Source organism: Knoellia tibetensis (genome assembly GCF_048606415.1).
GTDB classification, from domain to species: Bacteria; Actinomycetota; Actinomycetes; order Actinomycetales; family Dermatophilaceae; genus Knoellia; species Knoellia tibetensis.
On sequence record NZ_JBMBWF010000001.1, the window covers coordinates 1644978 to 1702648 of the forward strand.

The 57671-nt window shown below is 70.7% G+C and carries 45 protein-coding genes and 2 tRNA genes; 16 read left to right on the top strand and 31 right to left on the bottom strand.

Going from position 1 to position 57671, the window contains the following annotated elements; genetic code table 11:
- Positions 1-723 precede the first annotated feature (723 nt).
- From ACOJV7_RS07680 to ACOJV7_RS07695, 4 genes are all read right to left on the bottom strand, one after another.
- Positions 724-2130, bottom strand: coding sequence for an IS110 family RNA-guided transposase (locus ACOJV7_RS07680; RefSeq protein WP_420189544.1), 1407 nt, complete (start codon positions 2128-2130; stop codon positions 724-726).
- A 457-nt stretch (positions 2131-2587) separates the two neighbouring features.
- On the bottom strand, positions 2588-3412 hold the full coding sequence (locus tag ACOJV7_RS07685; protein WP_420189545.1) for an ABC transporter permease: 825 nt from the start codon (positions 3410-3412) through the stop codon (positions 2588-2590).
- Positions 3405-4355: an ABC transporter ATP-binding protein gene (locus tag ACOJV7_RS07690; RefSeq protein WP_420189546.1), complete on the bottom strand. Its 951-nt coding sequence runs from the start codon at positions 4353-4355 to the stop codon at positions 3405-3407. Before ACOJV7_RS07690 ends, ACOJV7_RS07685 begins: the two co-directional genes overlap by 8 nt.
- A 5-nt stretch (positions 4356-4360) precedes the next feature.
- Positions 4361-5302 carry a LolA family protein gene (locus ACOJV7_RS07695; protein ID WP_420189547.1) on the bottom strand — a complete coding sequence of 314 codons (942 nt, stop codon included), beginning with the start codon at positions 5300-5302 and terminating at the stop codon, positions 4361-4363.
- Positions 5303-5973: 671 nt separating this feature from the next.
- On the opposite strand from ACOJV7_RS07695, the gene ACOJV7_RS07700 reads away from it, so the two are divergent.
- From ACOJV7_RS07700 to ACOJV7_RS07710, 3 genes are all read left to right on the top strand, one after another.
- Positions 5974-6726: an endonuclease/exonuclease/phosphatase family protein gene (locus tag ACOJV7_RS07700; RefSeq protein WP_420189548.1), complete on the top strand. Its 753-nt coding sequence runs from the start codon at positions 5974-5976 to the stop codon at positions 6724-6726.
- 1154 nt (positions 6727-7880) lie between these two features.
- Complete coding sequence (locus ACOJV7_RS07705) at positions 7881-8696, top strand: hypothetical protein (RefSeq protein ID WP_420189549.1); 816 nt, start codon at positions 7881-7883, stop codon at positions 8694-8696.
- Positions 8697-8831: 135 nt separating this feature from the next.
- Positions 8832-9053 carry a hypothetical protein gene (locus ACOJV7_RS07710; RefSeq protein ID WP_420189550.1) on the top strand — a complete coding sequence of 74 codons (222 nt, stop codon included), beginning with the start codon at positions 8832-8834 and terminating at the stop codon, positions 9051-9053.
- Positions 9054-9153: 100 nt separating this feature from the next.
- On the opposite strand, the gene ACOJV7_RS07715 is transcribed toward ACOJV7_RS07710, so the two are convergent.
- On the bottom strand, positions 9154-10743 hold the full coding sequence (locus ACOJV7_RS07715) for a pentapeptide repeat-containing protein (protein WP_420189551.1): 1590 nt from the start codon (positions 10741-10743) through the stop codon (positions 9154-9156).
- A gap of 654 nt (positions 10744-11397) precedes the next feature.
- Between ACOJV7_RS07715 and ACOJV7_RS07720 the strand changes: the two genes are divergently transcribed.
- The gene (locus tag ACOJV7_RS07720) at positions 11398-11607 is read left to right on the top strand and encodes a helix-turn-helix domain-containing protein (protein WP_377639305.1); all 210 of its coding nucleotides are present in this window, start codon (positions 11398-11400) and stop codon (positions 11605-11607) included.
- Positions 11604-12911 (top strand): tyrosine-type recombinase/integrase, encoded by a 1308-nt coding sequence (locus ACOJV7_RS07725; protein WP_420189552.1) that lies wholly within the window; start codon positions 11604-11606, stop codon positions 12909-12911. The genes ACOJV7_RS07720 and ACOJV7_RS07725 overlap by 4 nt, the downstream gene beginning before the upstream one ends.
- A 7-nt stretch (positions 12912-12918) precedes the next feature.
- Here the strand turns inward: ACOJV7_RS07725 and ACOJV7_RS07730 are convergent.
- The 14 genes from ACOJV7_RS07730 to ACOJV7_RS07795 form a co-directional block, all read right to left on the bottom strand.
- Positions 12919-12991 (bottom strand) — tRNA-Ala (locus tag ACOJV7_RS07730).
- A 28-nt stretch (positions 12992-13019) separates the two neighbouring features.
- Positions 13020-13160, bottom strand: coding sequence for a DLW-39 family protein (locus tag ACOJV7_RS07735; RefSeq protein WP_420189553.1), 141 nt, complete (start codon positions 13158-13160; stop codon positions 13020-13022).
- A 30-nt stretch (positions 13161-13190) separates the two neighbouring features.
- A tRNA-Ile gene (locus ACOJV7_RS07740) sits at positions 13191-13267 on the bottom strand.
- A gap of 218 nt (positions 13268-13485) precedes the next feature.
- Complete coding sequence (locus tag ACOJV7_RS07745) at positions 13486-14013, bottom strand: DUF3566 domain-containing protein (RefSeq protein WP_420189554.1); 528 nt, start codon at positions 14011-14013, stop codon at positions 13486-13488.
- A complete protein-coding gene (gene gyrA, locus ACOJV7_RS07750; RefSeq protein WP_420189555.1) occupies positions 14010-16787 on the bottom strand; it encodes a DNA gyrase subunit A in 2778 nt (925 codons plus the stop codon). The genes ACOJV7_RS07745 and gyrA overlap by 4 nt, the downstream gene beginning before the upstream one ends.
- 277 nt (positions 16788-17064) lie before the next feature.
- The gene (gene gyrB, locus ACOJV7_RS07755) at positions 17065-19146 is read right to left on the bottom strand and encodes a DNA topoisomerase (ATP-hydrolyzing) subunit B (protein ID WP_420189556.1); all 2082 of its coding nucleotides are present in this window, start codon (positions 19144-19146) and stop codon (positions 17065-17067) included.
- 350 nt (positions 19147-19496) lie between these two features.
- Positions 19497-20219 (bottom strand): hypothetical protein, encoded by a 723-nt coding sequence (locus ACOJV7_RS07760; protein ID WP_420189557.1) that lies wholly within the window; start codon positions 20217-20219, stop codon positions 19497-19499.
- A gap of 47 nt (positions 20220-20266) precedes the next feature.
- Positions 20267-20761 carry an acyl-CoA thioesterase gene (locus ACOJV7_RS07765; RefSeq protein ID WP_420189558.1) on the bottom strand — a complete coding sequence of 165 codons (495 nt, stop codon included), beginning with the start codon at positions 20759-20761 and terminating at the stop codon, positions 20267-20269.
- Between the two features lie 137 nt (positions 20762-20898).
- Positions 20899-21756: a MetQ/NlpA family ABC transporter substrate-binding protein gene (locus ACOJV7_RS07770; protein WP_420189559.1), complete on the bottom strand. Its 858-nt coding sequence runs from the start codon at positions 21754-21756 to the stop codon at positions 20899-20901.
- A 148-nt stretch (positions 21757-21904) separates the two neighbouring features.
- Positions 21905-22588 carry a methionine ABC transporter permease gene (locus ACOJV7_RS07775; protein ID WP_420189560.1) on the bottom strand — a complete coding sequence of 228 codons (684 nt, stop codon included), beginning with the start codon at positions 22586-22588 and terminating at the stop codon, positions 21905-21907.
- Positions 22585-23613 (bottom strand): methionine ABC transporter ATP-binding protein, encoded by a 1029-nt coding sequence (locus ACOJV7_RS07780; protein WP_420190387.1) that lies wholly within the window; start codon positions 23611-23613, stop codon positions 22585-22587. Before ACOJV7_RS07780 ends, ACOJV7_RS07775 begins: the two co-directional genes overlap by 4 nt.
- Positions 23614-23930: 317 nt before the next feature.
- On the bottom strand, positions 23931-25214 hold the full coding sequence (locus tag ACOJV7_RS07785) for an ABC transporter ATP-binding protein (protein WP_420189561.1): 1284 nt from the start codon (positions 25212-25214) through the stop codon (positions 23931-23933).
- Positions 25211-26911 carry an ABC transporter permease gene (locus ACOJV7_RS07790; RefSeq protein ID WP_420189562.1) on the bottom strand — a complete coding sequence of 567 codons (1701 nt, stop codon included), beginning with the start codon at positions 26909-26911 and terminating at the stop codon, positions 25211-25213. The genes ACOJV7_RS07785 and ACOJV7_RS07790 overlap by 4 nt, the downstream gene beginning before the upstream one ends.
- Before the next feature lie 44 nt (positions 26912-26955).
- On the bottom strand, positions 26956-27993 hold the full coding sequence (locus ACOJV7_RS07795; RefSeq protein ID WP_420189563.1) for an extracellular solute-binding protein: 1038 nt from the start codon (positions 27991-27993) through the stop codon (positions 26956-26958).
- A 100-nt stretch (positions 27994-28093) separates the two neighbouring features.
- On the opposite strand from ACOJV7_RS07795, the gene ACOJV7_RS07800 reads away from it, so the two are divergent.
- Positions 28094-30748 (top strand): AMP-binding protein, encoded by a 2655-nt coding sequence (locus ACOJV7_RS07800; RefSeq protein WP_420189564.1) that lies wholly within the window; start codon positions 28094-28096, stop codon positions 30746-30748.
- Here the strand turns inward: ACOJV7_RS07800 and ACOJV7_RS07805 are convergent.
- From ACOJV7_RS07805 to ACOJV7_RS07835, 7 genes are all read right to left on the bottom strand, one after another.
- Positions 30741-31565 carry an ABC transporter permease gene (locus tag ACOJV7_RS07805; protein WP_420189565.1) on the bottom strand — a complete coding sequence of 275 codons (825 nt, stop codon included), beginning with the start codon at positions 31563-31565 and terminating at the stop codon, positions 30741-30743. The two genes, ACOJV7_RS07800 and ACOJV7_RS07805, sit on opposite strands and share 8 nt — an antisense overlap.
- Complete coding sequence (locus ACOJV7_RS07810; RefSeq protein ID WP_420189566.1) at positions 31562-34441, bottom strand: CocE/NonD family hydrolase; 2880 nt, start codon at positions 34439-34441, stop codon at positions 31562-31564. The genes ACOJV7_RS07805 and ACOJV7_RS07810 overlap by 4 nt, the downstream gene beginning before the upstream one ends.
- A gap of 189 nt (positions 34442-34630) precedes the next feature.
- Positions 34631-36148 (bottom strand): protealysin inhibitor emfourin, encoded by a 1518-nt coding sequence (locus ACOJV7_RS07815; protein ID WP_420189567.1) that lies wholly within the window; start codon positions 36146-36148, stop codon positions 34631-34633.
- A gap of 64 nt (positions 36149-36212) precedes the next feature.
- Positions 36213-36947, bottom strand: coding sequence for a copper chaperone (locus tag ACOJV7_RS07820; RefSeq protein ID WP_420189568.1), 735 nt, complete (start codon positions 36945-36947; stop codon positions 36213-36215).
- Positions 36948-36951: 4 nt separating this feature from the next.
- Positions 36952-38484, bottom strand: coding sequence for a tyrosinase family protein (locus ACOJV7_RS07825; RefSeq protein WP_420189569.1), 1533 nt, complete (start codon positions 38482-38484; stop codon positions 36952-36954).
- Positions 38485-38501: 17 nt separating this feature from the next.
- A complete protein-coding gene (locus ACOJV7_RS07830) occupies positions 38502-39896 on the bottom strand; it encodes an MBL fold metallo-hydrolase (RefSeq protein WP_420189570.1) in 1395 nt (464 codons plus the stop codon).
- The gene (locus ACOJV7_RS07835; protein ID WP_420189571.1) at positions 39896-42109 is read right to left on the bottom strand and encodes a S8 family serine peptidase; all 2214 of its coding nucleotides are present in this window, start codon (positions 42107-42109) and stop codon (positions 39896-39898) included. The genes ACOJV7_RS07830 and ACOJV7_RS07835 overlap by 1 nt, the downstream gene beginning before the upstream one ends.
- Before the next feature lie 127 nt (positions 42110-42236).
- On the opposite strand from ACOJV7_RS07835, the gene ACOJV7_RS07840 reads away from it, so the two are divergent.
- The 4 genes from ACOJV7_RS07840 to ACOJV7_RS07855 all read left to right on the top strand — a co-directional run bounded on the left by ACOJV7_RS07840 (position 42237) and on the right by ACOJV7_RS07855 (position 46317).
- A complete protein-coding gene (locus tag ACOJV7_RS07840; protein WP_420189572.1) occupies positions 42237-43313 on the top strand; it encodes a DUF2235 domain-containing protein in 1077 nt (358 codons plus the stop codon).
- Between the two features lie 159 nt (positions 43314-43472).
- Positions 43473-44924 carry a Dot/Icm T4SS effector Zinc-dependent metalloprotease LegP gene (gene legP / locus ACOJV7_RS07845; protein WP_420189573.1) on the top strand — a complete coding sequence of 484 codons (1452 nt, stop codon included), beginning with the start codon at positions 43473-43475 and terminating at the stop codon, positions 44922-44924.
- A 6-nt stretch (positions 44925-44930) separates the two neighbouring features.
- Entirely contained in the window at positions 44931-45926 is a 996-nt protein-coding gene (locus tag ACOJV7_RS07850; RefSeq protein ID WP_420189574.1) for an MvdC/MvdD family ATP grasp protein, read from the top strand.
- A gap of 46 nt (positions 45927-45972) precedes the next feature.
- Positions 45973-46317 carry a YbaY family lipoprotein gene (locus tag ACOJV7_RS07855; protein ID WP_420189575.1) on the top strand — a complete coding sequence of 115 codons (345 nt, stop codon included), beginning with the start codon at positions 45973-45975 and terminating at the stop codon, positions 46315-46317.
- Positions 46318-46344: 27 nt separating this feature from the next.
- Here ACOJV7_RS07855 and ACOJV7_RS07860 read toward each other — a convergent pair whose 3' ends face one another.
- The 5 genes from ACOJV7_RS07860 to dnaA all read right to left on the bottom strand — a co-directional run bounded on the left by ACOJV7_RS07860 (position 46345) and on the right by dnaA (position 52664).
- A complete protein-coding gene (locus ACOJV7_RS07860; RefSeq protein ID WP_420189576.1) occupies positions 46345-46944 on the bottom strand; it encodes a DciA family protein in 600 nt (199 codons plus the stop codon).
- Positions 46937-48133, bottom strand: a complete 1197-nt coding sequence (gene recF, locus ACOJV7_RS07865) for a DNA replication/repair protein RecF (RefSeq protein WP_420189577.1) — start codon at positions 48131-48133, stop codon at positions 46937-46939. The genes ACOJV7_RS07860 and recF overlap by 8 nt, the downstream gene beginning before the upstream one ends.
- Before the next feature lie 9 nt (positions 48134-48142).
- Entirely contained in the window at positions 48143-49255 is a 1113-nt protein-coding gene (gnd, locus tag ACOJV7_RS07870) for a phosphogluconate dehydrogenase (NAD(+)-dependent, decarboxylating) (protein ID WP_420189578.1), read from the bottom strand.
- 52 nt (positions 49256-49307) lie between these two features.
- A complete protein-coding gene (gene dnaN / locus ACOJV7_RS07875) occupies positions 49308-50441 on the bottom strand; it encodes a DNA polymerase III subunit beta (RefSeq protein WP_420189579.1) in 1134 nt (377 codons plus the stop codon).
- A gap of 609 nt (positions 50442-51050) precedes the next feature.
- A complete protein-coding gene (gene dnaA / locus ACOJV7_RS07880; protein WP_420189580.1) occupies positions 51051-52664 on the bottom strand; it encodes a chromosomal replication initiator protein DnaA in 1614 nt (537 codons plus the stop codon).
- 386 nt (positions 52665-53050) lie between these two features.
- Between dnaA and rpmH the strand changes: the two genes are divergently transcribed.
- From rpmH to rsmG, 6 genes are all read left to right on the top strand, one after another.
- Entirely contained in the window at positions 53051-53188 is a 138-nt protein-coding gene (gene rpmH, locus ACOJV7_RS07885; RefSeq protein WP_010849920.1) for a 50S ribosomal protein L34, read from the top strand.
- Between the two features lie 7 nt (positions 53189-53195).
- Positions 53196-53561 (top strand): ribonuclease P protein component, encoded by a 366-nt coding sequence (gene rnpA, locus ACOJV7_RS07890; RefSeq protein ID WP_420189581.1) that lies wholly within the window; start codon positions 53196-53198, stop codon positions 53559-53561.
- Positions 53558-53851, top strand: a complete 294-nt coding sequence (yidD, locus tag ACOJV7_RS07895) for a membrane protein insertion efficiency factor YidD (protein ID WP_420189582.1) — start codon at positions 53558-53560, stop codon at positions 53849-53851. Before rnpA ends, yidD begins: the two co-directional genes overlap by 4 nt.
- Before the next feature lie 57 nt (positions 53852-53908).
- Positions 53909-54916, top strand: coding sequence for a membrane protein insertase YidC (yidC, locus tag ACOJV7_RS07900; RefSeq protein ID WP_420189583.1), 1008 nt, complete (start codon positions 53909-53911; stop codon positions 54914-54916).
- 89 nt (positions 54917-55005) lie between these two features.
- Positions 55006-55581: a Jag family protein gene (locus ACOJV7_RS07905; RefSeq protein WP_420189584.1), complete on the top strand. Its 576-nt coding sequence runs from the start codon at positions 55006-55008 to the stop codon at positions 55579-55581.
- A 98-nt stretch (positions 55582-55679) separates the two neighbouring features.
- Positions 55680-56303, top strand: coding sequence for a 16S rRNA (guanine(527)-N(7))-methyltransferase RsmG (gene rsmG / locus ACOJV7_RS07910; protein ID WP_420189585.1), 624 nt, complete (start codon positions 55680-55682; stop codon positions 56301-56303).
- Positions 56304-57671: the final 1368 nt, after the last annotated feature.

The following is a 57671-nucleotide window of genomic DNA, read 5'->3' on the forward strand; positions in this document are numbered from 1 at the left end:
TCTCGGCGACTTGGGTCCCACGCTACTGGTGGCTACCGACCCAGCGAGCGGGAACTGGCGATCCCACACCGGCTACGGCCAACGAGGAACGCCCTCGCTCCGGCTGGGTGTGCTGGGCAGCCTCCGTCGCACGTCCGCGCCTGCGCCGGCGCGGCAACGTCAACATCAAGGGGACAGCATGAAACAGGATCGCTCCGGGAGCGAGTGTCACCGCGCCCACCACAATCCGGACTCTCACTGCTGAGAGTGGGGACCACAGCGGGACCGCCCTGACGTTGTCCACGGTGCCTGCAACCAGGAGTGCCATGGGGCCGGCCAGTCACACCATCCGGGGTGCAGGCCTCATGGAGGCGACCGCACCCTCTTCTGAGCGTCGTAGGCAGAACCGTCGACGCCAGGACGATCCTCGTGCAGTGATCCGCTCGCGGCGATGAGACCAGCCTATGGGGACGAAGTCAAGGGGCTTGGTTTTGTTGATTTGTGCAGGGGAAGTCGGCTCGCCGGGTTCGCCGGCGGGCTGGTGTGGCGTGCGGGGTGGCGTCGTTGGCGCGGGAGGGGGCCTCGCGCCCGTCTCCTGCCCTACGTAGCGGGCAAGCGGGTTGTTCCCGACAGCCTTCATCCGGGCTTTGGTGGAGACGGGCGGGGCTGCCCATGGTCTCTTGCGGGATGTGATCCCGACGCACAGGCGGGCTTGCCCCGTCCGGTCAGCTACGGCGCCTTGGGTTATGCGGCAGCGGCGGCTCCCTTCGCTGGCCCGTCGAGGCCGCCGCTGGCGATGGCGGGATCCCAGGCGGTGCCGGTAGTGAGGACGGCGTGGAGCTGACGCAGCAGGCTGCCGGCGACCGCGACCCGGGCCTGGGTGGGGGTGAGCTTGTTGTCGGCGCGGCCGGTCAGGTGCGCGTACCGGGCGGCGAGCACGGGGGTGTTCCGCAACGCGGCCCACACCGCTCGCCACGCCGCGAGGCGCAGCTGGGGGCGGCCTCGTCCGCTGATCGCGGTCTTGCCCTGGTAGGTGCCTGAGGCGTTGTCGCGGGGGCACAGCCCGGCGTGCTTGACCAGCGCCCGGGCGCTGGTGAACCGGTTCGGGTCGCCGGTCTCGGCGAGGATGGCGGCGGCGCCGACCGCGGACAGCCCGGGGATGCTGGTCGCCAGGCTGGTCAGGGCGAGCTCGTCGAGGACCGCAACCATGCGGGTCTGCACGGCGGCGATCTCGGCGCGGGCGTGGGCCAGGTCGGCCAGCGCGAACCGGGTCCGCTCCAGCGCACCGGCCCGCTGGTCGGCCACACCAGCCGCGACCCGGGCCGGGTCGGTTGCGGCGTCGAAGACGGCCCGCACGATCTTTGAGTACCAGCGGGTCGCACCGTGGCGGGAGACCTCACGGCGCACCGCCGCGGCGAACCGGGCCCAGCCCCAACGGCGGACCACGCTCAGGTCGCCGCTGGCGCCGACCCGGTCCAACACCACCGTCATCGCGGCCAGCCAGCTCTTCGACTTCATCGGCTTGCCGGCGGCTTCCAACGCCGCCGGCCAGGCGCACTCGAGCAGGTCAGCGACCTGCTGACGGGCGGCCGTGGCATCGGTAACCAGCGCGGCCCGGCGGGCGCCGAGGTGCCGCAGCCGCGCCCACACCGGGCCGGCACGCTCGGGCAGGTAGCAGCGCAGCTCGGTGACCAGCCGGGCGATGATCATCGCGTCGGTCTCGTCGCTCTTGTTGCCGGTGAAGTCCTCACTCTCTCGAGCCCGGTGCACCAGCAAAGGCTGCACACAGACCAGCCTGACGCCCAGTCCCGCGGCGATCTGGTCCAACACCCGCCAGCGGTGCCCGGTCGGCTCGCAGGCGACCACGACCGAGGAGAACCCCGCCGCCGTGGCCTGGGCCAGCCCCCACGAGACGGCCTCGGCCAGCTGCCACGCCTTTGCCTTCACCGTGCGGCGGGCCAGCACCCGCGAGTCCTGGTCGGTCAGCGCGCACACCTGCTTGTCAGCGGCCAGGTCGAACGCGAGCACTGCGGTCTCGCGGGTGACGACAGCCCGCAGCTCCGCAAGCCTGTCGTTGCGGCGGCGGTCCCCACGAGAGAGCCGACGGCTACCTTTGGACATTGCATCCTCCTGATGAGTGGTCTGGGACACCAAGCCCGTCAAACCCCATCAGGGGGATGCGCTCGAGCCCCGGCCAACACGCTCAGGTAGTTACTACGCAGGCTCGGGTGTTCGTCCTGCGGTTGTGTCCGCTCGTCCCGGCGATTGGGGCGATCCAAGGCTGTCGTCGCGACCTCAGCGATTGAGGCAGGCGAGCGGCGAGATGCGAGAGGCCGCCATCCGGGCCTGGCCCCCGTTGGCCCCGTGGTTGGAGTGGTTAACACTTGGTGGCGTTCACGGGGGGATAATCGGGGCCGCCCCGGCCGCGCCTATTGAGTGCGATGACCATCCCGGCGATCAGCGCCCCCGCGATGATGATGAGCAACCACCACGGGGCTGTCTGCCTCCTGGGCCGGGCACGCCACGGCCCATGCCGAGTGTCTCGCCGGTGACCGATCAAGCGCAGGACGAACAGATCTGGCACCGATCCCACGGTCAGTCTGTGGGTCTAGCTGGTGACGTCCCGGTTGGTGAACGCGGCCCAGGCGCCGAGGAGAAACACGCCGGCGTACACGGCATCCACACCGAGGCCGGAGACGACGGTTCCCCACTCGGGCGGCTCACGCATCAGGTCCGCGAAGGACAGCCAGCGATCGACCAACAGCCAGGGGTGGATGGCCTCCACTTGCGGGATCGAGTCGAGGATCCAGGACGCCGCGGTGAAGACCATGACCACCACGGTGACCGCGATGGGCTGCTCGGTCAGCGTGGAGACGAAGAGCCCGACCGCCGCCAGTGCTGCCAGGCCGGCCGACACGTAGAGCACCGAGAGCGCGAGCCGCCAGACCCCGTCGGAGAGGGGGATCTGGCTCCCGGACAACGTCGTCAGGGGGCCCGCACCGAAGAAGAGCGCCCCGAAGACCACGCCGGTGGTCGCCACCACCACCGCTCCGAAGATGCCGGTGACGACGAGGGCGAGGTACTTCACGACCAGCATCCGGGTGCGCCCGACGGGAACGGTGAGCAGGTAGCGCAGTGTCCCTGCCTGGGCCTCACCGGCCACGGCATCGCCGCTGACCATCGCGATCCCCAGGGGAAGGAACAACCCTAGCTCGATCGTCAGGGCGGCGAACGCGGCGAAGATGCCGTTGCTCGTGATCTGGTCGACGAACCCCGCACCGGTGCCACCGCCCCCGTCGGCCTGGCCCGACACCTTGTTGCCGACGACGATGGCGATGGGCAGCGCCATGAGTACGAGGACCCCGGCCTGGTTGCGGCGGCGACTGGCGACCAGCCGTAGCTCGGAGCCCAGGAAGCGGAGCAGCTCACGCATTGACGGCGTACCCCTCTCCGGTCAGCTCGACGAAGAGCTCCTCGAGGGTCGGGGTCGTGACGCCGAACCCGGAGACCGGCACGCCGGCCGCCACCAGTGCCGCGACAACCGACGGCGGGTCGTGCTGGGGGTTCGGGATGCCGGTGGCCTGCGTCCGCGACGTCGTCACCTCGCCAAGGCCGAGGTTGGCCAGCACCCGGGCGGCGGATGCCGGGTCGTTGGTCGTCACGTGGACCGTCGTGCGCCGCCCCGCTTGGAGCTCCCGAACGGCTCCCTGAGCGACGAGCCTCCCGGCGCTCATGATTCCCACGTGCGAGCACACCTGCTCCACCTCGGCAAGCAGGTGGCTCGAGACGAATACCGTGGCCCCACCGGTTGCCAGCTCGCCGATGAGAGCACGGATCTCGCGCGTCCCCTGCGGGTCGAGGCCGTTGGTGGGCTCGTCGAGCACAAGGATCTCCCGGGGCGAGAGAAGGGCGGCGGCGATCGCGAGCCGCTGCTTCATCCCCAGCGAGTACTTGCGGTAGCGCTTGTCCGCCGCGGAGGACAGGCCGACCCGGGCGAGCGCATCCGCGACCCGCCCGGAGGTAGTGGCGTGGTCGGCGGCGCGGTCCACGGCATCCAGCCGCCGCAGGTTCGCGGCACCCGTGAGGTGCGGGTGGAACCCGGGGCCCTCGACGAGCGAACCGACACGGGGCAGGACCAGGTCGGCCCGCTCGGGGACGGCCGCGCCCAGCAACTCGATCTCGCCCGCGGTGGCCCGCACGAGACCGAGCAGCATCCTGATCGTCGTGGTCTTGCCAGACCCGTTCGGGCCGAGGAACCCGTACACCGCGCCGCGAGGCACGTCGAGGTCGACGCCGGCCACGGCAGCCTGGTCGCCGAAGCGCTTGGTGAGCCCGAAGGTGCGGATCGCGGGACCGGCATCCCCGGGACTCGTCACGCGGGTCAGTGGGCGAGCGCGGCGTAGAGGACCGACGGGTCGACGGCACCCGCCGCGAACCTGCCGTCGTCGGTCACCACGACCGAGAACAGCCTCGTCGTGAGGACGTGGCCGGAACCCCAGGCGCCCGACGCCCTCGGCAGGACCTTGCGCAGGACCGCCATCGGGTCGGACGCGGCACCGTGGGACGTACTGGCGGTCGACATGGCCGGCAGCTCGCCGACGACGACGGATGACCATCCGGTGCCCACGACGTGGGGCCGCGCAAAGGGGGTGCGGTCGGTCTTCGGCATCGGACCGTCATGGCGGCCCTCGATGGTCACCGTGGCACCGGGCGGCGGGGTGAATTCGAAGATGGACGGTGCCGGCCGCGCCAGGGTGAGCGTCGTGAAACGGACGTCCACGGCGGGCCTGGTGGAGCCGCGGGGGAAGACCGTAGCGGCGAGCGGGAGCGACGTCTCGGCGTCGAGCGAGAGGTGCACCGACCCGATCCGCGTGTCCGGTGCGCGAGGCGTCAGCACCAGCCCGTACGCCGAGCGCCTCGCCACCCGGTCGGTCCTGGTGGAGGTGACGGCCGTGGTCGGGTCCAGCTGGGACAGCGCCCAGGTCGCGACGGCATCCGGGTTGGACAGGTCGGGGATGCCGGCAGCGCCGGATCCCGGGAGGGCCGGCGGGCGGGCGTCGCCCGGGTTGGCGGCTCCAGCCGGAACCTTCCCGTGGGCCACGGATGCATCTGCGCTGGACCACTGCCAGACGTCGGAGCCGTTGCGCACCACGTCGTACTCGTCGGTGCCGTCGACGAGCGCCAGCCGGGCGTGGGTGGGGTCGACGAACCACACGCGCCAGCTGTGCGACCCGGCCAGGAGCGATACCGGGTTCAGCTTCCCGGCAGACCCGGCGCCGCCGCCGAGGGCTCCGGCGGACAGGTCGGGGAGGCCGAGGTCCATCGTCTGCACCACCGTCCCGCTGAGCGGGGTCGGGCGCGCCTTCTGGAGGTCGACCAGCAGGTCGTGGGCCGTGCGCGGGTGCCAGGCCGCTCTGGCCGCCCGCGCTGCTCTGCGCCGTCGCCACCCCGCCCACCGTGAGCGCGGCCGCCAGAACCGGTGCGGCCCACCTGGCACGAGGATGCTGGGCGAAGAAGCTCATGCCTCGATTCTCCACCCCGGCCATAGGTGCCTGAAGAGGCGCGGTGTGAAGGTTTGGTGTGGAACCCGCGAGGAGATCGGAAGTGCCGCCCGCCCGTTGGCCCTGCCGCGACCCGGCGCTCCCCGACGCAGGACCTCCCCGAGACGTTCAGCCCCATCCCAGCTGACCGGTGGGCCGGTCGCCGCGGCCTCCGGAGGACTTCGGCGCGGGCTGGATGCGGGGGAGAACCATTAACGACGGCCAACCAACGCGGTCCTGGCGGCAAGAAGACTGACATCGCCGCTCCAGAGCTCGAGCCCCTGCTTCTGGCCCGCACCACCGTTCGTACGAAGTGGTCTTGGTGCTGCTCAAGTGATCAAGCACACCCAGACGTCTGGCGGCGATGAGACGCTGTACGACAAGGGCGACCGTGTGGTGCCAAGTCAGTTCAATCGACCGCGGCCACCGAGGTGCAGTTGCGATGCTTTGGGGCGTGGCGACACTCAAGCAGGCGATTCCGGCAGACGGGCACGAAATTCCGGCGATCCCGATGACCTTGGGGACTTGGAATCTCGATGCCCAGCAGCCGCTGGGGCGCCGAGCGGATCAACGCAGTTGGCTGGCAAGGCATGCGGACATCTGGATGCTGAGCGAAGTCCACACCATGGCGTTGCCCGACGCCATGCACCGGACCCTAAGCGAGCCGGTGGAGGGAATGAATCGGATCCACTGGGCCGGAATCACATCGACGTGGCCGCTTGAGCCGATCGCGACGGAGCACCCGACCCTCGCACTGGCTCGAGTCCATGCGCCTGCGGAAGAGGTCCTAGTTGCAGCCTCGCTGCTTCCTTGGCGGTCTGCCGGCCCGCTCTGGCCCTCCGGGGAAGGCACCTTTCGCGAGCGCTTCAGCGCAACGTTGCAACAGCATCAGGCGGCGGTAGGCGAAAACACCTCGGCTGGCGACCTCGTGGTCTGGGGCGGCGACTTCAATCAGGCACTTGCGGGTGACGAAACCGCGGGGACTCTCGACGGCCGGATCGAACTGGCGGCGGCCTTCGCGTCACTCGGCCTTCGTTCGATCACCGAGAGGAACCCCGCATTTGGCTCACGCGGACTCTCCATCGACCACATCGCCGTCTCGACCGCATCACGGTGCCGCTCATCGAGTTGCGAGGTCTACGGACCTGATGGGACAGGACTCTCCGACCATCCCGTGTACCTGGCTCAGGTCGGCGCAAACCTCTGAGCGACTTCGCCGCTTCGACCCCCTACTCGCGGAGGGCCAGGTGCCCGTACAAAGCCGCGAGCGCCGCATCCTCGCAGGCGCACAACCCATCGACCAGCCTTCGAGTGGGCCTCCTCCTCCGCGCCCTCAATCTGCATAGCCTTCTCGAACGCTGCCTTGTCTCTCAGAACCTGGTCGTACACGGTGGCGCGCAAGTACCCAGCGGTCTGGCCACCAATTTCGACGCGCACGTAGTCGGACGAAGCTTCCGGCGGTTGGTGGATGTTCGCGATCATCGTCATGGCTGAAGCATGGCGGACGCCCTCTTCACGGGCACCAATACGTGGCGGCATTGCTCCGGTCACGGGTTGCGGTACGCGGATGAGATCTTGTCGCGAAGGTCAAGGCAATGGGCCCGACACACGGCGCGCCAATTCATGAGGCCGCCCGTAGAAGCTCTGAGTGTCGGTTGTCTTACGTACCCTCACCGACTATGACAACCGCACTGTGGGGATTCTGTGGCACTTTGGCTGCCGCGCTGCTTGCGCTATCGGGGGCCGTTTGGGTTGAGCTGCGCCGAGCTCGGCGAGATGCGACTGCAGCGCGTCACGCGGATCTCCAAGCCGCCGTCGTTGAGTTGCTGACCAGGTCGGTTCAACTGCACTCCCGCGTCACCCAGGTCCGGGGCCACTCGAACGCTCACGCGACGATGGGTGGACTGGTCGACCACATGCTCCGCGCGAAGGTCCCGATGGATTGGGTAGCGCTCTTCGAACCGATGAACCGTGAGATGGAGCAGATGCTGCGGGCGAACGCTCGCCTGTGGGTGGGTCACGATGAAGACACCGCGCGGTTAGGCGACGACGTAGTCGTTGCCGCCAGCGCAGTCATCAAGGCTGTGACAGCTTCGGCCAAGGGCGCGCAACCTCGTCGGCTCTTCCGAACACGACATTCGTCACAACGGAAGGCCGAAGATGCCGTCGCTCCTGCGGTCGATCAGATGAGGGATGCAAGGAACGCGTTAGCCAGACACGCCAGGGACTCGCTGGGGCTACCGACAGCGAGGGAGTCAGTGGCTGAACTGGGACCGTAGCCGGATCCACAGGTTCGCCTCGCGGCGCTGTGACTCACCTGTCCTACCGGGCCGGACCCATGGCAGCAATTAGAGTCCACTCATGGGTCGCATCAAGGGGCACTACGAGTGGGACGACGACGACCTGACTCCCGGGCACAAGAAGGAGGGTGGGCTCCACCAGAATCTCTTCGACGACGACGGGAAATTGAAGGGCAGCGCTCGGTTCATCCCGGATACCGGCAGCGACCCGGAACCTTGGATCGTCACAGAGACGGTCTATGTCCCGGTCGACGAAAGACGCTTGAGCCGGGAGCAGGAACAGCTTCAGGAAGTCATCAATGCCATCGTGGCCCAGTTGGTGCACGTTGGGATAACCAAAGGCCTTCCCCTCGCGGAGCAATGGTGGCAGCAGACCGCTCGTCCGGCGATCCATGCGAAGCGAGCGGCCATGCACGAGCGTCGTTCGCTGCGTAGGGCGAAGAGGTCCGGGGTCGTAAGCGGAAGCATTGTCGAGCGGTCTGCCGAGGTGGAGGACGCGGCTGCGGAGACGCGCCCAAGCATGTCGAACGCGGAGGCGCAGGCGCGCCTGTTAGCCGCGATGGCTGCAAAGGCATACAGCGACGAGCAGGTGAGGCTCGTGAACAACAGCGACATCGTGGACGGCGAGGGAGGCGCGGAGTTGAATCACTCCCTGGGCAGGCTCCCCGCCGATCAGATTGGGCATCTGATCGAACAGATGGTCAAGAATCCAGAAATGCTCGCCGACGCCAACTTGGCGGACCTGGCGAGCGTTCTGGGTCGACGCGCGGTTGAAGAGCGAACATTGGTGCGTGCGCGGCGGGACCGGAAGTCGAACCTCCGGAACGAGGCACATCATGGTGACCCGACAGCAACAGGGCGGCACAACCAGGTCTGAGGCAATGCAACTGTCGGTGCTCACGAGGGGAATGGTCCTCACTATGCGAGGGGAAGAGCGGCCACTCTGAACGAGACCGAAGGACAGCGGAGCGCCCGCCGCTCGAAAACCATCACAGACGTCTACGCCGCATGGGTGGCCAAGCACCTGGCCAACGAGACCCTCCAGACGACAATGGTTGGCGACCTCACCAGCGAGGAACATGCCGAGATCGCGTTCCTCACCGCCAAGGCGAGGACGATCTACAACGCCGCACAAGTGCCGCCCTTCGAGACGGGGCCTTCTGAACTAACGGTTCTAGGAGCACCCGCCAGCGACTCGAGCGGGCCGCCGTGTGGGCGGATCGCGGCCTTGTGACGCCCGACTGACAAGGTGTGACAGCCGGCGCAGTGGTTGAAAAGGCGAGGAGTTCAGGTCGGTCAAGCGTAGGTATTCGCCGGGCACCAGGATATTCAGCCTAGGGAAGCGAAGTGATGGCCCAGTTGAGTAGTTTCCAGCCATCGTCCCTTACTGTGATTTCAGCCAGTGATTGGGCCGCCATCTGCTTCCATTCCCTCGCGAAATCGTAGTCGCCATTTAGATCGCCAAGTCGATAGAGAGTCAGGCTTGCGTTGTATTGGGTTGCGGCCCGCCCCGCCAGCGCCAGGTCCTCGAAACCACGTACCTGCCAATCGTTGAGCAACTCTACGAACGTGTTTTCCGCCTCCTGAACAGCTTCGAGAGCTTCTGCCAACTGGCCGTGGCAGATATAGACGGCGGCCAGGTTGTTCGCAACCCGCCCCCTCGCGTATCGGCCTTCGACGGTCGTTCCCACTGAGCCCCTCAGAACTGCACGAAGTGATTCCTGGTCGGGAAACGGCTCCGAACGAATCTCTGTCAGGAGATCTCCGTGGGGACCGGACGGGCCGGACAGGAAGGACAGGTCGCCCGACACGGATTCGACTACTGGCTCGAACTTGAAGGGGCGTCGAGGCATCCCAGGGTTCTCGGGGGGGTCCTGCGTTCGAGAGAGGTCCGGCCCCTGGGTCAGGTCTGTGCCGGTCAGCGTCGCGCCAGTCAGGTTCGCGCCGGTCAGCTTGGCGCCAGTCACGACTGCATCCGTCAGATTCGCCCCGGTCAGGTCCGCCCCGGTCAGGTCCGCGTCGGTCAGCTTCGTCCTGGTCAGATCTGCGTCGGTCAGCTTCGCCGCGGTCAGGTCGGCCCCGGTCAGGTCCGCCCCGGTCAGGTCGGCCCTTCTGAGGTCCGCGTCGGTCAGATTCGCGCCGGCCAGGTTCTGGTCGGCCAGTTTCGTCCCGACCAGGTCCTGGCCGGTGAGGTCCGCGCCGTCGAGCTTCGCCCCAGTCAAGTGCGCGTATGTCAGGCTCGCCTCGGTCAGGTCCACACCGGTCAGATCGGCGTCGGTGAGCTTCGCGTAGAGCAGGGTCGTGCCGGTCAAGTTCGTGTGCGTCAGATTGACGCCGGTTAGATCCGCGTCGGCTAGGTTCGCGCGGCTCAGGTCCGCGTCGGTTAGGTCCGCGCCGGTCAGATTCTGTTTGGCCAGCCACGCCCCGATCAGTCTCGTGCCGGTTAGGTCCTGGCCGGTCAGGTCCACGTCGCGTAGGTTCGCGCCAATCAGGTCCATGCCCGTCAGCTTCGCCCCGGTCAGGTCCGCGCGGCTCAGATCCGCATCGCGCAGTTCAGCGCCAGTCAGGTCCGCGCGGGTCAGGTTCGCCTCGGTCAGATTCGCGCGATACAGGTACGCCCTGGTCAGGTTCGCTTCCGTCAGATTCGCCTCGAGAAGGATCGCGCCGCTCAAGTCCTCGAAGGTCGGGTTCGCCTCGGTCAGGTTCGCGCGGGTCAGGTTCGCGCGGGTCAGGTTCGCGCGGGTCAGGTTCGCGCGGGTCAGGTTCGCCTCGGTCAGGTTCGCGCGGGTCAGGTTCGCGCGGGTCAGGTCCGCGCCGGCCAGGTCCGCGCGGGTCAGGTCCGCGCCGGCCAGGTCCGCGCCGGCCAGGTCCGCGCCGGCCAGGTCCGCGCCGGCCAGACTCTTACCACGAGCGCCAATGTCCATATGCGTCTCCTCCTACGGCCTATCGGGGCCTTGCTGCGCTAGATGGTCCCACGCCTAGGCCCCGGGTCGTGAGGCGCTTCAGTTTGATGCCGCATCCTTGTGGGCGGAAGGACGCCGCTCGCCGCTGGGCGCGTCACGTATCCGCGGGCCAGCCGCCCAATTGACACATGTCGCAGCGCTCTGCGGCCTCGCGAATGCAGGGCACGCCGTCACAGTCCGAGCAGGGTTGGCGATGTTGTCGCTGGGAAGGTTCTCCCGATGTTCGTGCGGCGCGACGCCCGTGAGGTACGTGCTGCCGGAACTGCCTGCCAGGCTGTGGTGCGGTCAGCTGGCCGGGGCGGGACCGGGTCGACCCAGACACCAGCGCCTGCGGATTCGGCTCGCGGCATTAACACTGAGCCGGCCCGACCGGCCACCCAAACCGGAATCCTAAGGACCTCTATGAGGTGCCGGAGTCTGACCGCCCCGTGGCTCCTTGTGCGGCCAGAGGTCGATTGGGGAAGGTGGACTTAGGGAGCGGCGTGGAGGTGCGGACCTGAACGTCGGGGTAAGACGGATCGTGACCCCTACCGCTGGTGAGCGGTGCGTAACGCACAGATCGGCTGACCGGATGGTCGCCACCGGTTCGAGCCACCGAAGAAGGGAGTCACGCTCATGACTGACGACGAGGTTCGCTTGTTCCCGAAATGGCACACCGTGGCGGAGGTCGCCGTGCTACTGGGCTACGGCGAGACCAAAGTCCGCATGCTCATCGCCCAGGGCGACCTGAAGTCAGTCAAGGACGGACACGCTCGTCGTGTTCTGCCGCGCTGGGTCGACGAGTACATCGAGCGACGATGCGCAGAGTCTGACGCGATCGCATGACCACGCGGCGCCGGCTCAACGGGGAGGGCTCGTTCTATAGGACCAAGAACGGCGGCTACCGGGCCTACGTCTGGGTCACACTCCCCGACGGCCGGCGCCGTCGGAAGTATGTTTACGGCCGAACCCGCGAGGATGTCCAGGCTAAGTGGACGGCTCTCCAAGAGCGGGCGCGTCGTGGGCCGGTTGTCCCGAAGTCACCGACCGTCGAGTCCTACATGACCACCTGGCTCGACAATGTCGTTCGCCCGGGTCTCGCCCCGTCGACGACGCAGGCCTACGAGATGTGCCTTCGGCTCTACATCGCCCCGCTCATCGGGACACGTCGGCTCGACCGGCTCACCGTCATTGACGTTCAAGGTTGGGTCAACCGGCTTCGCCGCACCTGCCAGTGTTGCTCCCAGGGCAAGGACGCTAGACGCGCCAAGCCCGAGTGCTGCGCTATGGGCAACTGCTGCGGGCAGTTGCCCAGCGACTCGACGGTCCACCAGGCATGGCGAGTCCTAAGGGCCGCGCTAAGCGCCGCGCAACGTGATGAACTCGTTCACCGAAACGTCGCGTCGCTGGTCCGGATGCCGATGCCGCGCTCCTCGAGGGCCAAGATCTGGACCGCCGCTGAGGCGGCCCGGTTCCTCCAGTCCGCCTCGACCGACCACGACCCGCTGTACGCCGCCTACGTCCTCTTGCTCGTCCTCGGCCTCCGCCGCGGCGAAGTCCTCGGACTCGGTTGGGACGACATCGACCTAGACACGGGACAAGCCCGCATCTCGTGGCAGCTCCAGCGTGTCGGCCACCAACTGCGGCGCACCCGCACGAAGACCCGTAGCTCGGACGCCGTCCTACCGCTACCCGACGTCTGCGCCCAAGCCCTTCGGCGTCGGCGCGAGGAGCAGACCTCAGGTGCCAAGACGGCCGGCGAGGCCTGGCATGAGTCCGGACTCGTCTTCACTTCTTCGCTTGGCACGCCAATGGACCCCCGCAACTTCCACCGCGACTTTAAGAACCGTGCCGCGGCCGCCAACGTGCCAGAGATTCCCGTCCACTCGACCCGACGCACATGCGCTTCCCTGCTTGTCGAGCTGGACGTTCACCCGCGCGTGACGATGCAGATCCTTCGGCACAGCCAGATCGCCGTGACGATGAATATCTACGCCCAGGTCGCCCCCGCCAGCACCCGGGCGGCCCTTGCCAAGCTTGGCGAGGCGTTCCTACCAACTAGCACCCCCGACGATGACCCCGCGCTGCTGCAAAACACTGCTGCAAGCAACAGTCAGAGGCCCTTCCCTGAGCTTGAAATAGGCTTCTGACCTGCGGTGGAGCCAAGGGGACTCGAACCCCTAACCCCCTGCTTGCAAAGCAGGTGCGCTACCAATTGCGCCATGGCCCCTCGGCGGTGACGCGCACCGCCGGGTACTTCAGTTCTTCGGGAGCTGCGGGCTCGCGCCCGAGTCGGTCGCCTCGGCCCACAGGCGCTGGTCGGCACCCTGGGCGTCGAGCTTCTTCTTGACCACGCCCGCCGTCAGGGCGGTCAGGACGACGAAGAGGACCTTCTTCACGGTGCACCACCTGGCGGGTCGGGGATCGAATGGTGGGCCTAAGAGGACTTGAACCTCTGGCCTCTTCCTTATCAGGGAAGCGCTCTAACCGTCTGAGCTATAGGCCCGTCGCCGATCCGGCGGCGCCACCACAGGGCGGCGCGACGACGAGGTTACCTCACCCTCCGGTCGCCCACCAAAACGGTATGCCGGCCGCTTGCGGGAGCGGCCGGCATACGGTCTGCTCTCAGCGACTGGACCCCGGAAGGGGGCACTTCGGAGCACAAACGTTCCCGCCCGAAGTGCACGGAAGGCACTTCGGGCGGGAAGGGTGAGGCGCCCGAGGTCAGTCGTCGGTGAGGGTGAGCTGGAGCCCGCCGACGAGGCTGCTCGACACGTTGTAGAGGAACGCGGCGAGCGTGGCGAGCGCCGTCATGAGGATGACGTCGATGACGCCGACGACGATCGCCAGCGAGACGACCCGGCCGAAGCCGAGGAAGTCCATGATGTCGAAGGTGTTCTCGCCGTCCTGGATGATCTGGCCGACGAGGCCGTTGACCTGGTCGAAGACGCCCATGCCGGCGAGGATCATCCACAGCACGGCCACCATGACGACGCCGGCGATACCGAGCGCGACCGACAGCAGGAACGACATCTTCATCGCCGACCACGGGTCGACCCGCGAGACGGTGAGCCGGACCCGGCGACCGCTGCTGCGTGCCGGCTGCGGCGCCGGAGCCGAAGACCCGGAGGCAGCCGAGGATGGGGCCGCCGAGGACGGTCCGGACGGGCGGCTCATCGAGCGCGTGGGCTCGGCCGAGGAGGATCCCGACACCGATCGCATCGAGGTCCCGGCCTGGTCTGCCGTGCTCACTGGTCGCCTCCCTCGTCCGGCGCCTCGGAGTCGGCGTCGTCGTTGTCCACCGACGGTACGCCATCGGTCACCGCACGGTCATCCTCCGCAGAGGTGACCGTGGACGTGTCGTCGGCAGGCGGCTCGACGCTTCCGTCAGTAGCCTCGTCGGGTGCCACCGCGGCGGCCTCCTGCGGGCTCAGCGGCTCGCCGTCGACGGGGGAGACACCCTCGGCATCGGCCTCGGCGACCTCCTCCTCGACGACCTTCTCGGCGTTGCGGGCGACCCCGACGATGGCGTCGTTCTTGCCCGGCTTGGCGAACCAGACGCCGGCGGTGTTGCGGCCGGTGAGGCGGACCTCGTCGACCCGCGAGCGGACGATGTTGCCGCGCTCGAAGACGACCATGACCTCGTCGTCCTCGGAGACGGTGAGGGCGCCGACGAGGTCGCCACCCTTCTCGGTCTGCTTGGCGACGGCGACACCGAGGATGGCGCGGCCCTTGACGTTCCACTGCGACGCCTTGGAGCGCTTGGCCAGGCCGGACTCGAAGACGACGAAGACGTCGGGGTCGGTGCCCTCGTCGACGACCGACATCGAGAGCAGCGAGTCGTCACCGCGGAACCTCATGCCGGTGACACCGGACGTCGAGCGGCCCATCGGGCGCAGCGTCGCGTCGTCGGCGTGGAAGCGCACCGACTGGCCCTTGCGCGAGACGAGGAGCAGGTCGTCCATCGACGACGTCAGGCCGGCGCCGACGAGCTCGTCGCCGTCACGCAGGTTGACCGCGATGAGGCCGCCGGAGCGCGGCGAGTCGTACTGCGAGAGCGGCGTCTTCTTGACGAGCCCGTTGCGCGTCGCGAGGACGAGGTAGGGCGACTGCTCGTAGTCGCGCAGCGCGAGCACCTGGGCGATGTGCTCGTCGGGCTGGAACGCCATGATGTTGGCGACGTGCTGGCCCTTGCTGTCGCGGCCGGCGTCGGGCAGCTCGTAGGCCTTGGCGCGGTAGACCCGGCCGAGGTTGGTGAAGAAGAGCAGCCAGTGGTGCGACGTCGTCGTGAAGAAGTGCGCCACGACGTCCTCGCCGCGCAGCTGGGCACCCTTGACGCCCTTGCCGCCACGCTTCTGCGAGCGATAGGCGTCGACCTTGGTGCGCTTGGCGTAGCCGCCACGGGTGATCGTGACGACGACGTCCTCCTCGGGGATGAGGTCCTCCATCGACATGTCGCCGTCGAAGCCGTGGATGTGCGTGCGGCGCTCGTCGCCGTACTTCTCCACGATCCCGGCGAGCTCCTCGGACACGATCGTCCGCTGGCGCTCGGGCTTGGCGAGGATGTCCTGGTAGTCCTCGATCTCGCGCTGGATGGCGTCGTGCTCGTCGATGATCTTCTGGCGCTCCAGCGCCGCGAGGCGACGCAGCTGGAGCTCGAGGATCGCCCGGGCCTGGATCTCGTCGATCTCGAGGAGCTCGATGAGCCCGTCGCGCGCGGCCTCGGCGGTCGAGGACCGGCGGATGAGCGCGATGACCTCGTCGAGCAGGTCGAGGGCCTTGAGCAGGCCACGCAGGATGTGGATCCGGTCCTCGGCCTCCTTGAGCAGGTATGCCGTCCGCCTCTGGATGACGTCGATCTGGTGGTCGACCCAGTGCCGGATGAAGGCGTCGATCGGCAGCGTCCGGGGCACCCCGTCGACGAGCGCGAGCATGTTGGCGCCGAAGTTCGTCTGGAGCTGGGTGTGCTTGTAGAGGTTGTTGAGCACGACCTTGGCGACCGCGTCGCGCTTGAGCACGATGACGAGGCGCTGGCCGGTGCGGCCCGACGTCTCGTCGCGGATGTCGGCGATTCCCTGGAGGCGGCCCTCCTTGACGTGCTCGGCGATCTTCTGCGCGAGGGAGTCGGGGTTGACCTGGTAGGGCAGCTCGGTGATGACGAGGCACTGCCGGTTCTGGATCTCCTCGACCTCGACGACCGCGCGCATGATGACCGAGCCGCGGCCGGTGCGGTAGGCGTCCTCGATGCCCTTGCGACCCATGATGAGCGCGCCGGTCGGGAAGTCCGGGCCGGTGATCCGCGCCATGACGGCCTCGAGAGCCTCCTCGCGCGAGGCGCCGGGGTTCTCGAGCACCCACTGCGCTGCGTTCGCGACCTCGCGCAGGTTGTGCGGGGGGATCTGCGTGGCCATGCCGACGGCAATGCCGGAGGAGCCGTTGACGAGCAGGTTGGGGAAGCGCGCGGGCAGGACCTGCGGCTCCATCGTCTTGCCGTCGTAGTTGGGGCCGAAGTCGACGGTCCTCTTGTCGATGTCGCGGACGAGCTCCATCGACAGCGGCGCCATGCGGCACTCGGTGTACCGCGGAGCCGCGGCCGGGTCGTCACCCGGGCTGCCGAAGTTGCCCTGCCCCTGCACGAGCGGGTAGCGCAGCGACCAGTCCTGCACCAGTCGCACGAGGGCGTCGTAGATCGCGCCGTCACCGTGCGGGTGGTACTGACCCATGACGTCACCGACGACGCGGCTGCACTTGTTGAACCCGCGGTCCGGCCGGTAGCCACCGTCGTACATCGCGTAGATGACCCGCCGGTGCACCGGCTTGAGCCCGTCCCTCACATCCGGCAGCGCGCGGCTCACGATGACCGACATCGCGTACTCGATGTAGGACCGCTGCATCTCGGTGTTGAGGTCGACCTCCTCCACCCGGTCGGTCTCACCGGGCGAGCGGTCGTGCATCACCGCGCCCTGGTCACCCGTGTCCTCGGTGTCCACGTCGTCCCCAGTAGTGCCATCGATGTCGTCAGCCATCAGTTCCCTTGTCTCTCATTGCCATTCAAAGTTCAGTTGCCCGCCGAGCGAGCGACACCCAGGCCCGGGAGCGAGTCGACGTGCCTGCCGACCCGACCACGCTGGGAGGTGCCGCCCATGGAGCGGAGAGGTGTGCCGGCCGGCGCGGGCTGGGTCTGGCGGCGGGTCCCACGCTCTGCGTGGGCGCCGGGAGCGCGCTCAGCGCGCGACCGGCGGATGGACCTGCGCCGGACGGCGCACCTCTCCGCGACCCAACTCACCGGCATACCCATGTTGTTCAGATGTCGAGGAAGCGCACGTCGCGAGCGTTGCGTTGGATGAACGACCGCCTCGACTCCACGTCCTCGCCCATGAGCACCGAGAAGATCTCGTCCGCAGCCGCGGCGTCGTCGAGCGTCACCTGGAGCAGGACCCGGTTGTCGGGGTCCATCGTGGTCTCCCACAGCTCCTGGTAGTCCATCTCGCCGAGACCCTTGTAGCGCTGGATGCCGTTGTCCTTGGGCATCCGGCGGCCCTTGCTCTGGCCCTCGGCGACGAGCGCGTCGCGCTCACGGTCGGTGAAGGCGAACTCGTGCGGGGCGTTGCTCCACTTGATGCGGTAGAGCGGGGGCTGGGCGAGGTAGACGTAGCCGGCCTCGATGAGCGGCTTCATGAACCGGAAGAGCAGCGTCAGCAGCAGCGTGCGGATGTGCATGCCGTCGACGTCGGCGTCGGCCATGATGACGATCTTGTGGTAGCGGGCCTTCTCGATGTCGAAGTCCTCGCCGATGCCGGTACCGAACGCCGAGATGAGCGCCTGCACCTCCTGGTTGGCGAGTGCCTTGTCGAGGCGGGCGCGCTCGACGTTGAGGATCTTGCCGCGGATCGGGAGGATCGCCTGCGTGTGCGGGTTGCGGCCGCGGACGGCCGAGCCGCCGGCGGAGTCGCCCTCGACGATGAAGACCTCGGAGACGGCCGGGTCCTTGGCCTGGCAGTCGCGCAGCTTGCCGGGCAGGCCGCCGGACTCGAGGACGCGCTTGCGGGTCGCCTCGCGGGCCTTGCGGGCGGCCATGCGGGCGGTCGCGGCCTGGATCGCCTTGCGGACGATCTCCTTGCCCTCGCCCGGGTGGCGCTCGAGCCAGTCGCCGAACGAGTCGGTCATGGCGCGCTGGACGAAGCCCTTGACCTCGGAGTTGCCGAGCTTGGTCTTGGTCTGGCCCTCGAACTGCGGCTCGCCGAGCTTGACGCTGATGACGGCGGTGAGGCCCTCGCGGACGTCGTCACCGGTGAGGTTCTCGTCCTTGTCCTTGAGCTGGTTCTGCTTGCGTGCGAAGTCGTTGATCATCTTCGTCATCGCCGCGCGGAAGCCCTCCTCATGGGTGCCGCCCTCATGCGTGTTGATCGTGTTGGCGTAGGTGTGGACCGACTCGCTGTAGGCGCTGGTCCACTGCATGGCGAGCTCGAGGCTGAGCGCGCGCTCCTCGTCCTCGACCTCGATGCTGATGATCTCGGGGTGGACGGGGTCGGACTTCTTGCTGCCCACGAGGTGGGTGACGTAGTCGACGATGCCGTTGTCGTAGCGGTAGGCGACGACGCGCTTGCGCTCGTCGTTGCCCTCGACCTCGGCGGCGTCGCTCTCGTCGGTGCTCTCGTGGACGCGCTCGTCGACGAGGTTGATCGTCAGGCCCTTGTTGAGGAAGGCCATCTGCTGGAAGCGGGCCCGGATCGTCTCGTAGTCGTAGGTCGTCGTCTCGAAGATGTTTGGGTCGGCCCAGAACGTGATCGTCGTGCCGGTCTCGCTGGTCGCCTCCTGCTTCTCGAGGGGCTCGACGCGCTCGCCGTCCTGGAACTTCATGCGCCAGACGTGCCCGAGCTGCTTGATCTCCGCCTCGAGCCGGGTCGAGAGGGCGTTGACGACGGACGAGCCGACGCCGTGCAGACCACCGGAGACCTTGTAGCCGCCGCCGCCGAACTTGCCGCCCGCGTGGAGCTGGGTGAGGACCAGCTCGACGGTCGACATGCCGTAGGCCTCGTTCATGCCCGTCGGGATGCCACGGCCGTTGTCGGTGACGCGCACGCCGCCGTCCTCGAGGAGGGTGACGTCGATGGTGTCGGCGTAGCCGGCGAGCCGCTCGTCCACCGCGTTGTCGACGATCTCCCAGACGAGGTGGTGCAGGCCGCGCTCACCGGTGGACCCGATGTACATGCCGGGCCGCTTGCGCACCGCCTCGAGACCCTCGAGGACCTGGATCGCGGAGGCGTCGTATGCCGTGTCCGCGTCGACCGCGGACGAGGACCGTGCCGTGGGGGTCGCCTCTGCGGGGGCCGGGGTGGTGGTGTCCGGCGTCTCGATGCTGTTGTCCTCGGGCGTGCTGGGCACGGTGCTCCTTCAGCTGGTGCGGCTCATGCGACGCGCCCGGGGCGGAGAACCCAGCCCTGGGCGCGACGTTCACCGTGAAGTTTACCTGTCAGTGCCGACTCTGCACACCGCTGGAGGCCCGAGAAGGCGGTTTTCTCGACGTATGAGCCATGTTTTCGACCCGGCATACGGCCCCCACCCCTCTGAGGCGCCCTGAGCGCGTTTTCCGGGCGTCGATCGGTGACTTCGGGTGGGGACCTCGCACGCCGCACCGGAACGGTTCCCACCGGAGGTGCGAGGAACCCACTTCAGGCGGCGGGTCCCACGCTCTGCGTGGGCATATCGAGGTCCGTGGGGAGGCGAAGGTGGGGTCAGCGGCCGGTGGTGAAGAAGGTCCAGGTGCCGTCCTCGGCGAGGCCGACCCGGTAGCCGGTGTAGCCACCGTCGGTCTGGCGCATCGTCGTCGCCTGGGCCTTCGTGATGAGCCCGGCCTTGACGACCTTGTCCCACTCGGCGTCGACCTGCGCGTACTGCTCGGAGAAGACCCGGGGCTGGATCGTGCCGTCGAAGGACGTGGTCGGCGGCATCGAGAGGAGGATCGCGAGGGCGACGTAGCTCGACCCGGCCTTGCTCGTGAAGACCGAGGCGGCCGGCTGGTCGCCGGCGAGCCCCGTGCCGTCTGCTCGCGCGAGGGTGATGAGCGTCTGGGCGTCGCACTCGCGCGCCGCGGAGGAGATCTTCTTCGCCTTCGTCGCGGCGGCGGCCGACATACCGGCCACGTTGGCGGGTCCCACCCTCGCCGCGGCGCAGGTGGACGTGCGGCTGGGCGTCGGGGTCGGGGTCGAGGTCGCGAACGTCGGGGTCGCCGACGGCGTCGGGGTGGGTGTCGGCGTCTCGGTGACCGTGGGGGTCTCGCTCGGCGTCTCGCTCGGGGTCTCGGACGGCGAGTCCGAGACGCTCGGGCTCGGCGTCGTCGACGGGGCGGCCGTGGGCTCGTCGTCCGAGCAGGCGGCGAGCGCCAGCGTGGCCAGCAGCAGCGGAGCCAGCACGCGCGGGAGCCGGCGGGTGGACAGGACTGGGCCCCGGGACGTCATGCCGTCACTGTAACGGGAGTGACGGGTGTGACTGCGGACCTCGCAGGTCACGACTCGGCCGCGGCTCCGGTGCCCGTGCCTGTCGCCCGGCTCGACACGGCGCCCGGCTCCATCGCGCGCTCGACGACGGCGCGGACGTCGCCGGGGATCGGCACCGAGTGACGACCGGCGCGGTCGATGTAGACCTGCGCCCACAACCCATGGGCGGCGATGGCGTCGCTGCCCTCGGCGAAGAGGCCGAAGGCGAAGGTCACGCTCTTGGTGCCGACGCGCTCGACCCGCACCCCGACGTCGATCGGGTGCGGGTAGGCCAGCTCGGCGTAGTACCGGCACGACGACTCCGCGACCACACCCAGGGTCGACGTCGTCGTCTCGTCGGTGCCGGTCTCGCGGATGAGCCAGGCGTTGAGGACCGAGTCGAAGAGCTCGTAGTAGACGGCGTTGTTGAGGTGGCCGTACATGTCGTTGTCGGCCCACCGGGTCGTCACCCGCTGCATCTCCGGGAAGTCGGCACGGGTCAGCGAGCGCGGGTCGACGGTCATGCGCCGAGCGTAGTTGCGCCGGGCCGCGGACTCAGCAGGCCGGCATACGGAGGGAAGGTTGAGGGTCCGGACGGAAAAGTTCCGTCCGGACCCTCAAGCTTCCCGCATGGGGAGCAAAAGCTGAGGCGCCCCGTGCCTCAGGCGTCGGCGCCGGGGAGCACCGAGCCGTCGGGCCAGGTCTTCTCGATGTAGGCCTTGACCTCGGGCGAGTGCAGCAGCTCGTCGAGCTTCTTGAGCGCCGCGTTGGACTCGTCCTTCTTCTGGACTGCGAGGAAGTTGGCGTAGGGGTTGTCCTTCGCGTCCTCGACGAGGATCGCGTCCTTGGTCGGGGAGAGGTTGGCCTCGATGGCGTAGTTGCCGTTGATGACGGCGACGTCGAGGTCGTCGAGCGACCGCACGAGCTGGGCCGGGTCGGTCTCCTTGAACTGGAGCTTCTTCGGGTTCTGGTCGATGTCGTAGATCGTCGCGTTCGTCGCGTCCTTGCCGGCCTTGAGCGTGATGACGTTCGCCTTGGCGAGCAGCTCGAGGGCGCGGCCCTGGTTGGACGGGTCGTTGTTGATGCCGACCTGCGCACCGGTCGCGAGCTCGGAGACGTCCTTGACCTTCTTGGAGTAGAGCGCGAACGGCTCGATGTGGACACCGGCGTAGTGCGCGAACTCATAACCGCGGTCCTTGACCTGCGCCTCGTAGTAGGGGAGGTGCTGGAAGTAGTTCGCGTCGAGGGTGCCCTCGGCGAGCTGGACGTTGGGCTGGACGTAGTCGTCGAAGCTCTTGATCTCGAGGTCGAGCCCGGCCTTCTCGGCGAGGTTCGCGTCGACGAACTCGAGGATCTTGGCGTGCGGCGTCGGCGAGGCCCCGACGACGAGCTTGGTCACGCCGTTGTCGTCGGCCTCGGGACCGCTGGAGTCGCCACCGCCCGCACCACAGGCCGTGAGGCTCATGGCGGCGAGCACGGACACTCCGGCGACGAGACCTCGGCGGGGGAACGGGGACATGGCTTCTTTCCTTTCGTATGCCGGCCGGTCGGCCGACGTGGGTATGCCGGCCTGGTGGCCGACACGGGTCGTGCCGGGAGGTGCCCGGCAGGTCGGGTGGGCCGACAGCGCTGTCGGGGGCGGACGGCATACGGCCGTCCGGAAGGGGTCAGCGGTGGTCGACGGCTCGCGCGAGACGGTCGCCCGCGACCTGGACGACCTGGACGACGACGACGAGGAGCACGACGGCGGCGATCATGACGTCGGTCTGGAAGCGGTTGTAGCCGTAGGACATCGCGGTGGCGCCGAGTCCTCCGCCGCCGACGGCGCCTGCCATGGCGGAGTAGCCGATGAGGGCGATGACCGTGGTCGTCAGCCCGGCGACGATGCCGGGGAGGGCCTCGGGCAGGAGCACCTTGCGGGTGACGTCCCAGCGGGTGGCGCCCATCATCGTCGCAGCCTCGACCTTGCCCGAGCTCACCTCGCGCAGCGATGTCTCGACCAGCCGCGCGAAGAAGGGGACGGCGCCGACGGTGAGCGGCACGATCATCGCCCGCCACCCGACGGTCGTTCCGGCGATGAAGCGGGTGATCGGGATGATCGCAATCATGAGGATGAGGAAGGGCAGCGAGCGGCCGACGTTGACCACAGCGCCGAGGACGCGGTGAAGCGTCGCCTGCGGGTTGATGCCGCCGGGCGAGGAGTTGTGGAGCAGCACCCCGATGACGACGCCGAGCACGGCGGTGATGAGGGCCGAGCCGATGGTCATGGCGAGCGTCTCCCACAGCGCCGTGGGCAGGCCCTCGCGGATGACGGGGTTGTCGAGCCAGGTCGGGTCGGTCTCGAACCTCATGCCGCGACCTCCGGGTGGAGACGTGCACGGTCGAGCAGGTCGTGAGCCCTTTCGGCCTTCGTGGCGTCGGCGAGCTCGACGAGGAGGCGGCCGACGCGGCGGCCGGCGATCGTCTCGACCGTGGCTGCGGCGACGTCGGCCTCGATGCCCTCGTGGCGGAGCAGGGCGATGATGCCGTCGATCGAGCCCACGGTGGAGTCCGGGTGGCCGAGGGCGACCTGGACGCGGGCGAGCCCGTCGGTGGTCGGCTCGACGAGCGGGATGAGCTCGCGGTGCAAGCGCGTCGTCGGGTCGGCGATGACCTCGCCGAGCCGGCCCTGCTCCAGGACGGCGCCGTCACCGAGGAGCGTCACCGCGTCACAGACCTCGCGGACGACCGACGGCTCGTGGGTGATGATGACGACGGTGATGCCGAGGCGGTCGCGCAGCTCCTTGAGGAGTCCGAGGATCTGGCCGGTCGTGGCGGCGTCGAGGGCCGACGTGGGCTCGTCGCAGAGGAGGATCTCGGGGCGGGCCGCGAGCGCCCGGGCGATGCCGACGCGCTGCTGCTGACCGCCGGACAGCTGGCCGGGGTGGTTGCCCGCCCGGTCGGTGAGTCCGACGAGCTCGAGCAGCTCGGCGACCCGGGCGTCGCGCTCGGCCTTGTCCCACCCGGCGACCTCGAGCGGGAGGGCGACGTTGTCGGCAGCCGTGCGCGAGTCGAGGAGGTTGGCGTGCTGGTAGACCACGCCGAACCTCCGGCGGGCCGCGCGCAGGTCGGCGCCGCGCAGGGCGGTGATGTCCTCGCCCGCGACGACGACCTCCCCCGAGGTCGGCTGCTCGAGGCCGGTAAGGCACCGGATGAGCGTCGACTTGCCGGCGCCGGAGCGCCCGACGATGCCGTGGATCTCGCCGCGCGGCACGGTGAGCGAGACCGCGTCGAGGGCGGTGACCCGGGCGCCGCGGGAGTCGAAGACCTTGGTGAGGTCGCGGACGGAGAGGGCCGGGGCGGTGGGGCTGGGTGTGCCCCCCGTGCCAGCCGTCAGATCAGATGAAGCGTCAACCACTCGACAATAAGTAGACGTTATCCATTGGATAAGCAAATCGGCGGTGTGGATGTCTCACGACCTGGGCCTCGTCCCATCTTTACCGCCTCAAGTGGCAAGCGCGCACTTGGGGTGGGAACTGTCGAGGTGTCCGGTGCACCGTTCCCACCCGGAGTGGGAAGCGGTCACTGACGGCGAGAAGTGTCGTGTGCCCAGTGCACCGCCACCGCCTTGAGTGGGAAACGGTCACTGGTGGCGGGAACAGTCGGGATGCCCAGTGCACGGAACCCACTTCAGGCGGGAAAGGTGTGACGGGGTCAAGTCGAGGTGGGAGCCGCGGGGTCGGGGGTCGTGGGGGTCGCGGCGTCGGAGGTCGCGGCGGTCGCGGTCGGGGGCGCGGGCTCGGAGGCGGCCGGGTCGGGCGTGGGCGAAGGGGCGAGGGCGGTCTCGCCGCTGAGGAGGCTGGGCACGATCCCGGGCGCGATCGAGGCCAGGACCTCGGTGCCGACGGGGTAGCGGACCGAGTGGGGCTGCCACGAACGGATCGTCCGGCCGGATGCGAGGCGGACGGTGTGGAGGATGAACGGGCCCTGGTACTCGACCCGGTCGACCACGGCCGAGGCGCCGGTGACGCCAGGGCCGGGAAGGCGCAGGCTCACCTCGTGCGGTCGGACGACGACCTCGGCGTCGGCGACGTCCTTGCGGATCATCACGAGCCCGAGCTCGCACGCGAGGCCGGCGTCGGTGACCGACGTCGGCAGGAAGTCGGCGTCGCCCATGAAGGAGGCGACGAACCGGCTCACGGGCCGCTCGAAGACCTCGACCGGTCGGCCCCACTGCTCGACGACGCCGCCGCGCATGACGCCGATGTGGTCGCCGACCGAGAGGGCCTCGGTCTGGTCGTGGGTCACGAGGATCGCGGTCGTGCCGGTAGCCCGCAGCGCCTCGACCGTGTCGCCCCGGACCCTCGCCCGCAGGGACTCGTCGAGCGAGGAGAACGGCTCGTCGAGGAGGACGACCTCGGGCCGCGGCGCCAGCGCGCGGGCCAGCGCGACGCGCTGCTGCTCGCCGCCGGAGAGCTCGTGCGGGTAGCGGTCGACGACGTGGGCGAGGTGGACGAGCTCGAGGACCTCGCGGACGCGGGCGTCCTGCTCGGGGCGGGGACGCCCGTCGAGCCCGAACCGGATGTTGTCGGCGACGGTGAGGTGCGGGAAGAGCGCGTGCTCCTGGAAGACGAGGCCGATGCGGCGGCGCTCCGGCGCCACCCACTCGGGACCGGCGACGACGCGGTCGCCGACGGAGACGCTGCCTGCGTCGGGGCGCTCGAGCCCGGCCACGAGCCGCAGCAGCGTCGACTTGCCGCAGCCGGACGGCCCGATGAGGGCGACGATCTCGCCGCGCGCGACGGTGAGGTCGAGAGCGCTCACGGCGAGGGTCTCGCCGTAGGACTTCGAGACGCCGCGCAGCGTCACCGCGCTCGCCGCCCCGCCGGTCGCCCCGGCGCTCGCCGCACCGCCGGTCACCGCCGCTTCGGCGACCGCGCTCGCTTCGCCGCTCGACACCGCGTTCGACGCCGTCCTCGTCCGCTCCACCCCGGTCACGACGTCACCTGCCGGTGCGGCTCGGCGAGGCGCACCTGCCGGACGAGGAAGAAGACCGGGACGATCGCGAGCGCGACGATGAGCAGGGCGGGCAGGGCGGCCTGCTCCCAGAAGTTCTCGTTGGCGAGCTCGTAGACCCACACCGACACGGTGGTGAAGCCGAAGGGTCGCAGGAGCAGCACGAGGGGCAACTCTTTCACGGCGTCGACGGCGACGAGCACGAGCGCCACCGCGATGCCCGAGCGCGACAGCGGCAGATGGACCCGGCGCAGCACCCGCAGCGGCGAGGCCCCGAGCGAGAACGCCGAGTTCGTCACCGACGGCGAGATCGTCGTGAAGCTCGCGTCGACGGCTTGGTAGGCCGGGGCGAGGAACCGCACGACGTAGCTCGCGAGGAGCCCGATGACGGAGCCGGTGACGACGAGTCCGGTGCCCCCCGGGACACCGAGCGCCTCGAGCGAGCGGTCGAGGGCCGCGAAGGAGACGAGGACGCCGATACCGATGACGGCGCCCGGCACGGCATACCCGAAGGTCGTGAGCTGCGCGGCACCCCGGGCGAGCCGGCCGCCGGTCATCCGGACGCCGTGGGTGAGGAGGAGCGCGAGGGTGACGCAGGCGAGCGCGGCGAGCGCGGCCATGACGGCGCTGTTGGTGAGGTTGGTCGCGAAGCGGCCGGTCGAGAGCGACGACGAGTCGGCGAGGGTCGCGGTCACCGCCCACCACACGAGGCGGAGCACCGGGAGGACGAACCCGACGGCGAGCACCGACGACGCCGCCGCGAACGCCCACCAGCGACCGGCACCAGTGAGCAGGGTCGGGGCGGCCGGGGGTCGGTGCGAGCCACGCGCGTCGTAGCGGGCGCCACCGCGCAGGAGCCGCTCACCGGTGAGCACCATGACGGCGAAGGCGAGGACGAGCACCGAGAGCTGGGCCGCCGACGCGAAGTCGAACGTGCCCTTCCACGTGAGGTAGACACCGACCGAGACCGTGCGCACGCCGAAGTACTGGACCGTCGCGAAGTCGGTGAGCGTCTCCATCATGACGACGGCGAGGCCACCGGCGAGCGCCGGTCGCGCGAGCGGGAGCAGCACCTGCCGGAACGCCCGCCACGGCGTCGCGCCGAGCATCCGGGCGGCGTCCCACGTCACCTGGCCCTGGCCGCGGAAGGCCGCACGCGCCAGGAGGTAGACGTAGGGATAGAGGGTGAGCGAGAGGACGACGGGCGCACCCAGCCAGCCCGAGAGGAGCTCGACGACTTCCGAGCTTCCGAAGACCGAGCGCGACGCACGCGCCGGCCCGCCCGCGGGCCCGAAGGTCGAGAGGAACAGGAAGCCGAGGACGTAGGCCGGCATCGCCAGCGGCAGCACGAGCATCCACGAGAAGAGCCGTCGCCCCGGGAAGTCGTATGCCGTGACGAGCCACGCGAGACCGACCCCGAGCACCGACGTCCCGAGTCCCACGAGGGCGAGGAGGGCGACAGTCGTGAGGACCATCTCGACGAGGTCGGAGGGGAGGGCGAGGTCGCCCGCGCTCGCGAGCGCCTGGACGAGGACGGAGACGACCGGGACGGAGACGACCAGCGCGATGACGACGACGAGCGCCGACCACACGGGTCGCCCGGAGCCCGAGAGCCGGGTCGCGCGAGAGCTCCGGGCACTCCCGCCGACCGGGCGGTCGGTCTCCACCTCGGCGCTCACGCTGCCATCATCCCAACGGGCGCATCGGGCTCACGCGCGGCCGGTCACTTGTAGCCGGCCTCGGCGAGCAGCGTGACCGCCTCGGCGTTCTGCGAGCCGTAGGCCTGCGCCGAGATCGGCATCCGCTTGAACTCGCCGAAGCCGGCGATGAGCGGCTCGGGCTTCACGGACTCGTTGACGGGGTACTCGTGGTTGCCGTCGACGAACGAGCTCTGGCCCTTGGTCGCGAGCCACTCGATGAGCTGCTGGGCCTGGGCCGCGTTGTCGGAGGTCTTGACGACGCCGGCGCCCGAGATGTTGACGTGCGTGCCGGCGCCCTGCTGCGAGGCCCAGAACGGCTTGACCTTGAGCTCGGGCTTCTTCTTGAGCTCGCGCGCGAGGTAGTAGTGGTTCGTGATGCCGACGTCGCACGTGCCGGCGTCGATGGCCTTGAGGAGCTCGACGTCGTTGGACGTGATGTCGACGTCGTTGGCGACCCAGCCCTTGACCGTCTCGAGCGTCTTCTCGCGACCGTCGAGGTCGATGAGGCTGGCGACGAGGCTCTGGGTGTAGGCCGAGGTGGCGTCGCGCATGCAGAGGCGACCCTTCCACTTCGGGTCCGTCAGGCCGGCATACGTGTTCGTCGCATCGAAGTCGGTCGGCTTGACCTTGTCGGGGTTGTACATCGTCGTGCGGGCGCGCATCGCGAGGCCGAACCACTGGTTGCCGCTGTCGCGCAGGTCGGCCGGCACGGCGTCGGTGAGCGCCTGCGACTCGACGGGCTTGAGGACGCCCTGGTCGGCGGCATTCCACAGGTTGCCGGCGTCGACGGTCATGAAGACGTCAGCCTCGCCGTCGGCGCCCTCGGCCTTGATGCGCTGGAGCAGCTCGGCGTCGCTGCCGGAGATGAACTCGACGCTGATGCCGGTCTCGTCCTGGAACTCCTTGAACGCGCCCTCGAGGTCGTAGTGTCGCGCGGAGTAGATCTGGAGGTCGGCGTTGCTGCCGCCGATCCCGAGGACGCCGCAGCCGGACAGCGGCAGGACGGTGGCGGTGGCGACGAGGCCGGCGACGGCGGCGCGGCGCGTGCGGCGAGAGGGCACGAGGGACTCCTGGGAGCGGGAACGCTGACGCTGCATTCTGTCGGAGTTAGGTAAGCCTGACCAAATCCCCCTATCATCCTCGGTTGTGACGACCCCGGTCATGCCCCGGCGCCGCGTCGCCCTCGCCGGGCGGCTGCGGTCCTTCGGCGACGCCGTCGCGCTGCGGTGGGCCGACCCGTCGGGGATGCAGACCATGTCGTATGCCGTCCTCGCCGGCGGCGTCGACGAGCGCGCCGCCGCGCTCGGGCCGGCTCCGCGGCTCGTGCTCCTCGAGGCGGCCAACGACGTCGAGTCCGTCGTCACCCTGCTCGCCGCCCTGGCCGGCGGTCACCCCGTCATCCTCACGGCCCCGGGCGGGGGAGGGCTCGTCGAGACCTGGGACCCCGACGTCGTCGCGCGCGGCCCGCTCCTCGAGGCCCGCCGCCCCGGCTCGGCGCACGACCTGCACCCCGACCTCGCGCTCCTGCTGTCGACGTCCGGCAGCACCGGCTCGCCGAAGCTCGTCCGGCTCAGCGCCGCCAACATCGACTGCAACGCGGCCCAGATCGTCGACGCCCTCGGGCTGCGCGCGGACGACGTCGCGGCGACGACCCTGCCGCTGCAGTACTGCTACGGCCTCTCGGTCCTGCTCAGCCACCTCTCCATCGGAGCCGGGGTGCTGCTCACCGACCTCTCCGTCGTCGACGCCTGCTTCTGGGAGGCGTTCGGCGAGGCCGGGGGGTCGACGCTCGCGGGGGTCCCCTACACCTTCGACCTCCTCGACGCCGTGGGGTTCGCGTCGATGTCCGTGCCGCGGCTGCGGCTGCTCACCCAGGCCGGGGGCCGCATGGACCCGGCCGCGGTGCGGCGCTGGGCCGGGCTCGGTGTGGAGCGCGGGTTCGACCTGCTCGTCATGTACGGCCAGACCGAGGCGACCGCCCGGATGGCCACTCTCCCGGCGCATCTCGCGGCCGAGAACCCGTCGAGCATCGGTGTCGCGGTCCGTGGCGGCCGCTTCTCGCTCGCGCCGGTCGAGGGTGCTGCCGCCGGTGTCGGTGAGCTCGTCTACGAGGGCGGCAACGTCATGATGGGCTACGCGACGACGCCGGCCGACCTCGCCGGCGGCGCCGAGGTCGGCCAGCTCCACACCGGCGACCTCGCCCGCTTCACCGCCGACGGGCTCGTCGAGGTCGTCGGTCGCCGCAGCCGCTTCGCCAAGGTCTGCGGGCTGCGGATCGACCTCGACCGGGTCGAGAGCGACCTCGGCACCGGTGGGCGAACGGCATACGTCATGGATGGCGGCGACCGCCTCCTCGTCGCCGTCGTGGGTCCCGAGGACAGCGACCTCCTGACCGTGCGCCGCGAGGTGAGCGAGCGGTATGCCGTCCCGCGCGCCGCCGTCGTCGTCACCGCGGTCGACGAGGTGCCGCGGACGGCCTCCGGCAAGGTCGACCGCCCGGGCCTCGCGACGCTCGTCGACGCCTTCGGCGAGGGCACCTGCCCGACGCCCTCTCGACTCATTGCCAGTTCCAGCGGTCCCGACAGCGGTGACGGTTCCGCGGACGGCGCCGGAACCGGCAATGAGTCGCGGCTCGACGCAGCGGAGCAGGTGCGGGCGCTCTATGCCGAGCTGCTCGACCGGCCCGACGCGACGCTCGACGACTCGTTCGTCACGCTGCGCGGTGACTCGCTCTCCTACGTCGAGGCGTCGGTGCGGCTCGAGGGGCTGCTCGGAGCGCTGCCGGCGTCGTGGCACGTCCTGCCCGCGCACGAGCTCGCGCGCGCCGACGCCGGCGTGCTCGAGGGTGCCGCGACCGAGCCGTCGCGCGCGAGCCGCTGGCTGCGGTGGCGCTCGCTCGAGACCTCCGTCGTCCTGCGGGCCGTGGCGATCACCGTCATCGTCCTCACCCACGCCGGCGTGCTGGACGTGCGCGGAGGGGCGCACGTCCTGCTCGCCGTCGCGGGCTTCGCCTTCGCGCGGTTCCAGCTCTCGGGCGGGCGGCGCTCGGAGCGGCTCGCGCACGTCGCGGAGTCGGTGACCCGCATCGCGGTGCCGAGCGCGGTGTGGCTCGGTGTGCTCACGCTCGTCGACGAGCGCTACTCGTGGTGGAACCCGGTCCTGCTCACCTCGGTCGGCGGAGGCAACGTCCACCCGCAGTGGCGCTACTGGTTCGTCGAGGCGGTCGTCCACATCCTCGTCGGCGTCACGGTCCTGCTCGCGGTGCCGGCGATCGACCGGCTCGAGCGCGCCCGGCCGTTCGTCGTGCCGATGGCGGTGGCCCTCGTCGCCCTCGTCTTCCGCTACGGCTTGGTCCCTGTCGGTGACCACCACGTCAACGGCCGACCCGCGGTCGTGCTCTGGCTCTTCGCCCTCGGGTGGGCCATGGCCCGCGCGGAGGTGAGGTGGCAGCGGTGGCTGCTCACGGCATACGTGCTCGCTGTCGTGCCGGGCTTCTTCGGTGACCTCGAGCGCAACGCGGTGCTGGGCGCCGGGCTGCTCGTGCTCCTGTGGGTGCGATCCGTGCGGGTGCCGGCGTTCGTCGTGCCGGTCCTGTTGCCGGTGGCGTCCGCCTCGCTCTTCATCTACCTCGTGCAGTGGGAGGTCATGGGACGCGTGGGCTACTCCCTGCTCGGCGCCGCCGTCGCCGTGCTCACCGGCTGGATCGCCTGGCGCGGGTCGAGCCCGATCGTCGAGCCGGTCGCGCGGTGGGTCGGTGGCCGGGTGGCCGCGCTCGTGCCGTCACGCCCTCGTGCCGGCGACCGGGTGCTCAGCTGAGGATGTCCTGGCGCCGGAAGCGGCGGTAGCCGAGCGCGACGAAGAGGACTGCGTAGAGGACGGCCCACAGCACCCCGTGGCGCAGGTCGGTCCAGTCGACCGGGCCGGAGACGAGCAGGTCCAGCCAGGCACGCGAGTAGTGACCCGGCAGCGCCTTGCGCCAGTCGCCGAGCGCGTCGATCGAGTCGAGGATGCCGGCGACGATGAGCAGCATGAGCGCACCGCCCACCGCGGCGAGCGGGGTCTGGCTGCGCACGCCGATCCAGAAGGCGAAGGCCCCGATCGGCGCGACCATGACGAGGACGTAGCCGACGGCGACGGCCATGCGCGGCAGCCACTCGCCCCACGGCAGCTCGCCGCCGCCGAGGATCGTGAAGGGCTCCGGGCCGTAGGCGATGGTGCCGACCGCGAGCGCCCACAGCGGCAGGACGACGACGAGCACGGCCGTCGACACGAAGCCGATGACGAGCTTGCTCGTGAGCAGCCGGGCGCGGGTGACGGGCGCCGTGAGGAGGTAGCGCAGCGAGGACCACGACGCCTCCGCCGGCACCGGGTCGCCGGCAAAGAGTGCAGCGACGATGAAGAGCAGCAGCTCCGCTGAGACGAGGAAGGCGAAGGTCGTGAAGTTCGGGCCGCCGCTCGTCGCGAGGTCGACGAGGCGGACGCCGGGGTCGCCCGGGCGGCCGGGGTCGTCGTCGAGCGAGAACGCCGCGACGAAGATCAGCGGCAGCACGAGGACGATGCCGACGACCCACAGCGTGCGGCGGCGACCGAGCTGGCGACGCAGCTCGGAGCGCCAGGACAGCGGCCGGCTCATCGGGCCCGCACCTGTCGCAGCCTCTCGACGACCGAGGTCTCCGTGGTGTCGTCGTCGTCCGGGTTGACCTGCGAGGCGGCGATGACACCGAGGAAGACCTCCTCGAGGTGGCGCCGGCTACCGACACCGACGACCTCGGCACCCGAGGCGACGACGTCGCGCACGACGTCCTCGCGGGGTCGCTCGGCGACGACGGTGAGCATCGGCTTGGACGGGTCGTCGAGAACCTCGACCGACCGTATGCCGTCCGCCCCCGCGAGTGCCGCGCGCGCCGGGGCGAGCGAGGCGACCGAGGCGAGCTCGAAGACCGTCGTGTCGTCGCTGGAGAGCAGGTCGGCGACAGGGCCTGCCGTGACGACCCGGCCGGCGTGCATGACGACGACGTGGGTGCAGGTCATCTCGACCTCCGCGAGCAGGTGGCTGGACACGACGACGGTGCGGCCGGACCGGGCGTAGGAGCGCAGGATCGGTCGCATGGCGGCGATCTGGGGCGGGTCGAGGCCGTTGGTCGGCTCGTCGAGGAAGAGGACCTCGGGCTTGCCGAGCATGGCCTGGGCGATGCCGAGCCGCTGCTTCATGCCGTGGCTGTAGGTCCGGACGGGCCGGTCGAGGGCGCCTCCGAGGGCGGCGACGGCGAGGGCGTCGGCCATCTCGGCCTCCTCGACCGGACGTCCGGTGGCGGACCAGTAGGCCTCGAGGTTCTGGCGGCCGGTGAGGTGCGGCAGGAAGCCCGGGCCCTCGACGAGCGCGCCGACCCGTCCGAGGACGTCGGACCCCGGGTGGACCGGGCGGCCGAGGACGTGGACCGAGCCCGAGTCGGGCGTGATGAGCCCGAGGATCATTCGCATCGTCGTCGTCTTGCCGGCTCCGTTGGGGCCGAGGAGCCCGACGACCTGGCCCTTCTCGGCCCGCCACGACACGTCGTCGACCGCCTTGTGGCCGTCGGCGTAGGTCTTGGTGAGGTTCTCGACGACGAGCGGCACGTCGGCCCAGTCGTCGCGCACGACCTCGCGCAGTCGGCGGCGCCTGCGCAGGAGGGCGGAGACGGTGATCGCGGCGAGCAGCGCGGCGATGCCCCCGGCCAGCGCGATCGACTCGGTGTCCCGCTCGTCCGCCGCCGCCCGGAGCGTGCCCTGCGCCGTCGGGACGCTGAGGCTCGCGTCGGTGAGCTCGACCCGGTCGGCCCGGGCCTCGCGGGGCACGGCGAAGGAGCTGTCCGTCGAGGTGACGAGGACCCGCCAGCGGCTGCCGGCGGCCATCGACCACACCGAGGCGGGGAGCTCGACCGTGACGTCGGTCGGGCGACCCGGCGTGGTCGCGACCCGGACCGGCGCGGTGAGGGCGCGTGGCTGCACGGCCTCGGAGCCCTCCACCCTCCAGAGCGAGACGAAGAGCGTGGCCTCGGCGCCGGTCGAGGTGACGCCGAGGCGGAGGGCGGGTGAGCCGACGACGGTGAGGCTGCGGCTGAGCGGGGCGCTCTCGAAGGCGGCGGACATCCCCGGGAGCGCGGCGAGGCGGTAGGTCGGGAGCTCGAACGCACCGGCGCCGGGCAGCGACGTCATCGAGCTTGGCTGTCCGCCGGGCGGGGTGAGCAGGACCGACGGCTCGCTGGGACGGCGCAGCGTCACCCCGGTCGGTGCGGCGCGCAGCCCGGGGTAGCGGTCGAGCGTCGCCACGGGTGCGGTGTCGCTCCGGCGCGGCACGGGCAGGGAGAAGGTGAACGCGGGCACCGGCAGGGGTGCGGTGCGGGTGCCCTCGAGGTAGGTGCGGATCCATGTCCGCGCGGCCTCCTCGTCGAGCCCGGGGTTGGTCGAGGCGCCGTCGTGGCCGCCGTCGGTCCAGCGCACGGCGTGCCGCGTCCCGGCCCGGGCGAGGCCCGCCGCGTTGGCGTCGGCCTGGTCGAGGCCGAAGAGGGTGTCGGACTCGCCCTGCACGAGGAGGGTGGGTGCGGTGACGCGAGCGATGGTCCCGCGAGGGCTGTTGCGGCGCAGGGTGGCGGTCAGCTCGGCGCTCGGCCGACCGGTCTCGGCGGCGGCCTGGAGCTGGCGGCACAGCGCGAGGTCGAAGCGGCCGCAGAGGAGCTCACTGGGTGCTGGGGGCGTGCCTTCGCCCGTGCCCGGTGCCGGTGTGCTCGGGGCGGTCCTGGTCGGAGCCGCCGCGCCCGCCGCCGGCTGAGAACCGGACGCGCCCGCAAGCCCTGAGGCGCCACCGTCGAGCCCGCCGAGCGCAGACGAGAAGAAGCGGGCACCCCACAGCTGCTTGTAGGGGCCCGGCTGGGTGCTGCCGGCCGCCGCCTGCGGGAAGAGCGACTCCGACAGGTCGTTCCACGTGATCGCGGCGACGGTGGCGTCGACCCGCGGGTCGACCCCGGCGAGCATGAGCGCGAAGGCGCCACCGTAGGACCCGCCCGCCACCGCGACGCGAGGGTCCCCGGCGGCATCCTTGCGGACCTCGGGCCGTTGGGCCAGCAGGTCGAGCAGCGCCCTGCCGTCGGCGATCTCGTGGTCGGGGGAGTTGAGGTGGATCCGTCCGCCGGAGCGCCCGAAGCCCCGGGCGGTGAACGCGAGGACGACGTGGCCGTCGGCGGCGTAGTCGCGGGCCTCGCGGTCGACGCTCTCCTTGCTGCCGCCGAAGCCGTGGGCGAGGAGGACGGCGGGCTTCGGGTCGTCACCGGCGGGGAGGTAGAGGCGGGTGTCGAGCCGCACCGCCGTGCCGTCCGGCTCGGGGCCCACGTCGACGAGCTGGTCGGTCGTGCGCACCCGCTCGGTCGTCTCGGCGGTCGCGGGCGCCGCCGTCGCGACGGTCGACAGGGCGAGAACGAGGGCAGCGGCCGACGGGAGGAGCCGGGTCGGGCGGACGAGGACGGGCCGCTGCATGGCTCATCCTCTCCCGACGGGTTGGTGGCGCCGTCGCGGTGCGGCGCTCACCGGACGAACGGTTCGCCGTCCGCGGTGGTTCCGCTCGGCCGGCGTCCGTCCTAGGCGCCCAGTCGGCCGCTGCCCACCTCGGTCCACACGTTGCTCCGACGCCGCCGGCTGGTGGTGGTGGAGGTCGGCGCGTCGGGGTCAGGACTCGAGGGTGCGGTCGAAGAGCGCTCGCACGCCCTCGGGCAGGGCGGGCTCGGGGATCGTCACGTCGACCGGCGGCTCCTCGCAGCTCACGCCGTAGCGGAAGGCGTCGGGGATCATCCGGCCCCGGGCCAGCGCCATGAGCGTCGGGCTCGCGAGGAGGCTGCGCCACGCGGTGGCGTCGTCGTCGGGGAGCTCGTCGAGGAGCACGGTGCGCTCGCGCACCTGCCCCGCGAAGCCACCGGTCCGCCGCACCTGGAACCGTTGCGGCCCACCCGCCGGTGCTGGCTCCGGCGAGGGCGTGGGCGCGGGCCCCGGCTCCGGCTCCGGCTCCGGCTCCGGCGAAGGCTCGGGGGACGGCGCCGGAGCGGGCGCCTGCTCGGCATCGGCCCCCGACCCGTCGGGCCCAGACGCTTCGGACCCCGTCACACCGACCTCGGCCCATGCGTCCCGCACGGCCCGCGCCTCCTCGGAGTCCTCGCCGTGCGCGGCGACGGCCGCCGCCTCGGTGAGCGCGGCGAAGGTCGCGAAGTCGCAGTCCGCCTTGATGTCACCGGTGATGACGGCATACCAGATCGCGCCGGCGCGCTCCCAGGCGTTGCCGCCCAAGGTCGTCGCGACGAGGTGGAAGGCGCGGTTGGGGATGCCGGAGTTGATGTGGACGCCACCGTTGTCGTCGTCGGTGACGACGAAGTCGCGCATGTGACCCGGCTGCGGGTCCTTGCCGAGCCGCGGGTCGTCGTAGGCGGTGCCCGGCTCCTTCATCGAGCGGAGTGCCACGCCCTTGACGTCCGGTCCGAGGAGCTCGGCACCGATGAGCCAGTCGGACTCCTCGGCGCTCTGGCCGAGCGCGCGCTGCTTGACGAGGATCCCGAAGACGTCGGAGACGTGCTCGTTGAGCGCCCCGGCCTGGTCCTGGTAGACGAGGCCCGAGGTGTACTGGGTGACTCCGTGGGCGAGCTCGTGGCCGATGACGTCGAGGCTGCGCGTGAAGCCGAGGAGGACGACGCCATCACCGTCGCCGAAGACCATCTGCGAGCCGTCCCAGAAGGCGTTGTCGTAGTTCGTGCCGTAGTGGACCGTGGCGACGAGGCCGAGGCCCTTGTCGTCGAGGCTGTTGCGACCGTAGGCCGCGTTCCACAGGTCCCACGTCGCGCCGAGCCCGTCGTAGGCCTCGTTGACCGCCGTGTCGTCGGTCGCCGGCTCACCCTCGGCGCGCACCCTCACCCCGGGGAGGGTCGTGCCGTTCTCGGCGTCGTGGACCACCCGGTTGGGTGCCTCGGTCGTCGCGCGGTTGGCGCGGCGGCTCACCCGTGAGCCGTCCGGGCGGAGGGAGTGCTCGCGGGCGTGCTCCTCGTAGCGGAGCTGGTCGAGGCGCAGCGTCTCGCGGGCGCGCTCCTCGAGATGCGGCTCACCCGAGGTCGCGAGCGCCTGGAGGAGGTAGGGCGGCACGATCCCGCAGCGCACGGCCGGACGGGGGTCGGTCGGGTGCGAGGTCTCGTGCGTCGTCGTCATGCACCCATCCTGTGACAGGGGTCCGACAGCCGCACGCCGAGAGGCGACGGCCTGCACCCACCGCTCAACCGAGCGCGACCACCCCCGCCGCCATGGCGAAGAGGGCCGCCGCCTGCGCCGGGTGGGCCGCCCGCTCGCCGGGGTTGGGGCCGCGCAGCCGTTCGCTCCAGAGCACCGCGGTGACGCCGGCCATGAGCACGACGGAGTGCGAGAGCGCCATGACCGACATCGCCGGACCGCACGTCGCGACGCAGCGGATGCCGGTGCGCCAGCCGTTGCGGGCCGCGTCGACGGTCGCACGCCGTCCGGTGAGCGCGCCCGGCCGGACGACACCGCACCGCCGCATGAGTGCGCGTCGTGGCGGCGCGACGTGCCAGAGCGCGGCGACGACGAGCACCCAGGCGACCAGCAGCCGCGGCGACGCCACCCCCGGCACGACCGCCCTCGCGAGAACCGCTGCCACGAGCCCCAACCCAAGCCACGGCGCGAGAAAGCCACCGACGAACTCCGCGACCGTCCACCGCCGGCGAGCCCACAGACCGGCCGCGGCCACACGGCATACGACGGGGTTGACCGTCGGGAGCATCATCGCGACGACCATGAGCGCCCACCCCGACCAGGCGCGGGCGAGCGACGGCTCGACGTGGTGGCCGGCGTGATGGGAACCAGTGCGCGAGAGGGCGACCCACGCCAGAGCGGCCACCACGGCTGCGGTCGTGAGCCACAGCGCCGGCCTCCGGTCGGGACGGCCCAGCCGCTCCCATCCGCGTGCCCGTCCCCGCAGCGCGAGCGTCGTCACGGCGTCACGCGCTGAGGACGACGACGCGGGCTGCGCGCAGGTCGGGTGCCCGGGCCATCCCGGTGCTCGCCTGCGCGAGTGCGTCCGTGTCGGAGGGGACGGGCAGCACCGGCTCGAACGACACCGTGACCCGCGACGGGTCCCACCGGCCACGGTCCGCGAGCGCGTCCCGCACGGCGGTGATCTCGAAGACCTTGGTGAGGCCCGAGCCGCCGTGCTCGGAGTCGGCGCGCGACGCCTCGGCGAGCCCGAAGGTCGCCAGACGGCCCGCGAGCAGCTCGGGGTGCTCGCCGCCGCGGTCACCCGCCGGCACGTTGACGTAGACCTCGTATGCCGGTGCCGCGGCGGTGCCGGTGATCCCCTCGAGCCGCAGGTAGACCCGGGTCGGCCCGGCACCGGCCTCCCCGTCGCCGAGGCCGAGGTCCGACGGCTCGCTCAGCTCGACGACGGCCGGAGCGGCCTGGGCCAGCGACACGTCCTGGGTCGCGCCGACGACCTGCGGTGTCGCCATCGGCCGCGGCGGTGGTGCCTCCTCGACGCCACCCATCTCGATGCCGCCACCCGCCGGCGCCTCCGGCGCACCCGGGGGACCGGGTGGAACAGGAGCCGGAGCCGGCAGGAAGGTGCTCGGCACCCCGACGCTCTCGTAGGTGTAGCCGAGAGCCGTCGTGTCGAGCACGTCGCCGACCCGGAACGTGCGCGTGCCACCGCCCGGCTTCGGGAACCGGAACCTCGTGCGGAACCACGCCGGGTCGTCGTCGGGAGGGTTGCGGTGGGCGGGGTTCGCGTCGAGCCACACCTGCCAGAGCCGGTCGAGGTTCGCGTGGTGCAGCCAGAAGAGGGGGTCGAGCCCGGCGGTGAAGAACGAGCCCATCCACCCCTCCCGCACGGTGTTGCCCTGGTCGTCGAAGTCGTTGCCGACGACGACGTGCACGAACCCGTGCGGGGTGTCCTCGATCGCGCCCATCTCCTCGCCGAAGAAGCTCGGCTGCGACCGCTCACCACCACCGAACGACGCCACGCCCGTGTCGGTGGCGAAGACGTCGACCCCGAGCGCCTGCGTCACCGAGTCGCTCACGTCGGGCAGCGGGTCGCCGCCGTTGGCGAGGACCGACCGCTGGTCGGTGAAGAGCGCGTTGTCGGCCCGCGCCTCACGGAACGCCGGCGGCAGCACTGCCGCCGTCGGGCGGTCGGGGTCGAGCGCGTACCAGTAGGGCAACGACCACTGGTCGTCGCCGAGGTGGTGCTGGACGACGGCCTCGAAGGCGGCGAGGTACATCCGGTGCCACGGCAGGAAGAACCAGCTGCCGTGCTGGCACCTGCTCCAGAGCGGGTGGCTGCGGTCCGCGCTCCCGGTCTCGGTCGCGCGCCCGTGCATCGCCGCCTGGAACTGCCAGGAGAGCGGGTCGGTCGGCGGCCCCGTGGGCGGGTCGAGCGCGCGCATCGTCTCGACCGCCCGGGCATAGGCGACGAGCACCTCGGGCCACGTGCCCTCGTCGTCGGTCCGCGTCCAGATGTCCATCCGGGTCCGGGTCATCGCTCCTCCTGTCTGGGCTACACCTCGATCTCGAGGAACGGCTGGTCGTCGGCGAGGACGGTGACGGTGACCTGCCCCGTATGCCGTGACTCCAGCCGTCGTGCTTCCTTCAGTGCCGCGCGCATCGCCTTGCGGCGCTGGGGGATCGTGCGCTCCTCCGAGCAGGTGAACCACAGCGTGAACGGGCTCGGGTCAGCCTCGGCGCGGGTCTCGATGAGGGTGTGGACGACCGACGGGTTCGGGTTGCCGTGGGCGCCGTCGGCGCTGAGGACGTAGTGGTCCGCGAGGACGCGGGAGGCGAAGACCCGACTGAGGTTGTGCTCGGACCCGTGGTGCTGGACCTTGACGACGTTGCAGCGGAACGGGTTCGCCTCCGGGTCCTGCGCCGGCAGCCGGCCGGAGGCGGTGAGCCCTTCGAGGATCTCCTCCTCGGCGGCGTCCCCGGTGAGCAGCAGCGTGCGTCCGTCCTCCTCGACGAGGAGGGTGATCGACGCGCGGTTGGGCGTCGTGACGTTGGTGGGACGGGTCGTCTCGATGATCCGGGGTCGCGCCGAGGTGTCGTGGGCGTCGGCGTCCTCCCCGACGGCGGCGGCCTGCGCCGCCTGGGCGAGGTCCTCGACGAGGTCCCGCGCCTGCGGCGGCGACATCGGCAGCGTGCTTCCGGCGTTCTCGTGGCCGTCTTCCTGACCACCCGGACGTTGGCCGCCCCTCCGCACCGAAGAGGGCTGGCGCGTGAGCCACGCCTTCCACTCCTCGCGCAGCTTCCTCAGGTGCTGCTCACCGGGGCCGATGACGTGCAGCGTCGCCGAGCCCACCTGCTGCTCGTGCACGGGGGAGCGCAGGAGCACGAGTCCGGAGCCGAAGGGCTCGTTGCGACGAATGGGCGTCTCGTCGTCGACGAGCCGCAGGAGGGTGACGCCGTCGGCGATGCTCTCCGCCAGGCCGGAGACGGAGTCGAGGGCGAGTCGCGCGGCACCATCGCTGTCCTCCACCGTCGAGGTCGCGAGCGAGAGCGCCTCCGAGGCCTGGGCGGCGAGTGCGGTGATCGGCCCCTCGAGGTCGCCGAGCTGGGCCCGCCACGAGTTGTGCCACAGCCCGTGGATGCGGGGCGGTCGAGGGGTTGGTGGCTCGGGGAAGGTCGGGTTCTGCCCCTCGCCGACCTGGAAGTCGTGGACCTCCCAGGCCGCGACCTCCTCGAGCAGGTCGATGACGCCGGAGATGTGGTCGGCGTCGATGTGACTGACGACGAGCAGGTCGACCTCCTCGCCGGCGTCGGCGAGCTCGGCGAGGTGTGGCCGAGCGTTCTCGCGGAACGACCCGGTACGGCCGCCGTCGACGAGAACGTGCCGACCGTCGGCGGTGGTGAGGAGGAGGCAGTCCCCGTCCGCGGCGAAGAAGGCCTTGAGGCGCATCAGGGCACCGCCTTCCGCTTCTTCTCGTCCTTGAGCATCGCAAGGTGCATGTCGGCGAACTCGCGGGTGCGGGTGAGGCAGGCCTCGGCGTCGATGACGCCGAAGCCGGTGTCGTTGCGCCAGCCGAAGGTCTGGCCCGGAAGGGGAGCGGAGGTCGAGCGCATGATCCCCTGGATCTGCGCGGAGGTGAGCCACGGCGAGACCCCGAGCATGAGCGCCGCCACCCCGCACACGTAGGGCGAGGCCATGCTCGTCCCGGTCATCTCCACCCAGCGGGAGCGGGAGTCGAACCCGCGGGCCGCCACGACACGGGTGCCGTCGGCCGCGATGTCGGGCTTGGACCGGCCGTCGCGGGTCGGTCCGCGGCTCGAGGTGACGTGGGCGGCGCTGAGCCCCAGGTCGGCGTTGGCGACCGACAGGAGCCGGTCGGCGCACGCGAGCGAGCTGATCATCCGGTCGTCGGTGTAGGACGCGGGTCCGAAGTAGGACGGGTAGCGCCACTGCTTGCCGGTCCCGGGCAGGCGCACGGGGTCGTCGCGCTCGATCCAGGCGTCGAAGCGACCGTCGCGGACGACGACCCCGGTGAGCCGCACCCGCCAGTTCCCCGACGCGATCGGCCCGAGCGCGCGCGAGCCGTCGGCCGCCACCTCGCCGAAGAAGGGGGAGAGCAGCACGGAGATGCGGTTGAGCCCGTTCGCCGGGTGGTAGGCCTCGTTGTAGACGCTGAGCACGGTGCCGTTCTCGAGGATCTGGTTGCGGATCTTCGAGCCCTGCGAGACCTTCGGGAGCCACGGCATACCGGGCGGTTTGACCTCGACGTCGAAGCGGTCCTGGGGGCCGTACCAGATCTCGAGCTCGTTCTCGGAGACGTCGAGGATGTCCTCGCCACCGACGACCCACTCGAGCTCGTGGCGCAGGCTCGTCGCCTGCACGGTGCCGCCGGCGTGGATGCGGCCCTTGACCCAGTCGCGGTCCTCGGCGAAGCGCGGCTCGGTCTGCCCGGCGTTGCCCGCGGCCACCGAGACGCAGCGCCCGCGGGTCGCGAGCGCGTTGTCGATCCACCGGGCCATCGAGCTCGACGTGTCGTGGGCGTGACCGTTGGTGCCGAGGCTGATGTTGACCGACAACGGCAGCGGCGAGCCGTCCTCGTGGCGTTCTCTGCCGAGCCGCGCGGCGAGGTCGACGAGGTAGTCGACCGCGTCGGCGATGCGGGTGGAGTCGTAGAAGCTCGACGCAGCCTCCTTGTCCTCGGGGCGGAGCGCGACGAGGACCCCTGCCAGGAGCGCGCGTCGGGCGACGCCACGGTTGCCGGCGGCGATGGAGGCGACGTGCGTGCCGTGCGACGCGACCGCCATCTGCGACTGGGGCTCGAGCGCGGTGGCGGACATGTTGCGCCGGGTCGACGCCGCGATGGCCGCGTTCATGTGGGCCGCGAGGATCTCGGACCCGTAGGCCAGCGCCTCGCGGTCGGCGTCGCGCTCGGAGGAGGGTGGCGGCCGGGTCGTCCCGCCCTGGTCCCAGATGCTGACCCACCGCGTCGTGTCGCCGTCGAGGAAGTCCGGGTGGGCGAAGTCGAAGCCGCCGACGTCGATGACGCCGACGAGCACGTCGTGACCGTCCCGGTGGCGGCGGCTCTCCGAGGCCACCCGGCGCGCCGTCCGCTCCGGGGGCGGGGTCTGCGAGCCGACCGCGGGCTCGGGCCCACGCAGCGACTGGCCCGGCTCGACGTAGGAGACGCCCGGGATCTCGAGCAGCCTCGCCACCTGCCCGGCCGGCACCTCGACCGAGGCCATGTCGATCTTCCAGCGCGCCCGGGTCGCACACCGTTGCACCGCCGCGACGGCCCGGTCGTGCGCGGCGGGGTCGAGGTCGCGGTCGATCTGGACGAAGAGCGAGAAGTCGACCCGGGTCGGGGTGACGTCCTGCGGCAGGTCGGCCGCGAGCCGGGCCACCTTCGCGGCAGGCAGGATCGTCACGCGGGAGGCCGCGACCGGTGGGCCGAGTGTCCGCGGTCCACCGGTGACGGAGGTCGCCACCCCACCCGCGTCGTCGGGCTCCGCCTCCGAGGCCATCGGCACCGAGCTCGAGGTGGCCACGGCGACCGACGGGCACTGCTCGGCACGACCGGCGTTGACCTCGTCGGAGCCACCGAGGAAGACGTCGAGCTTCGGGGACAGCCTCGGGTTGAGAGCCCTCACCTCGGCAGCCTTCATGGTTGGTCCCTCGCGCCCGGCCCCCGGTGGTTGTGGTGCGGCGCCGCCCCTGCGGCGCATTCGGCTGACAGACCCAGTTCTCTCCCACGATGATGGACCTCGGCTCGGCACGGAGAAGGGCGAAACGATGAAAAACATCGTCATCTGCTTCGACGGCACGGGGAACCAGGTCCAGGCCCGCGACAACACGAGCGTCGTGCGGCTGTTCTCGCTCCTCGACCTCTCCGACGCCACCCGCCAGGTCGGCTACTACGACCCCGGCGTCGGCACGATGGGCTCCTCCCGCTCGTGGACACCGTGGGGCCAGGCGGTCACCAAGGTCCTCGGTCTCGGCTTCGGCCTCGGTCTGCGCGAGAACCTCGGGGAGGCCTACGAGTTCCTCATGCGCCACCACGAGGACGGGGACCGCATCTTCGTCTTCGGCTTCAGCCGTGGCGCCTACACCGCGCGCGCCCTCTGCGGCATGCTCCTCAAGCTCGGCCTCCTGCGCAACGGGGCACAGAACCTCGTCCCGTATGCCGTGCGCCTCTTCACCTCGCGGAACCCGGACTGGGTCCGGCTCGGCCAGTTCGGCAGCGCGATGTCGCGCCGGGACGCCGAGGGACGGATCCGCCTCCACGTGCACTACCTCGGGATCTGGGACACGGTCAAGGCTGCCGGCATGCTCCGCGGCGGCCTGAAGTGGCCCGACACCCGCAAGCTTCCCAACGTCCACCGCATCAGGCACGCCGTCTCGATCGACGAGCGTCGGCGCCCGTTCGAGGAGTACCTCGTCCCACCCACCGAGGAGGAGTCAGGGGAGACGAGCCGCCGCGAGGTCTCCGAGGTCTGGTTCGCCGGTGTCCACTCCGACGTCGGCGGCACGTTCGAGGACCACGAGCTGTCCGACATCGCCTTCAAGTGGATGGTCGAGGACGCCGTCAGCCGCGGTCTCCTCGTCCGCGACGACGCGTATGCCGGTGCGCTGGCCGTGGAGCGCGGCTTCGCCGGGGGCCGCATCCACGAGATGGGGCGGTCCTGGGCGCTTCTGGGCTACCGCCGCAGGGCCGTGCCGGAGGGAGCCGTCGTGCACGCGAGTGTGCGCGACCGCGTCGCGGGCGACCCGGCATACGGGAGCCGTCTGCCGGCCGCCCACGAGTGGGACGACGCGACGTGGTGGGAGCCGGCCGGTTCGGAACGACCCCCGTCGCCCACCTCGGGATGACCCCCTGCCCCCGGCCCGTCCGGCTCATGGACGGCTGGGCCGAACGGTCCTAGCGTGCCCTTGGGTGGCGTCGGCACGCCGCCGGGCACGAGAGTGGACCCCCTCGTGACGGCCGCCCCGACGTGACCACCCGCTCTCCCAGGGCAAGGGGTTACAGGCATGTCCGAGACACCGAGACGCGGCGCCGGGAAGGGCTCCGCCAAGAAGTCCGCCAGCAAGAAGTCCACGTCGCGATCCAGCGACTCGTCCGGCTCGTCAGGTTCATCCGGCTCGAGCGACTCGTCCGACAACCCCGAGCTGCAGAGCTCGCCGGAGGTCGGCACCGCCATCATCAGCGGTCTCACCTTCGGACCCAGGGCCGTCCAGTACTCCGTCGTCGACGGACGCGCGATGTTCGAGGGCGACATCGACCTCGGCAGCGTCGAGGAGGTCGAGGCCGCCACAGCCGCCATGCGTGGTCAGGGCGAGGGCCTCGAGCAGGGCGTCGTGCTGCCCGGGAGCCAGTTCCGCTGGCCCGGCGGCCAGGTCCCCTACGAGATCGACCCCGCGATGCCCGACCAGCAGCGCGTCCACGACGCCATCGCGCACTGGGAGCAGAACACGGTCATCCGGTTCGTCCTGCGCACCGCCGCCAACGCGGGGAGCTTCCCCAACTTCGTCCGGTTCATCCACGGCACGGGCTGCTCCTCGCAGGTCGGCATGCGGGGCACCGGCCGTCAGGACATCTCGATGGGCACCGGCTGCGACGCCGGACGTGGCATCCACGAGATCGGTCACGCCGTCGGCCTGTGGCACGAGCAGAGCCGCGAGGACCGCGACCAGTTCGTCCAGATCCACTGGCAGAACATCCAGGCCGGCCGGGAGCACAACTTCAACCAGCACATCGCCGACGGTGACGACGTCGGGGCCTACGACTACGGCTCGATCATGCACTACGAGCGGACGGCGTTCTCCCGCAACGGTCTCGACACCATCACGCCGACGAACCCGGCCACCGCGCAGATCGGCCAGCGGACGGCTCTCAGCCAGGGCGACCTCGCGGCCGTCGCCTCGATGTACGGCTCTCCCGGCCCCACGCTCAAGAAGACGCTCGACGACCAGGGTGGTCTCGGGACCTTCAAGAAGATCCGCGACGACGGGGTGAAGACCCCCTTCACGGACCCTCCGCCCATCAAGAAGCTGCGCGACGACCTGCCGAAGCAGCCGTGGCGCGACCCCATCAAGAAGTTCCGTGACGACGGGCCCGGAGGCGGCATCAAGAAGGTCGTCGACGACCTCCCGATCGAGCCGAGGCCGCGCTTCCCGAGGTTCCCCGGCGGCCCCGGTGGGCTCGGGGGACTCGGAGGGCTCGGTGGCCTCTCGCCGTTCCTGCTGTCGACCGGCCACCACGCCGGTGCCGGTCCCGCAGCCGGTGCCTCCGGGGCCGCGGATGCGGCTGCGGCCGTCGAGGCGGGGCTCACCGAGGCGCTCGCCCAGGCAGCGGCCGCGGTCGACGAGGCGCGCCGCAACGTCGTCGCGCTCCAGACCGCGCTCACGGCGGCGACCTCCGAGCTGGCCCGTGCCCAGGAGGGCTACGACGCCGTCGTCGCGGCGATGCAGTCGCTGGGCTGACCCCCGGTGATCCTGCTCGTCTCCCACGAGGAGGACGACCACCTCGCCCCGATGCTCGCCGAGCTGGCGCGCCTCGGGCGCGAGGCCGTCGTCGTCGACACGGCGGGACTGCCGGGGTCGGTCGCCGTCTCCGCCGAGCACGGTCCCGCCGGCGACCGGCGCCTGCTCCGGACCGCCGACGGCGCCTGGGTCGACCTCGCCCGGGTCGGGTCGGGGTGGTGGCGACGCCCGCTGCCCCCGGCCCGGGACCCGCGCATCCACGACCCGGGCGAGGCGTCGTGGGCGGTCAACGAGACCTACGAGGCGATGGCCGGCTTCTGGGACGCTCTGCCGGTGACGTGGGTGAGCCCGCCCAAGGCCATCGAGACGGCCATGATGAAGACGTGGCAGCTGCCGGCCGCCCGCGCGGCCGGACTCGAGATCCCGCAGACGCTCGTCACGAGCGACCCGGGCGCGGCGAGGGCGTTCGTCGACCGGCTCGGCCTCGACCGGGTCGTCTGCAAGGCCTTCTCCGCCACCCCCGAGAACTGGCGCGAGACCCGGCTCGTCGGGAAGGCGGAGTATGCCGTCCTCGACCGGGTCGCGCTGGCACCGGTGATCTTCCAGGAGTTCGTGCCGGCCGAGGTCGACCTGCGCGTCACCGTCGTGGGCGAGCAGCTCTTCCCCGCGGCGATCCACAGCCAGGAGCTCCCGTACCCGCTCGACTTCCGCATGTTCCTCGACATCGGGCAGGGGGTGCGAATGACGCCGGCGACGCTGCCCGACGACGTCGGGGACGCCCTGCTACGCCTGCTCAAGGCGGCCGGCCTGCGCTACGGCGCGGTCGACATGCGGCGCACCCCCGACGGGCGCCACGTCTTCCTCGAGGTCAACCCCGCCGGCCAGTGGCGGTTCGTCGAGGAGGTCACGGGGCAGCCGATGACCGCGGCGATGGCCCGGCTCCTCGCCGACCTCGACGCCGCCCGGCTGGCCTCCCGCCCGCCGTCTCCGTCATGCTGCTGACGGGTGGTCCCCGCCCGTCAACCCCGCTCCGACCCGAGGAGGCTCCGTGGCCACCGTCCACGTCCGCATCGAGTGGCCCGACGGTGTCGAGATGCCCGCGGCCGCGCGGTGCCGGGTCACCGTCGAGAACGTGAGCCGTCTCGACGCCGCGTCGACCGTCGTCGGTGAGACGGTCGTGGAGGACCTCGACCCCGACGCACCCGTCGACGTCGAGGTCGACGTCCCGCACGTCGACGACGGGTCCGACCTCGTCGTCCGCGTGCACGTCGTCGACGGAGCGCGCCGTGGCCGCGAGGTCGAGGCCGGCGACCTCCTCACGACGCAGTCGCACCCCGTCCTCACCCGCGGCCGCGGGTCGGAGGTCGTCGTCCACCCCCGTCGCATCGGCTGACGCCCTGGCTCGCCCTCGGGCAGCGGCTCAGCCGTAGGTGTCGCGCGGCCCTCGCCCGTCCTGGACGCGCCGCGCACCCCGCGACCACGAGGGCGCGCTCGGGCCGACGACCCGGATCTCGCTCACCGTGCCCTCGCCCACCTCGCGGGCCAGCGAGCCCATGAGGGTGTTCGACATGAGCCGCAGGTTCGTCGCCCACGCGGTCGAGTCGGCGCGCACGGTGAGCACCGAGTCGACGAACTCGACGGGCTGGCAGTGCTGGGCGACCTCGGCGCCGACGATGGAGGGCCAGCGACCGAGCACCGACCCCACGGCGACGTCGACCTTCCAGCCGCGCTCGCTGACGAAGGCGTCGAGCTCGGTGCCGAGCGTCTGCGGGTCGCGCCCGCCGCGTCGACCCTCGCCACCGCCGCCGACGACGTCCTTGAAGCGCCGCTTCGGCTTGACCCCCGGGCGCAGACCCCGTACCCGGGCCGCTGCCCTGGCCCGGGCGAGGGCGTCGGCCGGCGCCGAGAGGAACGCGTCCTCGGTTTCACGTGAAACCTCGCCACCGTCCGGGGTCGCCGACGAGCCCGGGCGACCGGCCGGGCTCGCCTGTCCCGCAACGGGTTCCACGTCGTCACTCACGCACGGTCACCTCACCGAGCGAGACGGCATACGTGCGTCCACGCAGCCCGGCGGGCACGTCGGCCTCGACGGCAGCGGTGATGAGGACCTGTTCGCAGTCGGCGACCATCGCGGCGAGCCGCTCGCGCCGACCCGCGTCGAGCTCGGCGAAGACGTCGTCGAGGATGAGGACCGGGTCGTCGCCGAGGTCGTGCCTCAGGAGGTGGTATGCCGCGAGCTTGAGTCCCAGCGCGAAGCTCCAGCTCTCGCCGTGGCTGGCGTAGCCCTTGGCCGGCAGCTCGCCCAGAGTGAGGACGACGTCGTCACGGTGCGGTCCGACGAGGGTGACACCGCGCTCGATCTCCTGGCCGCGGACCTCGGCGAAGGACTCGAGCAGCTCGGCGTGCAGCTCCTCGAGCTCGGGCACCTCCCCCTCGGCGATCCGGGTCGCCATCGGCTCACGCAGCGACGAGCGGTACGACACCCGCGCGTCGGACTGGCCCGCGCTCACCTCGTCGTACGCCTTGCCGAGCAGGGGGGCGAGGTCCCGCAGCAGCCTGAGCCGGGCATAGAGCAGGGGAGCGGCGACCTGCGCGAGCTGGGTGTTCCACACCTCGAGGGTGTGCAGCGCGCTCTCGCGCTCGCTCGCGGTGTCGGCCCCCTCGACCGGGCGGCGCTGCTTGCCGCGACCGCGCAGCACGGGCGCGGCCGACTTGAGCAGGGCGTTGCGCTGCTTGAGGATCCGGTCGTAGTCGCCGCGGGCGCCCGCCCAGCGGGGCTGGCGCGCGACGAGCAGGTCGTCGAGGAAGCGCCGGCGCTCCGAGGGGTCGCCCTTGACGAGGGCGAGGTCCTCCGGCGCGAAGAGCACCGTGCGCACCTGGCCGAGGACGTCGCGGGTGCGGGGCAGCGCGGACTTGTTGAGCCGGGCCCGGTTGGCGCGTCCGGGGTTGATCTCGATCTCGACCATCGCCTCGCGGCCGTCCCGCACCACCGCGCCGCGGATGATCGCCTGCGCGGCGCCGAAGCGCACGAGCGGCGCATCGCTCGACACCCGGTGCGACGACAGCGAGGCGAGGTAGCCGATCGCCTCGACCAGGTTGGTCTTGCCCTGCCCGTTGAGCCCGACGAAGGTCGTCACGCCCGGCTCGAGCGGGAGCTCGGCGCTCGGATAGCTCCGGAAGTCGCCGACGGTGAGGTGCCGGACGAACACCGAACCTGCTCAGGCCTTCTTGGACGCGCGCTTCCGCGTCGACGCGGTGCCCGAGGTCGGGCCACCGGGCGAGCCGGTGGCGCCCGAGCCGGACGACGGACCGGCCGCCGCGGCCTCGCGGCCCTTGGACGCGGCCTTGGCGGCGCTCTGGGTCGGCTTCTCCTTGGCGGCCGCCTTGGCCTTGGCGGTCACGGCAGACTTCGGTCCGGCCTGGGCCTCGGCGCGCAGCTTGTCACCCTCGTCGGTCGTCATGACCTGGTGCCCGCCGAACTGGCCGCGCAGCGCGGCGACGGCCTGCATCGTCGGCGAGGACTCCTGGCGCGAGGCGAAGCGGGCGAAGAGCGAGGCCGAGATGACCGGCATGGGCACGGCGTTGGCGATGCCCTCCTCGACGGTCCACCGGCCCTCGCCGGAGTCGGCGGTGTAGTCGGAGACGTCGTCGAGCTCGGGGTTCTCCTCGAGCGCCTTGACCATGAGGTCGAGCAGCCAGGAGCGGACGACGGTGCCGCGGCTCCACGCCTTGAACGACCCGGGGACGTCCTTGACGATGTCCTTCTTGGCGAGCAGCTCGTAGCCCTCGGCGTAGGCGTGCATGAGGCCGTACTCGATGCCGTTGTGCACCATCTTGACGTAGTGCCCCGCGCCGATGTCGCCGGCGTGGACGAAGCCCTCGTCGCGCGGGCCCTCGGGCCGCAGCGCGTCGAAGATCGGCATGGCCTTGGCGACGTTGGCCTTGCTGCCACCGACCATCAGGCCGTAGCCGTTCTCGAGGCCCCAGATGCCGCCGGACACGCCGCAGTCGAGGTAACCGATGCCCTTGTCCTTGAGCAGCTTCTCGTTCTCGATGTCGTCGGTGAAGCGGCTGTTCCCGCCGTCGATGACGAGGTCGCCCCTGTCGAGGAGGTCGGCGAGCTTGGCGACCGTCTCACGGGTCGGGGCGCCGTGCGGGACCATGACCCAGACGACGCGGGGGGCATCGAGCTTCTTGACGAGGGCCGCGAGGGTCCGCACGTCCGACACGTCCGGGTTGCGGTCGTAGCCCACGACCTCGTGGCCGGCGCGGCGGATGCGCTCGCGCATGTTGCCGCCCATCTTGCCCAGGCCGATGAGTCCGAGTTGCATTGCCAACCCCTTCAGGTGGGAGACGGTCGAGTGTTCGTCAGGCTACGCCCGCTCAGCTGGCGAAGCGCACCGGCATGATGACGTAGCGGTAGCTCGTGTCCGCCTCGCCGTCGGCCTCGGCCTGCCCGCTGAGGACGGCGGGACGCGAGGGCTGGGTGAACGAGAGCCGGCTGAAGTCGGTGCCGACGGCGCCCAGCCCGTCGAGGAGGAAGCCGGGGTTGAAGGCGACCTCGATGTCCGGACCCTGGAGGGTGGCCTCGACGGCCTCGCTCGCCTGGGCATCCTCGCCCGTGCCCGCCTCGATCGCGACCTGGCCCTCGGTGAAGCGCAGCCGCACCGGGGTGTTGCGCTCGGCGACGAGCGCGACGCGCTTGACCGCCTCGACGAGCTCGGCGGTGTTGATGACGGCCTCGGTCTCGGACGTCGACGGGAAGATCGAGCTCACCTTGGGGTACTCGCCGTCGAGCAGGCGGGTCGTCGTGCGGCGCGAGCCGGCCTCGAAGCCGACGAGGCCGTCGCCACCGGCGGCCGAGCCGAGCGCGACGTCGATCGAGCCGCTCGCGCCGAGCGAGCGGGCGGTGTCGGCGAGGGTGCGGGCCGGGACGAGCACGACGTGGCTCGCGGCGCTGTCGGCGGGGTTCCACGTGAGCTCGCGCATCGCGAGGCGGTAGCGGTCGGTTGCGAGGAGCGTCATCTTGTCGCCCTCGATCTCGACGCGCACGCCGGTGAGGATCGGCAGGGTGTCACCGCGGTCGGCCGCGACCGACACCTGGCTGACGGCCTGGGTGAAGACGTGGCCGTCGATCGAGCCGCTGGGCTCGGGCGAGGTCGGCAGCGTCGGGTAGTCGTCCGAGGGCATCTGGAGCAGGCTGAAGCGGCTCGAGCCACACGTCACCTGGACCTTGGAGCCCTGGACCTCGACGTCGACCGGCTTGTTGGGCAGGTTGCGCGAGATGTCGGCGAGGAGGCGGCCGAGGACGAGCACGGTGCCGGCCTCGCTCACCTCCGCGGGAACGGTGAGCCGCGCCGAGACCTCGTAGTCGAACGCCGAGAGCGTCACGGTGCCCTCGTCGCTGGCCTCGAGGAGGATGCCCGCGAGCACCGGGACCGGCGGTCGCGCCGGCAGTCCGCGCGCCACCCAGGTGACCGCCTCGGCCAGGACTTCACGCTCGACGCGGAACTTCACGGCATACCGACCTCACTGTGTGGGTGCCTCGCGGCGACCGACGGAAATGACAAGAAGGCCGCGCACGCCGGGGAGCCCGGGCGCGCGGGAACCATGACATTAGTGCACGAACGAGCGCACGGTCACCCGTGCCGGGAATTGTCGTTCGAGGGGGCTCGGGTCGCAGGGGTCCACAAGCAGGTTCTCGGGGCAGGACAGGAGATTGAGGGATCTCGCCAGGGTTGTAGGAGGTGTGGATCCTGTGGACAGACCCCTGTTCGTGCAGGTCAGCGCCCCGTGGTCCCCGTGGACGAACCGTGGACCGCGTGTGGAGCGCGCCCGGTCGCCTGTGCACGCCCCGTATGCCGTCCGCCCCCGTCCACGACCGCGTCACCTGTCGTCCACCCCGCCGGGGCGGTTGTCCACAGTTGTCCACAGGTCTTGGGGATGGGAGGGGCCCAGCACCGTCCCCAGCGTCGTCCACAGAGGCGGTTGTCCACAGAGTTGTTCACAACCCGTGGATGGCGCGTGCTCGCGACGCTGTGGACGGCCGAAGGTGACGAAAGGATGAAGAGCGACCCACAGCTGTGGACTGGCCTGTGGACGAAGCCCGTCCTGTGGACGACAGGGTCAGCGGGACTGCTGCTTGATCCGGTTCGTCAGCTCGGTGACCTGGTTGTAGATCGCCCGGCGTTCGGCCATGAGCTGGCGGATCTTCTTGTCCGCGTGCATGACGGTCGTGTGGTCGCGCCCGCCGAACTGCTGGCCGATCTTGGGCAGCGAGAGGTCGGTGAGCTCACGACACAGGTACATCGCGATCTGGCGCGCGGTGACGAGCACGCGCGAGCGTGACTGGCCCTGGAGGTCCTCGAGGGTGAGCCCGAAGTAGGCGGCCGTCTGCGCCATGATCGTCGCGCTCGTGATCTGGTTCGAGCTGTCGTGCGGGATGAGGTCCTTGAGCACGATCTCGGCGAGCGAGATGTCGACCGGTTGCCGGTTGAGGCTGGCGAAGGCCGTGACCCGGATGAGGGCGCCCTCGAGCTCGCGGATGTTCGTCGTGATCCGCGAGGCGATGAACTCGAGGACGTCGTCCGGGACGCTGAGCCGCTCCTGGGCCGCCTTCTTGCGCAGGATCGCGATGCGGGTCTCGAGGTCGGGCGGCTGGACGTCGGTCATGAGCCCCCACTCGAACCGGCTGCGCATCCGCTCCTCGAAGCCGCTGAGGAGCTTCGGCGGCAGGTCGCTCGTGATGACGACCTGCTTGTTGGCGTTGTGGAGGGTGTTGAACGTGTGGAAGAACTCCTCCTGGGTCTGGACCTTGCCCTGGAGGAACTGGATGTCGTCGATGAGGAGGACGTCGACGTCGCGGTAGCGCCGCTGGAAGTTGGCCGCCTTGTCGTCGCGGATGCTGTTGATGAAGTCGTTGGTGAACTCCTCGGAGTTCACGTAGCGCACCTTGACGTGGGGGAAGAGGTTGCGGGCGTAGTGCCCGATGGCGTGGAGCAGGTGGGTCTTGCCCAGCCCGGACTCCCCATAGATGAAGAGCGGGTTGTAGGCCCTGGCCGGCGTCTCGGCGACCGCGAGGGCGGCGGCGTTGGCGAACCGGTTGCTCGCGCCGATGACGAAGGTGTCGAAGGTGTACTTCGGGTTGAGGCGGGTCAGCTCGACCTGCTCGGGGACGGTGGCGCCGGGGCGCGGTCGCAGCGCGCCGGGCGAGCGGGTCTGCGGGGTGGCGCGGTCGGGGCGCGAGCCGTGGTCGTCGTCGTCGGCCAGGGCGATCCCGTCGAGCTCGGCGCGACGCTCGGCCCGGCGACCGTCGCCGTCACCGGTTCCGTGGCCACCGGTGGGGGTGACGCGTTCCGGCGGGACGCCGTTGGCGAGACCCGCGTGGTCGTTCGGGTGGTCGCCGGCGTGCGCCGGGACCGGCTCCTGCGACACGGGCGCGTCGTGGCCGGACCCGTCGACCGCGTGCGTGGGCGGGTCCTGGACCGGGATGTCCCCGAGGCTCTGGTCCACCGTGACGGCCAGCCGGACCGTGTGGCCGAGCTGCTGGCTCAGGGTGTCGGTGACCCGGTCGCGCAGGCGGGTCTCGACGATGTCCTTGGTGAAGTCGTTGGGCACCGCGATGAGCACGGTGTCGTCGAGCAGGCCGACGAGCTTGGCCAGGGACAGGAAGGCGCGCTGCTGGACGGGAATCCCGTCCGAGTCCAGCGCGTCGAGAGTCGTGCGCCAGATCTGGTCCATCCCCGCGTCCGGCACCTGTGACCACTCAACCTTTCGACGTCCCTCACGTGTCCACAGAGTTGTCCACAGACTGTGGGTATGCGGGGTGACGCTAACAAGGGGTGACCCCCGCGGCAAGCCGTCGTGGCGCAGTCTCGCGGTCCAGGAGGGCGAGGAGCGGCGTGTCGAACCCAGGTCGAGGCACGCGAGGTGGGACATTAGCCGGTTCGACGCACGGGCGTGGGCGGTTTCGGTGAGTTTGACCCGGAGGATTGCTCTCCCGTACCGTTGACAAGCCTGTTGTGGCGGCCGTCGACGCCTGCCCGCAGCCCCGATCCAGCACCACCCCGACAGCCCCAGATCCAGCGCGTTCGACGCGTGGGTCGTCTCGTGAAGAGAGATGTGACGTGAGCAAGCGTACGTTCCAGCCCAACAACCGCCGCCGGGCCAAGACGCACGGCTTCCGCCTGCGCATGCGGACCCGCGCCGGCCGCGCCATCCTGGCTGCCCGTCGCCGCAAGGGTCGCGCCGAGCTCTCGGCCTGAGGCTTCGGTGCTGCCGGCGCCGAACCGACTGCGCTCGCGGTCGGACTTCGCGTCGGCGATCCGCGCCCCCGGTGCGACGCGAGCGGGATCGAGGATCCTCGTGGTGCACGCCAACGTGACCGACTCTCGTGCGGGACTCCCGCCGCGGGTCGGTTTCGTCGTGTCCAGGGCCGTCGGCAACGCCGTCGTCCGCAACCGGACCAAGCGCCGGCTGCGCGCCGTCGTCGCGAGCCGGCTGGACGGCATACCGGCCGGTTGTGACGTCGTCGTACGCGCCCAGCCGGCAGCCGCGACAGCGACGTTCGCTCAGCTCTCGGATGCGCTGATTCCGTTGGTGCACAAGGCAATTGGTCGTCTGGAGGTCGCCGGATGACGCTGGGACAGGTCGCCGCCAAGCCGCTCGTGTGGCTCGTGCGCGCCTACCAGCTCGTCATCTCGCCGCTGACCCCGCCCAGCTGCCGCTACTACCCCTCCTGCTCCGCGTATGCCGTGACCGCCCTGAGCCGTCACGGCCTGTTCCGGGGAACCTGGCTGGCCGCCCGCCGGTTGGGCAGGTGCCACCCCTGGTCGGCCGGCGGGGTCGACCATGTCCCGCCGCTGCCGGGGCAGCCCGATGACGGCGAGCTCATCGCCCGCCACATCCCCCACGAGACCACCACCTGACCCACGCCTCGCGTGGGCCCATCCCCGGCGACGACGCCGGACCGACTGAAGGACAGCATGGGAGACTTCTTCAACAGCCTGCTCTACCCGATCGAGCTTCTCGTCGCGTGGATCATGTACGGCTTCCACCAGGCGTTCACCAGCCTGGGACTCGACCCGGCGTCCGGCCTCGCCTGGGGTCTGTCGATCATCGGCCTCGTCATCGTCATGCGGGCGGCGATGATCCCGCTGTTCGTCAAGCAGATCAACGCCTCGCGCAAGATGCAGATGATCCAGCCCGAGCTGCAGAAGATCCAGAAGAAGTACAAGGGCAAGACCGATCCCGAGTCCCGCCAGGCGATGACCCAGGAGACGATGGCGCTCTACCGGCAGGAGGGGACGAACCCGTTCTCCTCGTGCCTGCCGATCCTCGTGCAGTCGCCGTTCTTCTTCGGTCTCTTCCGGGTGCTCAACGGACTCGACGAGATCGGTGCGGGCACCAAGGAGAAGATCGGCCCGATCACCCAGCAGGTCGCCTCGCAGGCCGAGCAGGCCACCCTCTTCGGGGCCCAGCTCTCCGACACCTTCCTCGGCGCGGACAACACGGCCACCTACGTCGTCACGATCGTGCTCATCATCCTCATGTCGGCGACGACGTTCACGACGCAGCGACAGCTCATGACGAAGAACATGCCGGCGTCGGCGCTCGACAACCCGTTCGCCAAGCAGCAGAAGCTCATCATGTACGTCATGCCGGTGGTCTTCGCCGTCTCCGGCATCAACTTCCCGATCGGTGTCCTGCTCTACTGGTTCACGACCAACGTGTGGTCGATGACCCAGCAGTTCTACGTCATCCGCAAGATGCCGGCGCCCGGGTCGGCTGCCGAGAAGGCGCTGCACGAGCGCCTCGCCAAGCGTGGCAAGCCCATCCCCGGCGAGGCCGAGCGCAAGGCGGCCGAGGAGGCGGCGGCCGCCGAGGCCGCGGCGAGGATCGGCCAGCGCACCCAGCCCAAGGGCAAGAAGCGCGCCAAGAAGAAGGGTGGGCAGGGGTCCGTCACGCCGAAGACCTCGCCGACCGACAACTGAACCATTTCGGCTGCATCAGGTCTCTGACCTGCGACGATGCGGCTCCGGACCGGCCGACGCAGACGTCGGCCGCCACGAGAGGAACACCCATGAGTGACGTCACCGACCAGGCCGTCGAGGCCGACGAGGTCCAGACCGCCGACGCGACCGACGCCGTCGACGTGCCCACCGCGGAGACCGCCGCCGCCCCCGCTGCCCCGGCCGACCTCGAGAAGGAGGGAGAGGTCGCTGCCGACTTCCTCGAGAGCCTGCTCGACATCTGCGACCTCGACGGAGACATCGACGTCGACATCGACGGTGACCGCGCCGCCGTGGCGATCGTCGACTCCGAGGAGGGACGCGTCCCGCGCCGACTCGTCGGTGACAACGGCAAGGTGCTCGACGCCCTCCAGGAGCTGACCCGCCTCGCGGTCCAGTCCGCGACCGGCCACCGAAGCCGCCTCATGCTCGACGTCGCCGGCCACCGTTCGGGCCGTCGCGCGGAGCTCATCGAGATCGCCCGCGAGGCGATCGCCTCGGTCAAGGAGACCGGCGAGAAGTCCTCGCTCGAGCCGATGACCGCCTTCGAGCGCAAGGTCGTCCACGACGAGGTCCTCGCCGCCGGCCTCTCCTCCGAGTCCGAGGGCGTGGAGCCGCGGCGTCACGTCGTCGTCCTGCCCGCGTGAGCGACGTTCCACGTGAAACGGTGACCCCGGTGGACGACACCACACCTGCCTTTCCCACAGCCGCACCCTCGGGTGCGGCTGCGGTGTTCGGGGACCGTATGCCGTCCGCCGTCCGCTTCGTCGAGATCCTCGCCGACACGGGCGTGACCCACGGGCTCATCGGCCCGAGGGAGGTGCCGCGGCTGTGGGAGCGTCACGTCCTCAACTGCGCTGTCATCGAGGACGCCTTCCCGCAGGACGCCAAGCTCGTCGACGTGGGGTCGGGAGCCGGCCTGCCCGGTGTGGCCCTCGCGATCGCCCGGCCCGACCTCGACGTCCATCTCGTCGAGCCGATGCAGCGGCGGACCGACTGGCTCACCACGACGGTGACCGACCTCGGGCTCGACAACGTCACGGTCCACCGCGGCCGCGCCGAGGAGCTCGTCGGGGTGGTCAGTGCCCCGTGGGTCACGGCGCGCGCGGTCGCACGCACGGCGAAGCTCGCACGGTGGTGCGTACCCCTGCTCGACGGTCGTGGCACCGTCGTCGCGATGAAGGGTCGGTCCGCGCAGGAGGAGCTCGACGCCGACCGTCGCGACCTGACCAAGCTCGGTCTCGTCGACGCGATCGTCACCGAGCACGGTGGGTCGGTGCTCGCCGAGCCGGCGCTCACACTCGACCTCACCTTCGAGCCGAAGCTGCGCCAAGGATCGTCGGGCGAGAAGTCCCGCACGAAACGCTGATCGACCGTTTCGCCGGCTCGAGGCCCCGGTTCCCCGTGTGGGGGTCGGGGCCTCGTCATGTGAGGCGTCTCTGCCCGGAACCGACCTCGTCGATCGTCAGAGCTGGATGCAGCGGGACCGAGGAAGGCCGGAAGAGGCGGAGCCCGGGTTTCGACGGCGGCCGGCTTCCAAGCACTCATGCCGGGCGTGGGCTGGCTGGCTTGGCACGAGCTGTGACGCAGTCCTGAACGCCCAGGGAATCGAAAGCGGCCGCCGGTGCGGGGCCGGGTGGTGCGGCGACCCGAGCGCGAGCTCGGTTCGAGTTGCGTCGAGGACAATCTGAGTCGTGTTTCACGTGAAACACGTGCCGGGCCGCGTCGGGGGCAATGTGCCCCGGGCGGCCACATGGTGCGCAATCGAGCCGGTCGGGCTGGCGCGACCGGGTCGTGCACTCGCCAGCTGAGTGCTGCTGATCGGATGTCAGGACCGCGGCATGGGTCGTCGCTGGGGGTGGGTCGTGGGCGGCTGGGGGGGTCGACTCCCATGTGGAGCCATCGAGGGCTACCGCAGCGAGTCGCACGTGACGCAGGCGGGTGCAGCGCCGCACACTCCATACGGGCGTGCCCCAGGCTGACCTCGCGTCCCGGCAGACTCGTCGTCGGCGTCCCGAACCGGGCGTGCCCACCCTTGCCGTGGTGTTGAAGGAGTCGTCAGCCGCCGGGTGGGGGTGCACGTCGTTGGAAGAGGCTTCTGGACCTTCAGCATCGACGCGGCTGCTGTCGTGGCCCGCGGATGAGTTGGTCCCGTGGGAGCACCGGAACGGTGGGGGGCTGGAGCGACCGTGTGGCCATGGCCGGAGCGGGTTTCACGTGAAACACTTACCGCTCGGGACACCGGATCCTCTCCGCACCTGCTCACGACACCTGGGAGACGGGTGTCCGGTCATGCGCCGGTCGTCGCGACAACGCGATGGGGTTCAGCTTCGAGGCGAGGGCACTTTCTGTGGTAGGGAGGAAAGGGGTTCTCGGGTCGGATCCTCCGCGCTGGCACGCCGTCGACGGTGTCCTGGCCACAGGTCGGCAGCGCTTCTCGTCGTCCATGCGCCGGCGGTGTCCCGACCCTGTCCTCATGATGGCCGAGCGAATGGCGAGGCAGCGCGTTTCACGTGGAACATTGCGCCGTCAGCGCAATCAGTCGGAGGCGCGCCGGTCGGTTTGGCGTGTCGAGGGGGGCCGGGGTTGGATTGGGTGTCCCCGACCAACGACCGTGAGGTGGATCCCGACGATGGCAGTCGAGACCGAACGCCGTGTGACCCCAGGGCTGGGCTTCCCGGCGCTTCCCGGCTCCGAGACCGCACCGCTGGGTTGGCCCGGCGAGGACGGCGTCGAC

What these genes read in the sequence shown, in the direction of transcription:
- ACOJV7_RS07835 (WP_420189571.1), bottom strand. Translation starts at nt 42,109, where the DNA reads ATGAAGGCTGCCGAGGTGAGGGCTCTCAACCCGAGGCTGTCCCCGAAG.
- ACOJV7_RS07840 (WP_420189572.1), top strand. Translation starts at nt 42,237, where the DNA reads ATGAAAAACATCGTCATCTGCTTCGACGGCACGGGGAACCAGGTCCAG.
- gyrA (WP_420189555.1), bottom strand. Translation starts at nt 16,787, where the DNA reads ATGGCTGACGACATCGATGGCACTACTGGGGACGACGTGGACACCGAG.
- ACOJV7_RS07770 (WP_420189559.1), bottom strand. Translation starts at nt 21,756, where the DNA reads ATGTCCCCGTTCCCCCGCCGAGGTCTCGTCGCCGGAGTGTCCGTGCTC.
- ACOJV7_RS07825 (WP_420189569.1), bottom strand. Translation starts at nt 38,484, where the DNA reads ATGACCCGGACCCGGATGGACATCTGGACGCGGACCGACGACGAGGGC.
- ACOJV7_RS07905 (WP_420189584.1), top strand. Translation starts at nt 55,006, where the DNA reads ATGAGTGACGTCACCGACCAGGCCGTCGAGGCCGACGAGGTCCAGACC.
- yidC (WP_420189583.1), top strand. Translation starts at nt 53,909, where the DNA reads ATGGGAGACTTCTTCAACAGCCTGCTCTACCCGATCGAGCTTCTCGTC.
- ACOJV7_RS07815 (WP_420189567.1), bottom strand. Translation starts at nt 36,148, where the DNA reads ATGACGACGACGCACGAGACCTCGCACCCGACCGACCCCCGTCCGGCC.
- ACOJV7_RS07810 (WP_420189566.1), bottom strand. Translation starts at nt 34,441, where the DNA reads ATGCAGCGGCCCGTCCTCGTCCGCCCGACCCGGCTCCTCCCGTCGGCC.
- ACOJV7_RS07685 (WP_420189545.1), bottom strand. Translation starts at nt 3,412, where the DNA reads ATGCGTGAGCTGCTCCGCTTCCTGGGCTCCGAGCTACGGCTGGTCGCC.
- ACOJV7_RS07715 (WP_420189551.1), bottom strand. Translation starts at nt 10,743, where the DNA reads ATGGACATTGGCGCTCGTGGTAAGAGTCTGGCCGGCGCGGACCTGGCC.
- rsmG (WP_420189585.1), top strand. Translation starts at nt 55,680, where the DNA reads ATGCCGTCCGCCGTCCGCTTCGTCGAGATCCTCGCCGACACGGGCGTG.
- ACOJV7_RS07800 (WP_420189564.1), top strand. Translation starts at nt 28,094, where the DNA reads ATGCCCCGGCGCCGCGTCGCCCTCGCCGGGCGGCTGCGGTCCTTCGGC.
- ACOJV7_RS07830 (WP_420189570.1), bottom strand. Translation starts at nt 39,896, where the DNA reads ATGCGCCTCAAGGCCTTCTTCGCCGCGGACGGGGACTGCCTCCTCCTC.
- ACOJV7_RS07805 (WP_420189565.1), bottom strand. Translation starts at nt 31,565, where the DNA reads ATGAGCCGGCCGCTGTCCTGGCGCTCCGAGCTGCGTCGCCAGCTCGGT.
- ACOJV7_RS07775 (WP_420189560.1), bottom strand. Translation starts at nt 22,588, where the DNA reads ATGAGGTTCGAGACCGACCCGACCTGGCTCGACAACCCCGTCATCCGC.
- gnd (WP_420189578.1), bottom strand. Translation starts at nt 49,255, where the DNA reads ATGCAACTCGGACTCATCGGCCTGGGCAAGATGGGCGGCAACATGCGC.
- ACOJV7_RS07760 (WP_420189557.1), bottom strand. Translation starts at nt 20,219, where the DNA reads ATGACGTCCCGGGGCCCAGTCCTGTCCACCCGCCGGCTCCCGCGCGTG.
- ACOJV7_RS07725 (WP_420189552.1), top strand. Translation starts at nt 11,604, where the DNA reads ATGACCACGCGGCGCCGGCTCAACGGGGAGGGCTCGTTCTATAGGACC.
- ACOJV7_RS07705 (WP_420189549.1), top strand. Translation starts at nt 7,881, where the DNA reads ATGGGTCGCATCAAGGGGCACTACGAGTGGGACGACGACGACCTGACT.
- legP (WP_420189573.1), top strand. Translation starts at nt 43,473, where the DNA reads ATGTCCGAGACACCGAGACGCGGCGCCGGGAAGGGCTCCGCCAAGAAG.
- ACOJV7_RS07765 (WP_420189558.1), bottom strand. Translation starts at nt 20,761, where the DNA reads ATGACCGTCGACCCGCGCTCGCTGACCCGTGCCGACTTCCCGGAGATG.
- ACOJV7_RS07720 (WP_377639305.1), top strand. Translation starts at nt 11,398, where the DNA reads ATGACTGACGACGAGGTTCGCTTGTTCCCGAAATGGCACACCGTGGCG.
- dnaA (WP_420189580.1), bottom strand. Translation starts at nt 52,664, where the DNA reads ATGGACCAGATCTGGCGCACGACTCTCGACGCGCTGGACTCGGACGGG.
- ACOJV7_RS07695 (WP_420189547.1), bottom strand. Translation starts at nt 5,302, where the DNA reads ATGGACCTCGGCCTCCCCGACCTGTCCGCCGGAGCCCTCGGCGGCGGC.
- yidD (WP_420189582.1), top strand. Translation starts at nt 53,558, where the DNA reads ATGACGCTGGGACAGGTCGCCGCCAAGCCGCTCGTGTGGCTCGTGCGC.